General features: G+C 38.7%; 53 protein-coding genes and 1 riboswitch (1 of these 54 running past the window's edge). Of the genes, 19 read left to right on the top strand and 34 right to left on the bottom strand.

Features of this window, described 5'->3' with window-relative positions; translation table 11 throughout:
- Positions 1-41, bottom strand: partial view of a molybdopterin-dependent aldehyde oxidoreductase gene (locus B5771_RS05225; RefSeq protein WP_088186599.1) — the 5' end (the start) only. Its footprint begins 2,686 nt before the window's first position; 41 of the gene's 2,727 nt are visible here — the first part of the coding sequence; the start codon lies at positions 39-41; its stop codon lies off the left edge, out of view.
- Between the two features lie 420 nt (positions 42-461).
- Between B5771_RS05225 and B5771_RS05220 the strand changes: the two genes are divergently transcribed.
- Both B5771_RS05220 and B5771_RS05215 read left to right on the top strand, forming a co-directional pair.
- Positions 462-1,484: a molybdopterin-binding protein gene (locus tag B5771_RS05220; protein ID WP_088186598.1), complete on the top strand. Its 1,023-nt coding sequence runs from the start codon at positions 462-464 to the stop codon at positions 1,482-1,484.
- A 343-nt stretch (positions 1,485-1,827) separates the two neighbouring features.
- Complete coding sequence (locus B5771_RS05215; RefSeq protein ID WP_088186597.1) at positions 1,828-3,699, top strand: sigma-54-dependent Fis family transcriptional regulator; 1,872 nt, start codon at positions 1,828-1,830, stop codon at positions 3,697-3,699.
- A gap of 100 nt (positions 3,700-3,799) precedes the next feature.
- On the opposite strand, the gene B5771_RS25040 is transcribed toward B5771_RS05215, so the two are convergent.
- From B5771_RS25040 to B5771_RS05205, 3 genes are all read right to left on the bottom strand, one after another.
- Entirely contained in the window at positions 3,800-3,934 is a 135-nt protein-coding gene (locus B5771_RS25040; protein ID WP_282433319.1) for a hypothetical protein, read from the bottom strand.
- A 136-nt stretch (positions 3,935-4,070) separates the two neighbouring features.
- Positions 4,071-4,874 carry a glutamate racemase gene (gene murI / locus B5771_RS05210; protein ID WP_088186596.1) on the bottom strand — a complete coding sequence of 268 codons (804 nt, stop codon included), beginning with the start codon at positions 4,872-4,874 and terminating at the stop codon, positions 4,071-4,073.
- Positions 4,875-4,990: 116 nt separating this feature from the next.
- Complete coding sequence (locus B5771_RS05205; protein WP_047811644.1) at positions 4,991-6,565, bottom strand: APC family permease; 1,575 nt, start codon at positions 6,563-6,565, stop codon at positions 4,991-4,993.
- A 536-nt stretch (positions 6,566-7,101) separates the two neighbouring features.
- Positions 7,102-7,248: riboswitch (cyclic di-AMP (ydaO/yuaA leader) on the top strand.
- Positions 7,249-7,366: 118 nt separating this feature from the next.
- On the opposite strand from B5771_RS05205, the gene B5771_RS05200 reads away from it, so the two are divergent.
- Complete coding sequence (locus tag B5771_RS05200; protein WP_047811645.1) at positions 7,367-9,373, top strand: KUP/HAK/KT family potassium transporter; 2,007 nt, start codon at positions 7,367-7,369, stop codon at positions 9,371-9,373.
- 203 nt (positions 9,374-9,576) lie between these two features.
- Here B5771_RS05200 and B5771_RS05195 read toward each other — a convergent pair whose 3' ends face one another.
- From B5771_RS05195 to B5771_RS05160, 9 genes are all read right to left on the bottom strand, one after another.
- A complete protein-coding gene (locus B5771_RS05195) occupies positions 9,577-10,299 on the bottom strand; it encodes an amino acid ABC transporter ATP-binding protein (RefSeq protein ID WP_047811646.1) in 723 nt (240 codons plus the stop codon).
- Positions 10,286-10,960: an amino acid ABC transporter permease gene (locus tag B5771_RS05190; protein ID WP_047811647.1), complete on the bottom strand. Its 675-nt coding sequence runs from the start codon at positions 10,958-10,960 to the stop codon at positions 10,286-10,288. The genes B5771_RS05195 and B5771_RS05190 overlap by 14 nt, the downstream gene beginning before the upstream one ends.
- Positions 10,961-11,052: 92 nt before the next feature.
- Complete coding sequence (locus B5771_RS05185; protein WP_053006515.1) at positions 11,053-11,856, bottom strand: basic amino acid ABC transporter substrate-binding protein; 804 nt, start codon at positions 11,854-11,856, stop codon at positions 11,053-11,055.
- 340 nt (positions 11,857-12,196) lie between these two features.
- Positions 12,197-14,638, bottom strand: coding sequence for a DNA ligase D (gene ligD, locus B5771_RS05180; protein ID WP_088186595.1), 2,442 nt, complete (start codon positions 14,636-14,638; stop codon positions 12,197-12,199).
- A 488-nt stretch (positions 14,639-15,126) separates the two neighbouring features.
- Complete coding sequence (locus tag B5771_RS05175) at positions 15,127-15,810, bottom strand: DUF5714 domain-containing protein (protein ID WP_088186594.1); 684 nt, start codon at positions 15,808-15,810, stop codon at positions 15,127-15,129.
- Positions 15,792-15,917: a hypothetical protein gene (locus B5771_RS25035; protein WP_282433318.1), complete on the bottom strand. Its 126-nt coding sequence runs from the start codon at positions 15,915-15,917 to the stop codon at positions 15,792-15,794. Before B5771_RS25035 ends, B5771_RS05175 begins: the two co-directional genes overlap by 19 nt.
- 139 nt (positions 15,918-16,056) lie before the next feature.
- A complete protein-coding gene (gene mscL / locus B5771_RS05170) occupies positions 16,057-16,494 on the bottom strand; it encodes a large conductance mechanosensitive channel protein MscL (RefSeq protein WP_088186593.1) in 438 nt (145 codons plus the stop codon).
- A gap of 43 nt (positions 16,495-16,537) precedes the next feature.
- On the bottom strand, positions 16,538-16,999 hold the full coding sequence (bcp, locus tag B5771_RS05165; RefSeq protein WP_088186639.1) for a thioredoxin-dependent thiol peroxidase: 462 nt from the start codon (positions 16,997-16,999) through the stop codon (positions 16,538-16,540).
- Between the two features lie 432 nt (positions 17,000-17,431).
- Positions 17,432-18,712, bottom strand: a complete 1,281-nt coding sequence (locus B5771_RS05160; protein WP_088186592.1) for an alkyl/aryl-sulfatase — start codon at positions 18,710-18,712, stop codon at positions 17,432-17,434.
- 213 nt (positions 18,713-18,925) lie between these two features.
- On the opposite strand from B5771_RS05160, the gene B5771_RS05155 reads away from it, so the two are divergent.
- Entirely contained in the window at positions 18,926-20,800 is a 1,875-nt protein-coding gene (locus B5771_RS05155; RefSeq protein WP_088186591.1) for a Mur ligase family protein, read from the top strand.
- 103 nt (positions 20,801-20,903) lie between these two features.
- On the opposite strand, the gene B5771_RS05150 is transcribed toward B5771_RS05155, so the two are convergent.
- A complete protein-coding gene (locus B5771_RS05150; protein WP_172408164.1) occupies positions 20,904-21,992 on the bottom strand; it encodes a sulfite oxidase in 1,089 nt (362 codons plus the stop codon).
- Between the two features lie 160 nt (positions 21,993-22,152).
- Between B5771_RS05150 and B5771_RS24180 the strand changes: the two genes are divergently transcribed.
- From B5771_RS24180 to B5771_RS05135, 5 genes are all read left to right on the top strand, one after another.
- On the top strand, positions 22,153-22,293 hold the full coding sequence (locus tag B5771_RS24180) for a hypothetical protein (protein WP_161796478.1): 141 nt from the start codon (positions 22,153-22,155) through the stop codon (positions 22,291-22,293).
- 119 nt (positions 22,294-22,412) lie between these two features.
- Entirely contained in the window at positions 22,413-23,303 is an 891-nt protein-coding gene (locus tag B5771_RS05145; protein ID WP_088186590.1) for a polysaccharide deacetylase family protein, read from the top strand.
- A 249-nt stretch (positions 23,304-23,552) separates the two neighbouring features.
- Positions 23,553-23,678: a hypothetical protein gene (locus B5771_RS25030; protein WP_282433317.1), complete on the top strand. Its 126-nt coding sequence runs from the start codon at positions 23,553-23,555 to the stop codon at positions 23,676-23,678.
- Between the two features lie 316 nt (positions 23,679-23,994).
- Positions 23,995-24,684, top strand: coding sequence for a response regulator transcription factor (locus B5771_RS05140; RefSeq protein ID WP_088186589.1), 690 nt, complete (start codon positions 23,995-23,997; stop codon positions 24,682-24,684).
- A gap of 42 nt (positions 24,685-24,726) precedes the next feature.
- Positions 24,727-26,229 (top strand): ATP-binding protein, encoded by a 1,503-nt coding sequence (locus B5771_RS05135; RefSeq protein WP_088186588.1) that lies wholly within the window; start codon positions 24,727-24,729, stop codon positions 26,227-26,229.
- 41 nt (positions 26,230-26,270) lie between these two features.
- On the opposite strand, the gene B5771_RS05130 is transcribed toward B5771_RS05135, so the two are convergent.
- Both B5771_RS05130 and B5771_RS05125 read right to left on the bottom strand, forming a co-directional pair.
- On the bottom strand, positions 26,271-26,870 hold the full coding sequence (locus tag B5771_RS05130) for a hypothetical protein (protein WP_088186587.1): 600 nt from the start codon (positions 26,868-26,870) through the stop codon (positions 26,271-26,273).
- 80 nt (positions 26,871-26,950) lie between these two features.
- On the bottom strand, positions 26,951-27,250 hold the full coding sequence (locus tag B5771_RS05125) for a hypothetical protein (protein ID WP_047811659.1): 300 nt from the start codon (positions 27,248-27,250) through the stop codon (positions 26,951-26,953).
- Positions 27,251-27,611: 361 nt separating this feature from the next.
- Between B5771_RS05125 and B5771_RS05120 the strand changes: the two genes are divergently transcribed.
- The 3 genes from B5771_RS05120 to B5771_RS05115 all read left to right on the top strand — a co-directional run bounded on the left by B5771_RS05120 (position 27,612) and on the right by B5771_RS05115 (position 29,569).
- Positions 27,612-28,661 (top strand): phosphodiester glycosidase family protein, encoded by a 1,050-nt coding sequence (locus tag B5771_RS05120; protein WP_088186586.1) that lies wholly within the window; start codon positions 27,612-27,614, stop codon positions 28,659-28,661.
- A 230-nt stretch (positions 28,662-28,891) separates the two neighbouring features.
- Positions 28,892-29,062 (top strand): hypothetical protein, encoded by a 171-nt coding sequence (locus tag B5771_RS24175; protein ID WP_172408163.1) that lies wholly within the window; start codon positions 28,892-28,894, stop codon positions 29,060-29,062.
- A gap of 201 nt (positions 29,063-29,263) precedes the next feature.
- Complete coding sequence (locus tag B5771_RS05115; RefSeq protein WP_088186585.1) at positions 29,264-29,569, top strand: hypothetical protein; 306 nt, start codon at positions 29,264-29,266, stop codon at positions 29,567-29,569.
- 365 nt (positions 29,570-29,934) lie between these two features.
- Here B5771_RS05115 and B5771_RS05110 read toward each other — a convergent pair whose 3' ends face one another.
- From B5771_RS05110 to B5771_RS05095, 4 genes are all read right to left on the bottom strand, one after another.
- Entirely contained in the window at positions 29,935-30,696 is a 762-nt protein-coding gene (locus tag B5771_RS05110) for a MerR family transcriptional regulator (protein ID WP_088186584.1), read from the bottom strand.
- Positions 30,697-30,982: 286 nt separating this feature from the next.
- Positions 30,983-33,532 carry an HD domain-containing phosphohydrolase gene (locus B5771_RS23790; RefSeq protein ID WP_140417695.1) on the bottom strand — a complete coding sequence of 850 codons (2,550 nt, stop codon included), beginning with the start codon at positions 33,530-33,532 and terminating at the stop codon, positions 30,983-30,985.
- A 404-nt stretch (positions 33,533-33,936) separates the two neighbouring features.
- On the bottom strand, positions 33,937-34,455 hold the full coding sequence (locus tag B5771_RS05100) for a DUF3231 family protein (RefSeq protein WP_088186583.1): 519 nt from the start codon (positions 34,453-34,455) through the stop codon (positions 33,937-33,939).
- A 24-nt stretch (positions 34,456-34,479) separates the two neighbouring features.
- Positions 34,480-35,001: a DUF3231 family protein gene (locus B5771_RS05095; protein ID WP_088186582.1), complete on the bottom strand. Its 522-nt coding sequence runs from the start codon at positions 34,999-35,001 to the stop codon at positions 34,480-34,482.
- A 241-nt stretch (positions 35,002-35,242) separates the two neighbouring features.
- Between B5771_RS05095 and B5771_RS05090 the strand changes: the two genes are divergently transcribed.
- Positions 35,243-35,611: a hypothetical protein gene (locus B5771_RS05090; protein WP_088186581.1), complete on the top strand. Its 369-nt coding sequence runs from the start codon at positions 35,243-35,245 to the stop codon at positions 35,609-35,611.
- A 138-nt stretch (positions 35,612-35,749) separates the two neighbouring features.
- Here B5771_RS05090 and B5771_RS05085 read toward each other — a convergent pair whose 3' ends face one another.
- The 6 genes from B5771_RS05085 to B5771_RS05060 form a co-directional block, all read right to left on the bottom strand.
- Positions 35,750-36,991 (bottom strand): MFS transporter, encoded by a 1,242-nt coding sequence (locus B5771_RS05085; RefSeq protein ID WP_088186580.1) that lies wholly within the window; start codon positions 36,989-36,991, stop codon positions 35,750-35,752.
- A gap of 37 nt (positions 36,992-37,028) precedes the next feature.
- On the bottom strand, positions 37,029-38,252 hold the full coding sequence (locus tag B5771_RS05080) for an amidohydrolase family protein (protein WP_088186579.1): 1,224 nt from the start codon (positions 38,250-38,252) through the stop codon (positions 37,029-37,031).
- Positions 38,253-38,468: 216 nt separating this feature from the next.
- Complete coding sequence (locus tag B5771_RS05075) at positions 38,469-39,230, bottom strand: LytTR family DNA-binding domain-containing protein (protein ID WP_088186578.1); 762 nt, start codon at positions 39,228-39,230, stop codon at positions 38,469-38,471.
- A gap of 6 nt (positions 39,231-39,236) precedes the next feature.
- On the bottom strand, positions 39,237-40,970 hold the full coding sequence (locus B5771_RS05070) for a sensor histidine kinase (protein ID WP_088186577.1): 1,734 nt from the start codon (positions 40,968-40,970) through the stop codon (positions 39,237-39,239).
- A gap of 21 nt (positions 40,971-40,991) precedes the next feature.
- The gene (locus B5771_RS05065; protein ID WP_088186576.1) at positions 40,992-42,185 is read right to left on the bottom strand and encodes an acyltransferase; all 1,194 of its coding nucleotides are present in this window, start codon (positions 42,183-42,185) and stop codon (positions 40,992-40,994) included.
- Positions 42,186-42,256: 71 nt separating this feature from the next.
- A complete protein-coding gene (locus B5771_RS05060; RefSeq protein ID WP_088186575.1) occupies positions 42,257-42,571 on the bottom strand; it encodes a hypothetical protein in 315 nt (104 codons plus the stop codon).
- Positions 42,572-42,852: 281 nt separating this feature from the next.
- On the opposite strand from B5771_RS05060, the gene B5771_RS05055 reads away from it, so the two are divergent.
- On the top strand, positions 42,853-43,107 hold the full coding sequence (locus B5771_RS05055) for a hypothetical protein (RefSeq protein ID WP_088186574.1): 255 nt from the start codon (positions 42,853-42,855) through the stop codon (positions 43,105-43,107).
- A gap of 9 nt (positions 43,108-43,116) precedes the next feature.
- Here B5771_RS05055 and B5771_RS05050 read toward each other — a convergent pair whose 3' ends face one another.
- The 5 genes from B5771_RS05050 to B5771_RS05035 all read right to left on the bottom strand — a co-directional run bounded on the left by B5771_RS05050 (position 43,117) and on the right by B5771_RS05035 (position 51,128).
- Complete coding sequence (locus tag B5771_RS05050; protein ID WP_088186573.1) at positions 43,117-44,826, bottom strand: EAL domain-containing protein; 1,710 nt, start codon at positions 44,824-44,826, stop codon at positions 43,117-43,119.
- A 443-nt stretch (positions 44,827-45,269) separates the two neighbouring features.
- Complete coding sequence (locus B5771_RS24170) at positions 45,270-45,437, bottom strand: hypothetical protein (protein WP_172408161.1); 168 nt, start codon at positions 45,435-45,437, stop codon at positions 45,270-45,272.
- Positions 45,438-45,467: 30 nt separating this feature from the next.
- A complete protein-coding gene (locus B5771_RS05045) occupies positions 45,468-46,943 on the bottom strand; it encodes a putative sulfate exporter family transporter (protein ID WP_047812030.1) in 1,476 nt (491 codons plus the stop codon).
- A 336-nt stretch (positions 46,944-47,279) separates the two neighbouring features.
- A complete protein-coding gene (locus B5771_RS05040) occupies positions 47,280-49,043 on the bottom strand; it encodes a SulP family inorganic anion transporter (protein WP_088186572.1) in 1,764 nt (587 codons plus the stop codon).
- Positions 49,044-49,940: 897 nt separating this feature from the next.
- Complete coding sequence (locus tag B5771_RS05035; protein ID WP_088186571.1) at positions 49,941-51,128, bottom strand: MFS transporter; 1,188 nt, start codon at positions 51,126-51,128, stop codon at positions 49,941-49,943.
- A gap of 653 nt (positions 51,129-51,781) precedes the next feature.
- On the opposite strand from B5771_RS05035, the gene B5771_RS05020 reads away from it, so the two are divergent.
- Together B5771_RS05020 and B5771_RS24165 are read left to right on the top strand one after the other, a co-directional pair.
- Complete coding sequence (locus B5771_RS05020; RefSeq protein ID WP_088186569.1) at positions 51,782-52,618, top strand: hypothetical protein; 837 nt, start codon at positions 51,782-51,784, stop codon at positions 52,616-52,618.
- 65 nt (positions 52,619-52,683) lie between these two features.
- Positions 52,684-52,845, top strand: a complete 162-nt coding sequence (locus B5771_RS24165) for a hypothetical protein (protein ID WP_172408162.1) — start codon at positions 52,684-52,686, stop codon at positions 52,843-52,845.
- Positions 52,846-52,899: 54 nt separating this feature from the next.
- Here the strand turns inward: B5771_RS24165 and B5771_RS05015 are convergent, their stop codons facing one another.
- Positions 52,900-53,445, bottom strand: coding sequence for a cysteine hydrolase family protein (locus B5771_RS05015; protein ID WP_088186568.1), 546 nt, complete (start codon positions 53,443-53,445; stop codon positions 52,900-52,902).
- A gap of 108 nt (positions 53,446-53,553) precedes the next feature.
- Here B5771_RS05015 and B5771_RS05010 point away from each other — a divergent pair, with 108 nt between their 5' ends.
- Entirely contained in the window at positions 53,554-53,967 is a 414-nt protein-coding gene (locus tag B5771_RS05010; protein ID WP_088186636.1) for an Lrp/AsnC family transcriptional regulator, read from the top strand.
- 98 nt (positions 53,968-54,065) lie between these two features.
- Here B5771_RS05010 and fetB read toward each other — a convergent pair whose 3' ends face one another.
- Positions 54,066-54,848, bottom strand: coding sequence for an iron export ABC transporter permease subunit FetB (gene fetB / locus B5771_RS05005; protein WP_088186567.1), 783 nt, complete (start codon positions 54,846-54,848; stop codon positions 54,066-54,068).
- Entirely contained in the window at positions 54,832-55,485 is a 654-nt protein-coding gene (locus tag B5771_RS05000) for an ABC transporter ATP-binding protein (protein ID WP_088186566.1), read from the bottom strand. Before B5771_RS05000 ends, fetB begins: the two co-directional genes overlap by 17 nt.
- A 478-nt stretch (positions 55,486-55,963) precedes the next feature.
- Here B5771_RS05000 and B5771_RS04995 point away from each other — a divergent pair, with 478 nt between their 5' ends.
- Both B5771_RS04995 and B5771_RS04990 read left to right on the top strand, forming a co-directional pair.
- On the top strand, positions 55,964-56,599 hold the full coding sequence (locus tag B5771_RS04995; protein ID WP_088186565.1) for an MBL fold metallo-hydrolase: 636 nt from the start codon (positions 55,964-55,966) through the stop codon (positions 56,597-56,599).
- Positions 56,600-56,659: 60 nt separating this feature from the next.
- Positions 56,660-57,037: a pyridoxamine 5'-phosphate oxidase family protein gene (locus B5771_RS04990; RefSeq protein WP_088186564.1), complete on the top strand. Its 378-nt coding sequence runs from the start codon at positions 56,660-56,662 to the stop codon at positions 57,035-57,037.
- The last annotated feature ends 634 nt before the right edge of the window (positions 57,038-57,671 follow it).

The raw sequence follows: 57,671 nt of genomic DNA, 5'->3' as shown, positions 1-57,671 counted from the left end.
ACTTGAGAGCTTCCGTTAATAATTAAGTTCTTTTTAAGCAATTTTTTCTCTCCTTTATGGTTAATTAAACCTAAAAATCATATTCCATCCATTTCCACCAATATTCATCCGTATTCTACCAGTAAGTTTTTCCCTCCAAAACAACTCTTAGTCAACTGAAAATTTCCTCCCACCCCTTTTTTCTTAAAATGAGAACTTTTAATAATTTTTGTGTAACTTTAGTGTTTTTGTTCCTTTACACCAGGTTTAATTGCAAGATTTGTGCCAATAATTTTGTGAATTTATAACTACCTTATTTTAATGAAAATTCCGGCTTGATCTCATATAAAGAATACGATACCATAAAAGACAACCAGTATTCTTTCCCTCCGCCGCCTTATAACTTCTGAAAGTTTTAGTTTAACTCCATGGTGCGTGGCTTTAAGCCCTCCTTTCCCTAGCACAAATTGGAGGTTTTCACAATGGAAAAAATCAAGGTTCAAGATTCTGTTGGCGCTGTCTTAATTCATGACATGACTCAAATTATTCCTGGTGTCACAAAAGGTCCGCGATTTCGCAAGGGACATGTCGTCCGTGAAGAAGATATTCCTATTCTGCTAAGCATGGGAAAGGAACACATTTATGTTTGGGATCAAAATCCCGGTCTGATTCATGAAAATGAAGCAGCAGAGCGACTTGCTAAAGCGGCTTGCGGACCGGGACTCACCCTTGACGAACCCAAAGAAGGAAAAATCACATTCACCGCCGCCCACGACGGACTCCTTTATATCTCTGAAGACGGCATTCTAGCCTTAAATTCCTTGGAATACATTATCCTTGCTACGCTTCACAATCATCGTCCTGTCAAAAAAGGCACTAAAGTTGCCGGTACTCGTGTTGTTCCTCTGATGATTGACGAGAAGGTGATCCTAGAAGCTGAACGAATTGCCAAAACGTTTTCAACCCCGCTCCTTGAAGTTCGTCCTTTGAAATCATTCAAAGTGGGCATTGTCACTACAGGCAATGAAATCTATCATGGAAGAATCCAAGATAAGTTTGGCCCTGTCCTGCGTGCCAAAGTCGAAGCTTGGGGCTCTGAAGTACTGAAGCAAACTTTTGCCAGCGATGATATCTCTCTGATTCAAAGCTCTATCCAAGATCATTTAGATCAGGGTGCGGACATGATCCTGGTCAGCGGCGGTATGTCGGTAGATCCGGATGATGTAACACCCACGGCCATCAAAGAAATGGGCGCGGAGCTCATCTCCTATGGTGCTCCTGTTTTGCCCGGCGCCATGTTTTTAGTGGCCTATATTAATGATGTTCCAATTCTAGGATTACCTGGATGTGTTATGTATTCTAAGACGACTGCATTTGACCTGTTTGCTCCACGTCTGCTGACAGGAGAACGGCTGTCACGCCGTGATATCGTCAAGGCAGGTCATGGCGGGCTTTGTCTTGACTGTCCTGTCTGTTCTTACCCTCATTGTTCCTTCGGCAAGTGAATAAGTCGCGCACATAATCTGTCAAGAACTTCAAAGCCCAACCTTCTGAAATTCTAAGTTGGGCTTTTGAGGTTTTATAAAGGCTATGTCATTCAGTTTTCACCATATTATTATTACAAAATAATTTATTTTTTATTAAAATTAATAAAACTTAAGTTCAAATGGTCTTGATATAATAGTTTGAAAAATAAAAATGTTCCATTTCTGATCTTAGTGTTCATTATTAGTGTTCCAAAATGGAACGTTTTAATTAGTATTGCATAGTTGTTTGTTTAGAATATTTGTGTTATTCTGTCAAGACAAGATCCTCATCAACTTTAATGCTAGAGAGAGGGGAAAGAGTATGAGCAACCATTGGAATCGTTTCATCAATGGGGAGAGCGTCGAATCGGAAGTAACTCCTTCCATCTATCGTTCCTGGCAGCGAAGTATTGAATTTCAAGTTGATCATAGGCTAATTACGAATCAGGATATTCTCTCAAAGCCCCGTCTTACAGAGCGTCGTGAAGCCCAAGAATCATTAATCCGAGCCGGCGAAACAGTTTTGCCTTATATCTTCAGTTTGTTGGGAAGCAATAAATATACAGTATTGCTTTGTGACAACGAGGGATATATTATCGAAGCTACCGGCGATGATTCTTTTATGAGTAAAGCCCAAAAAGTATATCTAAGTCCCGGAGCCAGTTGGCGGGAAGAAATAAGAGGAACCAACGCCATCGGAACTGCACTCCGAGATAATGCCCCCATCTCTGTTTTTGGTTGGGAACATTTTGTACGTGACAATCATTTTTTGGCATGCTGGGCAGCCCCAATTCAAAACACAGCAGGAGCACCTCTCGGCGTTTTTGATATTAGTGGGGAAGTCGCTGAAGATCGTGAAAAAATCCTCAGAATTGCTCGGATGGGGGCAAGCATGATCGAAAAAAATCTACAGCTTCTTGAGTTACAAGATCAACTGGAATTTTATCAAGAAGGTGCAAAGTTAGCTTCATCCCTTTTAAATCAGGGATTTCTAGCTATTGATCGAAACGGGATCATTACAAACATCAACACTTTAGGGGCTGCACTTCTCGGGCGCAAACAGGAGGAAATTATCGGACAGCTTGCCGCAGATATTTTTAGTTCACCCAAAGGTTGGATGTTAAGCGGGCGTTCCTTAAACCTGAAAATAAAAAATAGCTACGGAAATGAGATATCTTCCCATCTGAAGCAGGTCATTAATGATAAGGGCTATTCGTTAGGTGCAGTAGGGACTCTTCAAGTTACAACAGAATCCTCTGCTGTGACCAATAACACCTTATGGATTGGGCACGGTGAGAATACTCAGCGAACCTTGGCAAGGGCTTCCAAAGTTGCTGCCACTCACTCATCCGTACTAATTCACGGTGAAAGCGGAACCGGAAAAGAAATTATCGCCCAGACAATCCATCAACTTAGCCCACGACGAGATGGGCCCTTTATTGCTCTAAATTGTGCTTCACTGTCTTCTTCACTTGTTGAAAGTGAGCTTTTTGGGTATGTCGAAGGCGCCTTCACCGGAGCACGTCGTGGTGGAAAGCCCGGGAAATTTGAATTAGCGGACAAGGGAACCATTTTCTTGGATGAAATCGGCGATATGCCCTTAAATGTACAGGTAGCCCTACTTCGCGCACTTCAGGAAAAAGAAGTCTGCCGCATCGGAGATACGAAAACAAAGAAAATTGACGTACGAGTTATTGCAGCATCACACAAAGATCTTTCCGCTCTTGTGGCAAGTAATCGTTTTCGACTTGACTTGTACTATCGTTTGAAAGTTGTGACTTTAGATTTACCTCCGCTGCGCGAACGGGTGGAAGATATTAGAGATTTAGTCCCCCATTTCATTCACAAAGCCAGTACGTCCTTTGGAATTCAAGTCATTGGAATTCAAGAAGAAGTATATCCTTACTTGCTGGCCCAAAAATGGCCGGGTAATGTCCGTGAACTCGAGAATTGCATTGAAAGTATGGTTGCACTCGCCGAAGGTCCCATTTTAACCGTTGCAGATCTACCTGATGAATTTAAACAAACTGGCACACAAACTGAACCTGAACCTTTACTTGAGCAACAGACTAAACATGCAATCCTCTATGCACTTACTCAAACCAAAGGAAAAATAGCTCCGGCTGCCAAACTTCTCGGTATTGGAAGGAATACCCTCTACCGAAGGATGAAAGAAATGAATATACACATATAAGAAGTTCTTCTTCAGTTGAAAATAACAACAATTGATTACAAAAACATCCCAGAGACCTGGTATCTCTAGGATGTTTTTGTAATTTTGCCCACTTATTCAATTAGTGAATCGTATCAGTGTTTTTGGAAGTGACACGAAACAATTTGTATCCAACACTTGGTACATTATAATTACGGATAAGATTCAAGTGATTGGAACCATTGTATTTTGTTACGTTCGTAGAGCGATTGTTCATTAAACGATAACCTCCTATTGCAAATTATTGTTAAAGTTATATATCAAAATATACTTATATCCTTTCTCAATAACTTTAAATATAGTATGGTAAGTTTTATGAACTTCTAGAGTAATGGAGGCCAACAAATTTTGGTTCAGCCCCTTGTATTAGTCATTAATATATTAATGTCATCTAATCTATTAAATAATTTGCTATAGTTATCTAATAACGCTTTCTCTTTAACTCTTAATCCAGAGTTATAAAAAATCATATTGCCATTTCCTTCGTTTGTGGAGTTCATTTCTTCCAAAGTTCGTTTTAAGTTTCTCACAGTTCCTATGTTTCCATCAATTATATTAGTATTTGATGGTAGTACTTTCCTGAACATATCTTTATAAAAAGAAAAATGAGTGCAGCCTAAAACTATAGTTTCATAGTTGCTTAAATCAAATTTTGATAATTGTTCTTGAAGGTAAGGTAATACTTTTTCTTCACTAAACTCAAATCCTTCGGAAAATTGGACTAACCCTGAAAGTGATAATAAATCAACAATATGTTCATTATCTAATTTTGTAATAAGATTTTGTAGTTTGTCTTCCTTTAAAGTCAAAGCGGTGGCTGTTACCAAAATCCGTTTCGTTACATCTTTATTTTTCTCAAAGGCTGGTTTTACAGCAGGCTCCATTCCTATAATTGGAATATCAAATTTAGACCTCAAATCATCGATTGCCACACTTGTAGCAGTATTACAGGCAATAACTATTGCTTTAACTCCTTGTTGGGCAATAAATTCTACAGCATTAAGAACATATTGTTTAACTTCGTCTTTCGGCTTCGGCCCATACGGAACATTTAATGTATCCGCATAGTATAAATAATCCTCATTGGGCAACATTTTAAGTGCCTCATATAATACTGTAATACCTCCCACCCCAGAATCAAAAAAACCTATTTTCATCTCTAGCCTCCAAAATAACGATTATTGGTCTCATATCCGTTCTTTTCCAGGATCTGTACTGACCTGTATTGGCATTCACCATACTTTATCAGTGTGTGCCCAAGGTATCTTTAATCTTAATACTCACCGTTAGCGATTTGACGGCTGGTATCATCTATTTCTTCGGTTCGATATCCGGAATGCAGGCCCCACATAAAGGCTAATAGACTAACAATAGCAAAAACGATTGTATCGTAAGGAGCAGGAATGATGTTCTTGCCTCCAAATGATTTACTGCCAGCGTATGAAAAGACTATAATGAAGACTAAATACACGGCGAGCCACAGACCAGAACGGATATGACGGGACCGAAAATTTCCTTTGCAGTAATAATAGAAATAAATCAAAAGACCGACGACGACAGATCCCAGGGCGTAGCCGGTATTGGGCCAACCGGTCCAGTAAACGATTAGCCCGGCAACGATAAAGGCCAGAGGGGATAGAACAGATAAGCCAAAAATGTTGATGGGTCGCGGAATTTCCGGGGCTGTGCGTCGAAGGACGCTGGTAGCTACGGGTCCCAGAAGGTAACTGATTACTCCTGTAACCGAAACAAAAGCGATAATTTTATTCCAGGAAGAAAAAGGAAGGAGAGTAAGCAGGCCGACGATGAGGTTAAAGTATAAAGCATTAACAGGGATGCGCCATTTGGGATGGATTTTGCTAAATAGTTTAGGCATGTAGCCATTTTCTGCCATAGCATAAATTCCTCGAGCGGTAGACGCGGTGTAGACCAGGCCTGTTCCCGCCGGAGAGATCATTGCATCGGCTTGCAGGACAATCGCTAACCAGCCGATGTTGACGGCTGCGGCCAGCTGAGCGAAAGGAGCATCCAAACTCAAAGAAGACCAGCCTTTGCTCAACATTGCAGGAGTGAGACTTCCTACGAAAGCTATTTCCAATAAAACATAAATACCGACACAGATAAGAACCGTCAGGATAAGGGCAAGCGGCAGATCTCGCTTTGGATTACGGGATTCCCCCGCTAATTCCACCGGCTGACGGAAGCCCTGGAGGGAGAAAATGATCCCCGAACTACCGACCGCCATCAAGGTCGAGGAAAATCCACTGGGGAAAAATCCCCCATGACTGGTAAAGTTGCTGCTATGAAAACCAAAAGCCATGATTAAGACAGCCGTTAGAACAGGAATAACAAATTTGATCCAGGTAATACTTGTATTAACACGAGCAAAGAGTTTTACACCAAAGTAATTAAGAATGAAAAAAAGCACCGTTAGAAGAATGGAGACTAAAAGACCGCTCAGAGTAAGCAATCCTGTATTAGTATTATAGAGAATATGTACAAAATTATTGGCATATTGGGTGATCGCTTCAGCTTCAGCAGGTGGAGTAGCAACCCAGCTTAACCATCCTCCCCACCCTATGATAAAGCTGACCAGGCTTCCATGAGAATATTGTGGGTATCGGACTGTGCCTCCAGCTTCCGGAAGCATCCCCCCTAACTCAGCATAAACTAGGGCCATGAGAATGACGGCTATACCACCCACAATCCAGGAGATTATGGCTGAGGGCCCGGCAACTGCCGCCGCAGCTTGAGAGGCTAGGAGCCAGCCAGAACCGATAATGCCGCCTACTCCGGCAAATGTTAAATCTAAAAGAGATAAATCACGTTTTAATTTTGATTGTTGCATTTTGCAAAACATCCTCCTCAAGCTTGATCCAATCGTAAGACTCCCCCACTTCTCTAAGTGGGAGTGGGTTCCCCGTATTTTAGCCAAACGAGTTCACTAGTCCACCAAAGCTAGAAAAATTCATTGGAATGACTAGAAACATAGTATAAGAAGTTATTAGTGATCATTTTTAATATTTTGCGTATTTCACCTTCTTATAAACATTTTTCGATTATTTTATCACAGTTTACACTTATAATAGCAAATATATTATAATTTATAAATTTTAAAGTTTAAAGCTTAAAGCTTAAAGCTTAAAGCTTAAAGCTTAACCAGTATAACCTAATCGTTGAATGTTGGCAAAACTTATAGAGACACCCCCAGCAAAAGATGATTTAGGATTAAGCAAATTGAAGAACGATGCAGAGATAATACGCATGACTAATTATAATAAAAGTACCTCTGAATAGTAAGCTTGTTAGGAGAATATTCGCTGTAAATACCTCATTATGGTGCTATATATTCTAGTATTAAAGGATTAATATTATTAACAGTTATATAAACAAACGCTGAATTCTTAGGAAGCGGGGGAACCAGATAAGGGCTATTGATTTAGCCCAATGGGGTGAATCACAGTATGTGACGGGTTATTTCTTTCGACCCGAATCCGGCAGCTAACCTCGCAGGCGTTGAAAGGAGGGGGAAAACAAACCATACCAGCTGGTTTGTTTACATACTTTTATACACTGACCCCAAATGGGGTTTTTCTTTTGGTATTAATCAGACAGAGCTAAACTATAAAGTGATATGAAAGGATAGATAATGGAAAAGGAATTGCATTTCTGTAAAGAACGACCATTAACTATTGCGGGTATGCTCGTAACCATCGGTGTTGTTTATGGTGATATTGGTACATCACCCTTATATGTAATGAAGGCGTTAATTGAAGGAAACGGACAATTAAATTCAATAACCAACGAGTTTATATACGGTTCCATTTCCCTTATTTTCTGGACTATTACCTTACTTACCACTATTAAGTACGTCCTTATCACACTTAGAGCAGACAATCATGGGGAAGGTGGCATCCTTGCACTATATTCATTAATCCGAAGAAGACGTGCTTGGTTTATTGTCCCGGCTATGATTGGGGCTGCAGCCCTTTTAGCAGACGGTATTTTAACTCCGGCAGTTACCGTCACAAGTGCAGTAGAAGGATTAAAATGGATTCCCGCCTATACTAATAATTTCGGTTCAAATCAATCCACTGTAATTATAATTACCATTTTTATTCTTTGTGTTCTATTCCTCCTGCAACGTTCCGGGACCGAGATATTAGGACGATTATTCGGACCAATTATGCTTTTATGGTTTCTTATGCTGGCCGTTCTGGGCATAATTCATATTTCTGGGAACCTGAATATACTCAAATCACTATCTCCATACTATGGAATTAAATTGTTGTTTAGTGATCAAAACAAAGCCGGGTTTGCGATCTTGGGCAGCGTATTCTTGGCCACTACAGGTGCTGAAGCATTGTATTCCGATCTAGGGCACGTTGGACGGAAAAACATTTACGGAACTTGGCCTTTCGTTAAAATCTGCCTGCTTCTGAACTATTTCGGGCAAGGGGCTTGGGTGCTGCAGATTAAAGATAACCCTGGAATGCAGCATATGTTTGATTTTAATCCTTTTTTTGGTCTAATTCCGGAAAACTTTCGTATTATTGGTGTCATTTTAGCAACTCTTGCAGCGATTATTGCTTCTCAAGCTTTAATTAGTGGATCCTATACACTCGTTTCAGAAGCAATTAAATTAGATTTATTGCCGAGATTAAAGATTCATTATCCGGCTTTGTCAAAAGGTCAAATGTACATTCCAATCGTCAATCACCTTTTGATGCTTTCTTGTATCGGAGTGGTTCTATACTTCCAAACTTCTTCACACATGGAAGCAGCCTATGGATTAGCAATTACAATTACGATGTTGATGACTACAATCTTGTTGTTCAATTGGCTTATTAAGAAAAGGGTATCCAGGCTGCTCTCACTTCTCGTGCCCATTATTTTTGGAACAATAGAAACTTGTTTTTTCCTTTCAAGTGCAGCGAAGTTTTTTCGCGGCGGTTTTATAACGGTGTTTATTGCTGCTCTAATTTTAATACAAATGATTTTATGGTATAAAGCGACTATTTTCGAAAAAATGGTGATAAAAGAAGTTTCACTGAAAGATTATATTGATAAACTTGGAATGCTTAGAAATGATGAACATTTTCCGATATATGCTACGAACCTGGTTTATTTAACAAATAAGTCCAAACCAGGAAAAGTAGACAAGGAAATTATTTACTCGATTTTGGATAAAAGGCCAAAAAGAGCAGAAGTTTATTGGTTTATCAATGTTCAGGTCACCGATGAACCGAGGTCTATGACCTATACTGTTGAAAACTTTGGCACCGATTATGTTTTTAAGATTCAACTTCGTTTAGGATTTAGGGTTGAACAAAAAGTGAGCAGGTATTTAAGACAAATTGTAACCGATCTTATGAAGTCACACGAAATAAAAGAACAATTGCAATTATATGCTACAAATGATATCAATCGTAACATTGGGGATTTCTGTTTTGTTTTAGTACGCGAAGAACTGGCTAATGATAACAGCCTACCTTTATATAAACAACTTATTATGCAATTTAAACTTCGCTTAAAGAAAATTACAGTTTCTCCCGTAAGTTGGTTTGGACTGGAACATACTGATGTGAAGGTTGAGCATGTTCCTTTACGTTTAGGAACCCCCAAGCAAATTAAGCTTAAAAGAGAATCTAGATAAACAAAATTTGAGTTTTATGACTAATTTCTTATATTAATCCTCAGTCTGTTCTAAATTTAATAGGATACCCAAAAGCACAGGCAAAACTTGCCTGTGCTTTTGGGTAGGTTAACTTTTTGATCAGAAAGCTTTAATCAATCTAACTACTCCCACTTGTAAAAGTGGGAGTAGTTCTGAGTACACACAAATTTCAATTGATAAATTTAAAGTATTTTACTTAAAAACAATTTTGTTCTTTCTTCCTTAGGGTTGTTGAAAATTTCATTAGGGGTATTTTCTTCAACTATCACTCCATCATCCATAAATAAAACCCGATCACCGACTTCACGGGCAAAGCCCATTTCATGTGTTACCACTGCCATCGTCATTCCCTCACGAGCTAGATCCTTCATGACAGCGAGTACTTCTCCGACCATCTCCGGGTCTAACGCTGAGGTAGGTTCATCAAATAACATGACTATTGGATTCATTGCCAGAGCCCTGGCAATAGCCACTCTCTGTTGTTGCCCTCCTGAAAGTTGATCTGGATAAGCTCCGGCTTTCTCCTTTAAGCCCACTTTTTCCAATAAAGTAAATGCTCTTTTCTCAGCTTCTTGTTGAGAAACTTTCAAAACTTTGCGCGGTCCGATCGTTATATTTTCCAGTACTGATAAGTGATGGAATAAGTTAAATCTCTGGAATACCATGCCAACTTCTTTACGAACATGACTTAAATTTGTTTTGCTGTGGGTTATTTCTCTATTATTTACAAATATTTGTCCATCTGAGACTTTTTCCAAACCATTCAAGCAACGTAAAAAAGTACTTTTACCTGATCCTGAAGGACCAATGATCACAACTACTTCTTGTGGTTTAATCTCTAAAGAAATATCATGTAGAACCCTATGTTGACCAAAATGTTTGGTAATATTATTAACGTTTATCAATTTGCCACCTTCTTTCTAAATATCCCGAGAGAGCTGTTAGCAGAAGGATAATGATTAAATAGACGGCGGCAATAGCTGTCCAAATTTGTAAAGAGGCAAAGTTTGTGGAAATTATAATCTGTCCGCTTCGGGTAAGTTCAGTCACAGATATAGCCGATAACAAAGACGTATCTTTAATCGTCTGGATAAATTGGTTGACTAGAGGCGGCACCATGCGTTTGAATGCTTGAGGCAAAATTATAAATCTCATCGTCTGAGGTCCGGTCATACCAATACTTAAAGCGGCCTCTGATTGGCCGCGATCCACAGCTAAAATTCCTGCACGAATAATTTCTGTAATATAAGCGCCTTCATTTAATGCCAAGGCTATAATTCCAGCAATTGGTGTAAAATACGGATCAAACCATTTATGCATCGGTAAAATCATAGGGATAGCGAAATAAATATAAAATATTTCTACTAGAAGAGGCAAACCTCGGAAGATATGCACATAAATTTCACCTATCCGACGTAATATCGCAAAACGGGATAATTTTAACAGGGCAAAAGCAAGGCCCAAAACAGTAGCCAAAATAATTGACGCTATAGAATACCAAACGGTTAATTGAGCCCCTTTTATCAACTGGGGCATAGCTGCTGATACTATCTGAAAAAAGTTCACTTATGCCTCATTTCCTCCCTGACGATTTTAAATGAGCGCAGCATTAGCTGCGCTCAACGCATTTGATTTTCAACTAACCATTTTGAAGTCGTTTATTTTTTTATTAAGCCATTGTTATCTGATTTGAAATAATCTCGGTAAATTTTTTCGTATTGTCCGTTCGCTATTAATTTATCCAATCCATCATTAATTTTTTGTAAGAGTTGAGAGTTTTGTTTAGTAACCGCTATACCATAATCTTCTCCTGTCAGAAGGCTGCCTACTACTTTAACATTGCTGTGCCCAGTATTAATGTAATTTAAGTTAACAGGATTATCGAAGACAACCGCTTGGGCTCCGCCATTTTGCAATTCATTATAAGCATCATCAATATTGTTAAATCGCTTAATTTTAATCCCCTGATCTTTAGAAAGCATGATATCAGCTGTTGTTCCTAATTTAACAGCCACCGTCTTGCCCTTGAGGTCAGCAAGGCCTTTGATCGTACTATCATTTTTAACTAAGATTGACAGACCCGAATGATAATAGGGTTTAGAAAAGTTGACTTGCTGCTCACGAGCCGACGTAATAGTCATGCCGGCTACAGCAACGTCAATCGTTCCGGTTTGAATAGCAGGGATCAGACCTTGGAAATCCATAGTTTGAATAGGATCAGCAATTTTTAAATTCTCTTGAGCAGCGATGGCTTTGATCAAGTCGATATCAAAGCCAGTTACCTTACCATCCTTCATCATCTCAAATGGGGGAAATGTAACATCGGCACCTAACTTAATGACTTCCTGTTGACTTGCACTTTTGCCGGCTGAACTAGACGTACTAGTCGTGCCTGTTGTACCACAACCAACAAGTAATGCCCCTGCCATGATAGCTGCCATTAATACCTTTACTTTGCGCAAAAAAAACTCCTCCTTTATGTTTCTCCATTATTTAAATATGTTTTCGTATCTGCCACTCTTTTTAGACTATCTTTAAACATTTCTCATCGTTTTGATAGCTTAAAGAATTGCAACCTGATTTATATATTATTTCGTTCTACTTTTATAATTCCCTTCTGTATTTTATTAATTATACATTATACATGCAGCAAAACTTGTATAATGTATACACGTTTTGCTTGCTTGTTGTTATATCATTAACTAGAAATTTTCGTTTTTAGTTATTTTCATATCTTTTTACTCAATTTCTTCTATTTTCTTTTGCATTATATAGTCTATTTCGATTAGCATTAGAAGCTGTTTACTTAAGCCGCTGATTATTTTGAAAAAAATCTTGCCAAGGATCACTGCTGTTGATCCTCCGAAGTGCCTCCACCATATTGACATCGTTAGGTGCTACCGTATCCAGTTCATCCCAACCAATGGGCATGGACACCCCTGCCCCGGTCCTCGCTCTCAGCGAATAAGGAGCAATGCTGGTAGCACCTCGGCCATTGCGAATCCAGTCGATAAAGATTTTGTTAGTACGCTTAGCCTTTCTCACATTGCTTGTATAGCGGTCAGGCCATTTCTGCTCCATCACTTGGGCCACACGTTTAGCAAAATCGTGAAACGTATCCCAGGCAACAGCAGGTTTTAAAGGTACGACCACATGATACCCTTTACCGCCGCTGGTCTTAAGATAAGAGTTCAGGGAAAGCTCGGCAAGAATAGTTTTTACGTCCCGCACACCTTGGCGCACCCTGCTTAGATCCATCCCTTCATCGGGATCTAAATCGAAGACCATTATATCGGGCTTTTCCAGCTCGTCGACGCGGCTTCCCCAGGTATGAAATTCCAGCGTACCCATTTGGGTTTCGGCGATCAGCCCCGATGTATCATCTATATAGAAGTAATCTTCTGTTTCGCCGTCACTGGTGGATACAGGGATGGTGACAATCCCTTTACTGCCCGGACCGGGATGCTTTTTATAAAAGCAAGCCTGGGAGATGCCCTTGGGACAACGAACAATGCTGAGGATCCTGCGGCTCACATAGGGCAGCATTCGTTCCGCAACTTGGGCGTAATACCGGATTATGTCCATCTTGGTAATTTCTGAATCAGCGAAGATCACCTTGCCCGGATTACTAATCTTGATTCCTTCAATAATGATACCGTCGGCGTTTGTTTCCATGACTCTCTCCATTTTGTTGTCAGATGAGGGGTGGTGTATTTCATCACTTGCTTTTTCTCTTTTAATATCCCTAGGATTCTTATCGTTCCGCAGACCTTTGAAACTGGCCTGTCTTAAGAGATGGTCTGAGGTCCATTCGGCAAATTTAATTTCCGCGATCAGCTCAGGTTCAAGCCAGGTGATTTTTTCCTGGGATCTAGGCTTGGGCGCGATTTGGAATGAAGGCTCCTTTCTCTTTAGACCCGCAAATTGTTCTTCCAGATATTCCTTGTCTGCTTCGCTCAGGCCGGTGCCGGCACGTCCGGCATAGACTAATTCCCCGTCTTCATAGATGCCCAGGAGCAGGGAGCTTACCCCGCTTGTTTTTCTCTCGGAAAGTGTATATCCACCAATTACAAATTCCTGCCTTTGCTCGCATTTAAGTTTGATCCAGTCGCCGTTTCTTGCTCCGCTATAATTGGAGTCAGCTTTTTTTCCAACTATCCCTTCCATGCCTGCATCACAGGCAGCGCGAAAACTTCCCTTGCCGTTTCCTCGTACATGCCGGCTGTAGTAGAGGTTTTTGGGGGAATCCTTCAGCAACGCTTCCAGCTTTTCCTTTCTGTCAATCAGGCGCTGTCGCCGCAGGTCCAAACCATCCAGCGCCAGAAGATCAAAGACAATATAGGTCAGATTTTTATCTTGGGGATTCTTTAGATAGTTCTGGAGAGCCTGAAAATCCGTCTTGCCCGCCACATTTGTGACGGCCATTTCGCCGTCCAGAATCATCGCTCTGCCGCCGGCCCATTCCACGAGGGAACAGGCGACTTCCCTGAAACGTTTCGTAAAATCATTGCCGTTCCTGGTGATAAGCCGAACGCTGTTCCCTTCAATATATGCCAGTATTCTGTAGCCATCGTATTTTAATTCATAAAGCCAATCCTCACCCTTTGGAGCTGAGTTGACTAATTGGGCAAGCTGCACCCCGGTATTACTGAAGGGATTCCTCGTACTCTTATCGCCTTCTCCTTCTTTAATCTCCGTCATGGTGCGTCCGGTTCTGATGCTGGTCATAAATTGGCAGATCTTGTCGGAGGCTTTGGTATACTCATCTTTTTCCTTAAGTAACAGCCAGTTTTCCTGTTTCTCGCCTGTTTTCCCTTTTAGACGCACCAGAGCCCACTTTCCTTTAAGCCTGCAGCCTTGCAGAACAAACTTCAGCGTTCCTGCACGAAGTCCGTCTGTAACATTCCCATAGGGCTCCCAGAGCCCTTCATCCCAGATCATAACTACTCCCCCGCCATATTCTCCTTTGGGAATCGTCCCCTCAAAGTTCCTGTATTCCAACGGATGCTCCTCCACCCGTATGGCGAGTCTCTTGTCACGGGTATCGAAGGAAGGGCCCTTGGGCACTGCCCAACTTAAGAGGGCTCCGTCCCATTCCAGACGGAAATCATAGTGATCTCTGCGGGCTATATGGTGTTGGACAACAAACCTCAGGCCCTCTTGGGACAATTCTGTTTTCCCTTCAGGTTCTTGGGTTCTTGTAAAGTTCCTTTTTTGGTTATAGTTGTTGAGATTTGCCGTCATACGGTTATCCAGTAATTCCTTCTCTTTGTTATTTCTTCTTTTTTGTTATTGTTTCCAATTGAATTATAAGTATCCTGAAATTCATTTTGTTATTTACAGAAACGTAGCCAAAAGCCCACGGTTTTAATCGTGGGATGAAGGCGGCTTCGTAATTTCATGTAAATGTCTTAGCACTATGATAAACTAGTATTAGTTTGATCTTTGAAAACTGGATAGAGTAAGAGGTTCTGATAGCTAATGCGTCTATCAGGTAAAACTCTATGTGTCGTCAAGAAAAAGACGTTAAAACGATCGTTTTCAAAGAAACTGTGGTAGCTGGTAACAGGCTATCAGCCTAGAGTACCATTGTGTACTGCTCTAGGATGGGCTAATGGCATAGCCCTGAACTTGGGGTCATACTCCGATAGCAGAAATGTACTTCGGTTTAATCACCCAAGAATCCCATCGGCTTTAGCCGTGGGAGTGTCAATCTGATACCTAACCTCTTCTCACAACTTAAAATAGGAACATTTGGATGCTCTACATCCGTGAGGATGACGTGAACTTTGGGTACAAATAATAGCTTTACTAGGTACCGGCAAAAGAACATTAAAATACTCTTTGACTATGTTAATCGCTTCACTCAATCCGGTTCTAACGAAGTTCTTGCAGCAGCAAGGACCGGTTTCCTCAGCAATCCTAGCAACGATTCTTGCGGCAGCTCTCATGGTCATTGCCGTTTCTTGGTCTTTAGGGCAAGCTGCACCTAATAAGACACTAAAACAGGCACCAATAGCCGGAACAATGCCACAAACTCCCGTCAGCCCGCAATAACCTCCAATGGCTTGTTTCTTCGTTCGATTCAAGGCTTCCACAATTTGTTCATTTGTAATCCTGATCGTCCCTTCCCTCTTAAGCGCGGCCATTAAGGCTCCGGCTGCTATCCAAGCATTTTCACAACCAAGCATAGGTATGTTATCCTGAGCCATCAGAAATTCAGCGATTTCCAAAGGATTTGCCGAGTCAGTATTCATAAGGCAGTCTTTGACAGCAATATAAAGGTCTTTTCCGTGACATTCATCGCAGACATAGTGATCGTTGGGACAGGAAATGTTGGCTATTTCAGTTTTACCACATTGAATGCAGCTCAGTTCCCGACCTGAATCGAAGTATTCTAAGGGGCCACCGCAAATTTGGCAGTTCTCGGTTTTAGTTTTGTTGTGCTGACCAGCACTGGAAGAACTTCCTCAGCAATCGCTGGAATCTGCGAATACTGGATTAACCGAATTAACAAGATCAATCATAATGATCCTCCCCTATTTTTGATCAAGCTTTATTTCCGATTCGTTCTCATATCTAGTATCTAATACATTCCGCCTTGTGTTAACCTAAACCAACTACAACACGATATTGAGGCTTAACAGCCCGCGGAATTCTTATTATTCATTCAGAATTGCAGTACAATGGGGACATCTTGTAGCCTTGAGGTTGATTTCGGTAATACAAAAAGGACACGTTTTAGTTTTTTGTTCAACTTCAACCTCTTTCTTCTTAGTAAAGCGATTAACTTGCTTAATAACAATGAAAATAGAAAAGGCGATAATTAAGAAATTAATAACATTATTAATAAACGTACCGTAATTTATGGTTGCCACTCCAGCATTCTTGGCCTCATCAATTGTCTTAAAATGTCCACTCCCAAGCACTATAAACAAATTAGAAAAGTTAACTTTACCCAGAAAAATACCAAGCAGAGGCATGATGATATCACTGACCAAAGAAGTAACGATCTTCCCGAATGCGCCCCCGATAATCACACCAATCGCCAAATCAATGACATTTCCTTTAAGAGAAAACTCTTTAAATTCCTTCCACATTTTCCGTTATCCTCCCTCTAGTCCAATCTTACTCAAAGTATAATTACAGCTTCCTCAGATCTTCTAAAACCTGCTCTACATGACCCTTAACTTTAACTTTAGGGTAGATTTTACGGATGACTCCATCTTGATCAATTAGAAAAGTCGTGCGTTCGATTCCCATACTCTTTTTACCATACATAGTCTTTTCCTTCCAAACATCATAAGCCTGAATGATCTCTAAATTCGGATCACTAACCAGAATAAAAGGAAGTTGATACTTTTCAATAAATTTGTGATGACTGCCCATGGGGTCTTTACTCACACCAATTACCACAGTGTCATTATTGCTTAAATCTATGTAATGGTCACGAAAATCACAAGCTTCGGAAGTACATCCGGATGTCATATCTTTGGGATAAAAATAAAGGACTATCTTCTTACCGCGAAGTTCTGATAGTTTTACGGGCTGGCCCTGACTCCCTTCAGCAAGAAAATCAGGCGCAATATCTCCTATTTGGAGCATTTTCATCAATCCTTTCTGAATACGGAAGTAATCTCTTGTATAAAATGTAAATCATCTAACGATAAAACTCAAATCACTAGCCAGTTACCTAAATATGAATATACCCAAAAATTCTCCAATAATTATGTATTTCCTGCGAATCTTAGGTCTGAAAATCGCAAAACTCTAAAATTCAGCAAGAAAATACCGCTGTACTCTAACAGATTATAAATATCATATTGCTTACATGAGGTGTTTTGTAGACTTCCAGTCATATAACACTCAACTTCAATATCTGCACATGTTGTAAATTATTGAAGTTGAGTAATCAGATATACATTCATAATACAAATTAACAGTAAACCACAGCCAAGTCTTAATTTTTGGCAGTGGTTTACTTATCTCATCATTTTTGTAGTCTGGCCTGCCACAATTACCGTGCGTTGATCGCGGTTACAAATCAGCGAGCAAATCCTTGGCGCAGGCCAGATAGTAGTGACGCCCGTTCGCACTTTGTTCTTGGCGGGCAAGACTGATAAGGCCCTGAGCTTTTAACTTTAGCGCCAATTTATTGGTGCTATCTGCGGCAATAATAATATCAGCTAGTTCAAGGGCCCATTGAGCGTCTTCGTTGTCCAGGGATCGACTGATGACAGATAGGACAGACTCTATACCACCCATGAGAGCAAGGGACTTTTCGGCACGAGTTCGAATTGGCAGAGGGTTGAGCTTGGTGGGATTACCATCAAACCAACCTACATAACCGGCATAGATTCCTCGCACAGACCATGCAACTGTGCCGTAAAATTCGCCAAGATAAGGAAGGTTGGCCCACTTTTCAGGCAGTTTGACGGCCTCTGCCACCTCATCCATAGTCATACCTTGATTCATACATCTAAGGGTTTCTGTGAGAACATAATCAATAGCATCACGAAAGTTAGTTAAAGTATCTGTAACATCATTAGCACCGATGATTGGGCGTGTATGGCCAGGCAAAAGATAATTAGCCTGATAAGCAATCAGCCTATCCAAAGTGTCTACCCAAGCACTGATATCGCGATACTGACTACCTCGAATGGGATACAGATTGGGCCAGCAACCATAGTAATTATCACCACAGCAAAGTGCTTTTTGCGCCGGCAGCCAGATAAGTATCTGATCATCAGTTTCCCCCGGGGCTGCCGTAAGTTCAAGAGCGATTCCATCAATATCACGTATGATCTTTTCCTCACTATAAACAGTCGTTGGCGGCAAGAAAGCCCTTCGGCCCTTGCCTTGAACTATACCTTCACGAACGCCGATGCCTTCAGAAATGGCTTCTTCATCGCTGAGTTCATAGCCAAATTGTCTGATGCCGCGCTGATTGAGCACGTCCTGCAGGGCATCTATTCGCCCAAGAACCGGCTTAGAAGGTGCAAAGGCAATAATCTCCGGGTTAGAGTCGCTAAAAACACCGGCACCTCCAAGATGATCCGGGTGGCCATGAGTGTAGATAATCGTTTTAACCGGCTTCTCAGTATGCTCGGCAATTATGGCTTTAAGGGCTTCTGCGTGATAGTCGCAGTCAAGAGTATCAATTAGAATGACGGTGTTTTTCCCTATAATAAAACTCGCATTGCTGATGCCATAGCCCATAACATGATAGACAACACCGGGTATTATTTCTGTGACTTGGCATGGGTAGGCTGTTGCTGAAAATTCTTTTAATAATTGTTCACCATCTGGTCGTAACATTACTTGCACCTCTTATTTTGTCGATACTGGACTGATTTAGTTTAACATGTGAACAGCTGTAATGCGACCTGAATTTGGTTTTCACATAAAATAATAAGCAGAACATACCAGTGTACATCTTATGTTCTTGGAGATATTAATTTCCAGACACAAATATTCTTTATATTTTCCAGAATTCTTTACATAATAATTTCAAAACGGAGGGAAAACAATTTGAAAATCATTGGTTCTCAAGTTTTTCAAGGCAAAAATATTTACTCTCATAAAAAATGTATCCGATTGAACTTGGATTTGGAAGGATACAGTGAAATCCCTACGAAAGATATTAAAGATTTTAACAAGACTTTAAAACATATGCTTCCAGAGCTTTCGAAACACCGATGTGGAATTGATAAAGATCAAGGTTTTTATAAGCGGCTTGAAGAAGGAACGTACTTAGCCCACGTATCGGAACATATAATCATAGCCCTCCACAATATGCTTGGTTTAGATGTTAAGTATGGGAAAGCCCGCGAGTTATCAGGAGATAACTATTATGTTATTTATCAATATGAATATGCCAAAACAGGTTTAGAAGCTGGAAGATTGGCCATTGACCTTATAAATTCCTTGATTGCCGGAGAATCTCTAAACATCGATTTGCGGTTTAATCTCTTAAAACAACTCTTAAAAACGGAACAGTTAGAGGAAAGTACATTAGCCATTTGCGAGGAAGCAAAAAAACGTGGTATTCCCATCTTAAGATTAGGCGATGATCGTATGGTACAATTAGGTTATGGAAAGTACGCAAAACGAATTCGAGAAACGTTAAATCAGGATATAAAGGAAATTACTGCAACACATCGTGGAACCAAAGGGAATCTGCCTGCACAAATGGTCGACCAACTATTCAATGACGGACCGACCTCTATTCCCTTAGTCGCTATAACCGGCACCAATGGTAAAACAACCACCACAAGACTTATAGCACATATCCTCTCAATTGCCGGCTATACAGTCGGGATGACAACTACAGATGGAATATATATTAATAAAAGATGCATTTTTAAAGGTGATACAACAGGCCCCCAAAGTGCACTTGCTATATTGAAGAATAAAGATATTGACGCAGCAGTTTTAGAAACGGCTCGCGGAGGAATTATTCGGGAGGGTTTGGCATATGACCTCGCCGACGTTGGAGTTATTACAAATATAACCGAGGATCATCTTGGAATTGACGAAGTTCACACATTGGACGATTTGGCAAAGGTTAAAGCTTTGGTGGGTGAAGCCGTGAAGAAAGACGGCTTTACCGTGATTAATGGGGATGACAAAATGAGTTTAGCTATTATAACGAGATTCAAGAGTCAACTAATCATTTTTTCTCTTCATAAGGATAACAAAGCTCTTCAGACAAATTTGAAAAATGGTGGTTATGGTATCTATAGAGATCAAGATAAACTTGTAGTCCAAAAGGGATCTTCTTCCGAGGTTCTCATGGACATCAAGGATATTGGCATAAGTATGAAAGGTATTTTGATCTATAACGTTCAGAATGCCATGGCCTCCTGTGCAGCCGCAATAGGGCTTGGCATTGATTTAGCTGCAATTAAACTGGGGTTATCCTCATTTAACCATGAGCAAAATCCCGGCCGATTTAATATGTATTTTGCAAATAACAAACGAGTGATTTTAGATTATGGTCATAATAAAGACGGTTATTCTTCCGTATTAGAAGGCCTAAAACGAATGGAGTATAAACGTCTCTTTGGCGTAATCGGAGTACCAGGAGATAGAATCGATAAAGATATAATTGACGTGGGTAAATGTGCCGGTGAGAACTTCGATTATATTATTATCAAAGAAGATATCGATAAACGAGGAAGAATAAAGGGCAAAGTTGCTGATCTTCTGGAAAGAGGAGTTCTAGCAACCAAGTTCCCTAAACAGAATGTCCTGAAAATTTTAGAGGAAACTGAAGCCTTTAAAGCGGCTTTAGAACGAGCCGAGCCAGAAGATATAATTATTGTTTTCTTCGAAAAATCGGAGCCGCTAATAGACATTATAGAAAGTATGTCGGATAAAATTGAAGCCTTATCTGCTAAATAATAATAAAATGCTGAATCCTATTCATTGGATTCAGCATTTTATTATTACTCTCCCTTCAACGCAGTTCATTCAAAGGTATATTGGACAAATTTATGATGGCTATTTAATGAAGAATTTGAGGAATAGTTATGGCAACTGTGTGGATAGAATTATTTCCATACCCTTTAGCATTCCAAGGTGCTGCTTTTGGTTGTACATTTCCGTTGCTATCATGTGCTCGAGCAAGCACAAAATAATGACCTGGATTTGTAATACTCCAAGCATATTCCCAAAAAGTCCATGTATATTGTTGATGTTCAGGACTGGTTAATTTGGCGGTATTCCAGGTCATCCCGTTGTCTACGCTTATTTCAACGTTACTAATCGTGCCCTTACCAGTCCACGCTAATCCTCTAACGGAATGTTGCCCTGGATGGATAATTTCTCCCTTCGAAGGCCAGGTGATAATAGAATTGACTTTCATTTCCGTTACCGGTACAGCGTTCGAATAATCTCCTTCATTTGTTAGATAGACATAATCAATTGCCTGGAAAGGACCTTTAAAAGGATTCGATACAAGACCTATTTGTGTAACCCATTTAACATGCGCCATTCCATACCAACCAGGCACAATTAAACGAAGGGGAAAACCATGTTTGTACGGTATTGGTTCATCATTCATTTTTAAGGCTAAAAGGCATTCTCCTAATAAAGTCTTGTCCAGAGGCAGGCTGCGTTCAAAATTTACGGGAGTATCCATATCCGGTCGAATTCCTGAATCTGCTCCTGTAAAAACAATCTCGACAGCGGTATCCTTAGGTTTTATCTGGTCAAGGAGAAATGTTAGCGGAACTCCCGTCCATTTTGCGTTCCCAACGGCACCGAGTTTCCACTGTTCTCCAGGTACAGGAGGTTCAAACATAGCTCTTTTATTGCCTGAGCATTCAATGGTTACAAATTTATCGACCTGGGGCATTTGCTTAAGTTGTTCATAATTAAAATAAAGCGATCTAGATACTTCTCCGCCAATAGATAATCTCCAGGAGTGCATATCAATGGTTGGATAAGTTAAGTGGCTTCGCGTATAAAACAATTCATTAGGGGTAACCCAAGTTAAAACATTGTTAATCGGCGACTCCAAATTTTCCGGCATTACCTGACGGGGTATCAGACCGGGTTTGTCATTAATGCTTCTTGGCAAATCCTGATTCACGTTAAATACCTCTTTCTAATTTGATAATTGACATTATAATTATCAAGTCTGTCATAAATAATTCATTGGTTTGAATTTACCATAAATTCTATTGAATTATTTCTTTAATTTTGGCCAAATTATTGATAAAGATATTAAGATTTATCAAGGAGAGTTAGCAATGAAAAACAAAGATTATTCTGTAGCGGATCTATCACAAGAAGACCTTAAAAAAGTCCAAAAAGCAGAACAAGAGATAAACCAAGGAACAGATAGTTCCAAAATATTAATTGCTTATGATAAGAAGAGTACTAGTATATAGTTTTTGATTCCTAGAATAGAGACCACAGGGCTGCAAATTAGCAGCCCCTTTTATTCTGAATCAATCTCTCAGCGTTAAATGAAGTTAATAAACACTATTAAGCTGAAAGGTACTAATAAATGAAACTCGACCGCAAGCGAATTTTTGCTGGAGTAATCATCCTAATCCTAGTATTGGTTCTGAGTAGTTTAACTGTAAAATCGCTTCTACCACGTGATTTTAAATCCGGCGATTACACTTACGTAACTAAATCTAAATCTAATAATTCAACTAAATCGAAACCGCCATTACCGCCTCCTACTCCTGATTTTCCTGTTCTAGACCAAAATCAAAACAAATCAAAACTGGTTGCCTTTCCCAAAGAAGGTATACCTGTGCTTATGTATCACTCCATTAAAACGCTTCCAGGGAACTCACTTGGCGTTCCGGTAAAACAATTTGCTGAGGAAATGTCATGGCTTCACCGACATGGCTACAATTCAATAACCCCAACGGATTTATACGTAGCCTTAATTAATCAAAAACCTGTTCCCGAAAAATCGATTTTACTAACTTTTGATGATGGATATAGCGATAATTTTAACTCGGCTTGGCCAATACTTCGTCAAAATGGTTTCAAGGCTACTTTCTTTATAATTACAGATTCTGTGGGTGCAGGAATGATGAATTGGGACCAACTTAATGATCTCATAAAACAGGGAAATACAGTAGAAAGTCACACTGTACATCATCTTGACCTATCCACGCTTAGTGAAAACCAACAAAATCTTGAACTGAAGGTTTCAAAGCAGGAACTTGAAAGTCATCTTGGGATCAATGTCCAGTCTCTATGTTTTCCTTCAGGAAAATTTAATAGGACCACCCTAGCTTTAATGCCAAAGGTTGGATATAAACTAGGGTTTACAACGAAACCCGGTAGGGTACATTTAGGTGATAACATATTGACATTGAAGCGCGAGCGAATTTATGGAGGTATGTCTCTGGCATCATTTCAAAGCCTTTTCCCGTAAGCTAAGTTATCACTGATTCTCACTTGAATAAATAAGATCTAGATCTCGAAGGTGGACTGCATAATGATGACATTACATATCTTGTCATCTTTGGGATTATAATCATTACTATGAAATTATAAATTGGAAACCTTATAAACTGAAGGGATTACTTGACTAAATGGATTATCCCCTCGCCCTCTTGTCTATGTAATAAATGGATTTCTGGAAAGAAAAAGTTTCTGAAAATATTAGGGGGTGTGATTTTTTTTGAAAAAAAAAGATCTTTACAGAATCGAAGACGATGTCAAAGTAGTTACTGAATTATGTCAGCTTAAAGATTTAGATTATGAGATCAAAATCGTTAACCAATTAGATCAGTTTAAAGACGAGTAAATTACGTTCCTTTCTAGTTATTGAGAAGAATCTTATCAATCTCTCATCGTCTAACGGTGAGGGATTTTCATTTATCGAACCAGCAGAATGTATTTTGTTACTATTCAGATTAAGGTTACAACATCAGTATGTGGCAGGCTGTTTTTTGCCAATGATTATCTCCTAACTATTTTTGTTTTTTTATGTACTATGGGCGTATAATCATGTTAATTTAGTGACTTTCTTCTCAGCTGATTTTAAGCAATTGTGCTTATAATTTTCTCTGGACGGTTGGGATGGTAGATACCGACTATAAATCCTAAAAGGATGTGGATAAATGGATTCCTTTTCATTTCGCATTTTAGTCGTCGATGATGAGCCTTCGATTCGACAAATGTTAGACTTAGGTTTACGAAAAGCGGGTTATGTTGTGAAAACTGCAGCTAATGGGCAAATCGCATTAGAACTTATTCCCGAATTTGACCCACATCTAATTATTTTAGATTTAATGATGCCTATCATGGATGGGAATGATTTATGTCAGGCCGTTCCGGAAATTAGTCAGGCTCCTATGATTATGCTGACTGCTAAAAACTCAGCAAAGGATATTGTTGTCGGCTTAAGGCAAGGAGCCAATGATTACCTGACCAAACCTTTTCATTTTGAGGAACTATTAGCAAGAATTGAAGTTCAGTTACGAAACCGCTACCCGGAGTTGACTGGAAAACATACTATAGGTGCTTTTTGCTTGGATGAAGCACACCATTCTATTACGTTTGACAATTGTCAGCTCTCCCTTTCCCCTACTGAATATAAACTATTATCCTATTTACTTTGGAACCCTGGTCAAATACTTAGCAAGAACTCCATCCTAACTCACGTTTGGGGATACGACTTTGACGGTGAAGACAATATTGTCGAAGTATATATCCGTTACCTTCGTGATAAACTTGGCGACAAGGAACACAAATTAATTCAAACTGTGCGTAGTGCAGGCTATCGCCTGGTTCCTCCGCTGAAAAATTAAAATTCTTAAATATAATCTTCTCAAAGGAGGGAAGGTGTTAGAATGCAGGATGAAAGTAATAAAACAGATTGGAAAAATTCTCTGACTACTAAACTATTAGTAAGGTTTTGGTTGAGCCTTTTACTGGTATCACTAATTATGGGAGTGATTCAATATCAGGCTTTAAATTCGTTTTTGATGAGAGGAGAAACCCAGGATCTACAGACTCAGATAGGTTCATTTAATGTAAATCAACTAAAATTATGGCTGGATCATGAACAGCAGTTTCCCAAGGCTTGGCAGAGTCTTAGTCCTGGTGTTGTCATTGGTCTCTATTCACCGGAGAAAAAACTTGAAGGAATATTCAGCCGTGAGGTGGTCAAGACTAAAAATCCTTACGTTTTAGAAAAGTCTTTTTTTCGAAAACAAATTAGCAAAGATAAGCTTCGAACGAATGTAATTTTAACGTCCCCAAAGGGCATCCGCTACAGAGTTATTACTGGGCCAATCTACCTAAATCAAGAAACTGGTGCCAGTGTAACAGGACAGATGTCAAAACAAGTTTCAAACAATATATTAATCGGTTATGCAACTCTATCTGCCCCTCTAACACAGATCAACAATATACTCTACCACCAATTTCAGGTTTTCCTTATCAGCACACTGTTTATTCTCGTATTTGGAGGACTTTTGACGTTGTATATTCTAAAAAAACCTCTGTTACCTTTATCACGCATGTCTGAAATCTCAGGAAAAATAGCTGCTGGCAATTACGCCTTAAGAATACCCGAGGAACCGGCAGCATCAGAAATTGTGCATTTGAGATCTGTTTTAAATCAAATGCTTGATACTCTTAATCAATCTTTAACGACTGAAACAGAAGCCAAAGAACAAATGGCGAGGTTTATTGGTGACGCTTCCCATGAATTGAGAACACCTTTGACGTCTATCCGAGGATTTCTGGAAATCTTGTTGCGCGACCCAGAAACAGACTCAGAAACATTAGCTGCAGCCCATAAATCAATGCTTACTGAAACTGAGAGATTAATTCACCTTACCGAGGATTTATTGACTCTCAATCGTTTAGCAAACCAAATCGATAATGATCCACTAGTTAAACCGGAAACAATTGTTCAAGATGTTCTTCCAGAAGTTTTGCCCCTATTGAATTCACTATTAGGAGATCGCACCTTAGATATCCATGGTGACGAAATATCCCTTCCTGTTGAACCAGGAGAACTTAAGCAAATTCTCTATAACCTAGTTCATAATGCTATTCAGCATACTTCTGTCAATGGAAAGATTTCGATAAAAACTGAAACAAATGATAAGGCAAGATATCTTTATGTTTCAGATAACGGTGAGGGAATCGCCCCTCAGGATCTTCCCTATATATTTGAGCGTTTATATCGAGGCAGCAGATCAAGGGAGAGAAAAGGCGGTAGTGGTGCAGGCTTAGGATTGGCTATCGTCCATGAATTCATAAATTTACGAAGGGGAAAAATCGATGTCGAAAGTAAGTTGGGAAAAGGTACGACGTTCATAATTTCTTTCCCCAAAGAGTGAATAAAGGAGAACCGTACTCAAGTGTACGGTTCTTAAAAACATCAGGTTGATGATGACGTATTCAAATCTCCATTAATTTTCTGAAGATCTGCTAAAATCTTTTGATAAACGTTGATTCTGTTTTGAATGTCTGATTGAACCTTGCTTAAGTCTGATGTAACTGCCGAGGAGTTATTAGCTTTATTATCAGTTTTAAGTTGTGCCCAATCCCCTTTAGCAGTTTGAGCAGCTCCCTGGGCAGTGGCTATATCATCCTGCATGGGAATCATGTCATTAAGGGCAGCTAATAAAGCATTGTAGTTCTTACTTTGACGATCTGTTTTGATTTGCGCATGCATCGTTTGTCTCAAAGTTTTAATTTGATCCAGCAGTTGTTTATCTTGAGCCTGAAGTTGGCGAATCGGAGCCAAATTTTGCTGAAATTGCTCTGCATTTTGTAAATGCAAAATTTCATTTTGAAGCTTCTGTTTTCTGGCAGCCGCTTGGTCAGCGGAAGTCATTGTAGTTCCTGTTGAGGTGTTTTGACTTTGAGAAGTTGTAGGCAGAGACGATTGGGTAGTATCAGCAAGGACGGGAAGAGAAAAACTAAAGATTGAAGATGCTATCAAAGAACAAGCTAACAATTTACTTGATTTTCGCATAGGTAAATCAATTCTCCTTTATTGAATGTATTTTAATTATTGAATATTGATTTCTAGTTCGTACCTTTTACTACTATTCATTACAAATTTCCTAGACTTCTATTGAGGGCGTTAAGAGATTTATCCAGATTTTTGAGATTTTCATTAATTTGAGCATTAACCTCTTGCTTTCCCTTTGCCGCTTTGATGTCGATGGACTTAACCTGCTGCTGACTCGTCATAAGGTTAGGGGCAGCTGCTTCTTGTTTATTCGCTGTTGAAGTCGCATTTGGAGTACCCGCAGCGGAACTTGAAGACTGAGTACCACATCCGGTGAGTACTAATAATGTCGACAGAATCGCCAAGGAAACAGAAATTGCTTTTCGGCGGAATCGTTTCATCTATGCGCCTCCTTTCTTGTCAAACATATAAGTTTACATTGCTTATTCTAAGGAATAAAACTGAGAATTTGCTGAGAAATTCTAAAGCTGCTTAAAAGTTCGCTGGGTCTCCCCTCATACAAATTCAAATCTAGATTTATCAAACTTCATTTAAATGACTTAGAAAAAGACATAGCATTGAGTAGGATATATCTCGGAGTTTGCGTGACTTAAACAAAAGCGATAATATTTATCTAGCAAACGTTTACTCTATATCGAGCATTAATTCAATATCGAGATAAAGTAAGTTTGTTACAATTTTCAGCACAAACCGCAGGTTAAGCGATTTTCTACATATTCAAGACTTTCTAATGGAGGCAATATGGATAGCTCTGGAATTCCCAAATCCTCACACCAAAGGATACAATCACGACCCAAAAAGAAACCTTTTGCGGTCTACCATTACAAACGAAAAAAAAGATTACTCCCCCACCCCATTGCGTTGCCTTTCCGTTTACTCACCTTATTTCTGTTCCTCTTTATGGGGTTTCTTTATTGCCCGCTTCAACCTTTTGAGACAATTCGTAATTTCTGGGTAGAAAGTGCTATGACATCAATGAGCCATCAGTATTTGGCAAAATGGTTTTTTAGCGATGCCAAGATTCAAAAAATACTGGACAGTGATCAAGCTCAAGATTTGGGAAACTCCGATCCAACCCTGATCAATGCACGCAGTACCAACAAGAATAATAGCACTGAGCTCATTAACATTAGTCAGAATGGCTTTAGTGGATACTTACTAAAGATCAATAATCCTGGTCGCGTCAGGGTGGCAGTAACACATTATCTCGGCAAAATCGGAGAGAGAGCAGAGGATATTGCCTACGAAACTGGTGCTGCAGCGGTAATTAATGGCGGAGCTTTTAGTGATCCCCAGGGCAACGGAAGCGGTGGGCACCCACAGGGTATCCTCATCTCGCGCGGTAGACTTCTATACAAAGACCCTGGCGTTTCAACCTACGATATCATAGGCTTGAATCAAAGAAATGTCCTTGTACTAGGTCATTATACCTTAGCTAACGTCAAACGGATGGGGATACGTGATGCAGTGACATTCGGCCCTTTTCTTGTCGTCAATGGTAAACCTGCCATAACCCATGGAGATGGGGCATGGGGAATTGCTCCTAGAACGGCCATTGGGCAAACAAAAGATGGCACAATCTTAATGCTGGTCATCGATGGACGCCAGGTTGGGTCACTAGGGGCCACTCTTAAAGACGTTCAGAATATCATGCTCAAATATGGTGCCTATAACGTAGCCAATCTCGACGGAGGGGCCTCAACCGTCCTCTATTATCATGGCCACATTGTAAATCACCCATCTAGTCCATACGGCGAACGACATGCGCCATCATTTTTTATCGTAAAATAGGTTAGGTTAAATATTTAGCAAAACATATTTTCCATATTGTACCAATTCCTTAAACAATGCATATTATGTAATAACTTTAAACTAAGGAGGAAATGAAAATGGCATTTGGTGCTGTTGATGGAGTTTGTACCCCTAATTTTATGCCTGGTATCGCAATCGTTGTCGTAATTATTCTTTTGCTTATCGCAATGGGTATCGTATTCTAAATTTTAATTGAAAGGAGAAATTATATGTACGGTTATGGTCATTTCCCTAACATTTCACCAGTTGGCGCTCCTCCACACATCGGACCTATCACAACCTGTTGTCGACCAATCTGTCCCCCTGTTACAGGATGCGTCGGTGTAGGAATTATTGCTATTGCCATTTTAATTCTTATCGCTTTAGGCGTTATTTTCTAAATACAATGGCTACCATCCTTCGAGATGGTAGCTGTTATCTACTTAAACAGAAAAAAAGATTAAAATTGCTGCCATTTTTTCTAAATGGCAGCAATTTTCTGGTTCGTAAGCATCGGTCAACTTTCGGAGACAACATAAATTGAATAATATGGAATCGTAGGAAATAGCCATCCACTAACATTATTAATTGAGGTGAGAAAATTGGTTCATCCCCGAACAAATGTTGTCCCTATATACGGTCATTACCCGCATCAAGTACGCTGGTATCCGGTAAATTATACAGGCGGCTACGAACCCGCTTGGTGGGAACGTTACGAAGAACAGTTTGAACCACGATGGATTAAAGAAATGGAAAAACGTATGGGGTTTATGCCAGGCAGAGAACCTATTTGGTGGGAACTTTTCGAAGAACAATTTGAACCAGCTTGGCTTCAGCGTTTGGAACGTCGAATGGGTATCCCACAGCCATTTGATCCTCGTTATGATAATCCTTATAAAGGATACTAATTTAGATAGTTTTTTTGTAATCAGGGGCCAGAGTACGGGGGACCCACTCCCACTTATGAAGTGGGAGTCTTACGATTGGATAAAAAGGTCCTTTTTTCATACTACCATGTGTGATAAATAATCTGGTGATTAAAAGTAAAACCAGAGCATTATTTTGCGTTGCTCTGGTTTACTATATTTTCGTTTGCCGATTTTAAACCTTTCCTAACGATTCATATCTTATTAACTTAAGCCAATTTGTGACCTCTTCCGATTTGAAAGTGCCATTTACAGCTAAACCGGGCAAAGTTATGGATTGGGCAGAGCCCATCCTTCAGCGCAGTGGCATTTGTTATGAGCTTGGCGTTTAATCCAATTAATATTTATTACATATTTTTAGTATAGATTCGGACCGCCTCTTTAAGAAATGCTGCCGCCCCAGGTTTTTTATTGTCGTAATAAGCTTTGAATCTCTCATCGGCCACATACATTTGAGTTACACCTAGATGCGCCTCTTTACTATAACTGCTCCAAAAATAACTTAGCCACTGACGGTGCAAATCCGCTGCTTTTTGGGCTAATTCGCCCGCAGGATCATCAGTTTCAAATGCAGCATAAAGAATCTCAAGAACTTCTTTTTCCAGCCGAGTGACCTCTTCATATTGTTCCGGTGTCATATTGAGCATCTTTTGCTTGGAATTATTAACTGCGTCATTACCGTATTTTGCACGGATTTCCTTGCCATACTTCTCTTCATTATCATCTACTAACTTCTGTTTGAAGCCTTCAAACTTTTCTTTATCAGACATTGTCCTACTCCCCTCTTTTACGGCAATAGATTTATCAACATTTATAATTAATAAATCTAATTGTTTTCGCTTCTCAAGTAGTTTTCCACGGTGTTCTCTCAGTGCTCTCATTTCGTCAAAATCGGGGGAAGAGACTATTTCCTTAATTGTTTCCAAACTAAGATCCAGTTCTCGATAAAAGAGAATTTGCTGTAAACGATCTACCTCTGCTTCACCATATATACGATATCCCGATGAGTTAATTCTGGTCGGCTTTAAAATTCCAATCTCATCGTAATACCTTATGGTTCTTGGACTAATACCCGATATCTGCCCTAATTTTTGTACTGTATATTCCATGTTCTCACCTCCCGATGAGATAACTGTAAACCTTTACGTTACGGCAATGTCAACACGTTTTTGCAACTATTCTGTTGAATATCAAATCGTTAGCTGACTGTTGGGGAACTTGAATGGATTCACTTCTCCACTAATAGTTGCACCTTAAAAATAACAGAAATCGGTGTACTAGATCGACATTCTCCCATACAATATCTATATACTATATAAAGAAATATCCTCCAGACTTTTAGCTAGAGGAGTTCTTGTCAGTAAAGTTAGTAGTTTAATAAACCTTACATTTATACTATTGTTTTTTGTCACACGATTTATTCAATATCTTTTCAATAAATAATCTTGTTAACTCGGGGTCAAACTGCAACCCAGCGTTGCTTCTGAGTTCTTCTATTACCATTGTTTCAGGAAGAGCATTCCGGTAACTTCGTTCACTGGTCATCGCATCATAAGCATCTGCAAGTGAAATGATTCTGGCAAATTTCGGAATAGCCTCACCCTTTAAGCCTTTTGGATAACCTGTGCCATCCCATCGTTCATGATGGGCGAGTATACAATCTGCAATATCCAACATGTAATTCGACGAATTTAGTATCCTATAGCCAATTTCGGGATGTCGTTCTATTTCACGTCGTTCCTGTTTTGTAAGCTTTCCCGGTTTATTAAGTATATCTTCTTCAATGGCGATTTTTCCAATATCATGAAGTAAGCCCACCACTTTAAGTTTACTAATTTCAATTTCTGGTAACCCCATGGCAACCCCGATGCTTTGGCATAGTTCGCGTACTCTTTTGGAATGTTGTTCTTCTCTTGGACTTTTTTCATGCAAGGTATTTATAATTGTTGTTATTGTATCTCGAATATTATTTTGATTATCCAAGATTTTATTTTTATACATATAATCTTCAGCGACTTTCAGCGTTTTAAAAATATCTTCACTTGGTTCTTTCTTTGTTGCCCACCCAAAAGAAATGCTGATACAAATAGTATTCACTTGTTCGTCTGAACATTGATTCTTAATTCTTTGAACAATCGCTCCCGCTTCATCCGAGTTAGTTCGTGGTAGAAGAAAGATAAACTCATCTCCTCCCCAACGGGCTACTAGATCATCCGTTCTACAAGCTTTCCGAATGACACCGGCGACTTTCAGTAAAAGTTCATCCCCTTTTTCATGTCCGAAAGTATCATTCACAAGCTTCAGGCCATTGACATCCCCCATAATTATCGAGAGAGGAAGATTCCTTTCAGAATCTAATCGTTTTATTTCTTCCTCGTAAAATCGCCGATTATAAAGACCTGTCAATTTGTCATGATAGCTTAAATATCTAATTTCATCTTCCTTTTTGATCCTATTGTAAATTTCCTCTTCAAGCATAATATTAAACTGTTTTAGATCTGCTGTTGTCTCCTCTAGTTGTTGATTTAGTTCCATTACTCTTTTATGCAAGTTTCTATTTTCAGTAATGAGTTCTTTGATTTCACGCGAATTAAAGTCTCTATAATAATTATAGTCCTTGCTTTTAAAGACTAGCATGGCAGCAGTTTGGTTCAGGTGTCCAATAAATAACTCTCCATAAGAAGAAAATCCGACGTTTGGTATATCATTAAAAATTTTTCTATACTCTGTAAGCAAACCTTTCTTTTCTAATTCAAGTGTTCGCTTAATGCATTGGAAATTTATGATTCCTTCAATCTTATCTGCTTTAATTTTATTTAGGGAAGTCTTTGTATCCTCAATAATATTAGTTGATTCGAGTAATCGAACTTCCATTCCTTCGAGAATGCTGCAATCAAATTTAATATTTGTCCCTCTCGTTTCGCGAGGACTTCTTACTAAGATTTCTTTTTCTCCAATAACCAACCCAACAGGATGGGTCAAAAAATACTTAGTTGCTTCTTCAATAGATTTTACACCTATTGCATCCGCATACGCTAAAATCGCAGGTTTGTGATTGAATTCGATGACTTCTCTAGTTTCTTCATTAACTTTATCTGCGATAAGAACATGATCTAAGGCCTTGAAGCTTTGAGTTTTAATAATATTGAATTCAGCATATGGACTCATTCTAAGAAGAAGAAGAACCGCTGAATCGGTATAAGCCTTGCCGTTTGCGCAGACATGTGTTTTGACATACTTGAGATCATCCCCAGCAGAACCACCAATAAAATAAACATTTGTTCTATCGCCAATTTTATCCATAATCTTTTCTTGTTTCATACTTAGCCCATCAATTAAGACAATTCCAACATACTCTCTAGGGTTCATTGCAGATGAACTAAAATTAAAGTATTTTTCAAAGGATTTAAATGCACCTTCTACGCATAATTTGTTTTGAATATGTTCAATTACTTCCACTTTTGCATCCGAAATAATCTTTGAATTAAAAGCCATCGCAACGACAGAGTTTTTTAAAAATTTCCCATTTACTATTTCACCTGCAGTGGAGCATCCAATCACTAGACAATCGTCAAAGGCTTCTTGCATACAAGCGCTTAATTTATTGTAATCATAGCTGGAAGAGCCAAAGAATATCAAAAGTTTTACTTTAAAATTTAATAACTGTCGTTTAATTTCGGATACAGCTTCGCTTATAGTCGTTTGAGTAGAATAGACCGGCTTGATATTAATTAACTCTTCTTCCATAGTATTAATATTTAATTCCTTAGCAATTTTAAGCAATCTTTCGATGATTATTGGATCATCTATCGATGAATTGTCATATTGATTAGGGTTAATTCCTTTTAAGATAAATTTGGCTTTTGTCATTTCTGCAATTGCGGGATTACCTCTTGATCTTTGAAAAATAATCTCATCAATTATCTGTTTGATTTTACCGCTCAAAATTTCACCATCTTTTTATAAAACATTAATTGTCTTCTAGTGCGCATAATATAATTGGTGAAATATACCAATCATACCATTTTTGTTTGTTTAATATAAAAACTTTAGGAATATTTTAATTTATCATTTTACAATGACTTGAATATCGCAAATTTTATCTAATTGTTTCGATATAATTTTTATAATTCCTCTAATTTTTTAGTTAGCCCTTACAATAATTATTAAGCTCATTAATTCCAATAGAAACATTATGGTCTCCAAGAAAATACAGTGGCCTCGTTTCAAGGTGTAAGTTTCCTCGAAAGCAAGGCCATTTTTTCTCGTTCCTGTGAGCCTAATGTAATATAATAATTGATATGTAAATATTTCCAACTTTAGTGAAACACTTATCTTTCTCGTTTTAGCTATGGCCTGTAGACCGGTGGTTTAATTAAATAATCCTTGATTTTGCCGTATTCGAGATATTTATCATAGATTTTCATTTCTTCTTCCATAAAGGAAATAAACAAATCTCTAATTTTGGGCGATGTGCTATGAATGAAGGCCATGGTATGAACCGGTAAAAAGGCTTGGATACCCCTTAAAATCCGTCTGTAAATATGCCTGTCCGATATCAGCTCAGCATTTACCGTCTCTTGGGTTTGTTTGGGCGGCCGAAGGGGTAAAGTAATGCCATAATTCAAAAGCTCCTTTTCTAACAACTCGGTATGCTTAGCAAGAGTTTTGTTGCCTAAATTAAGGACTAATTTCAAATCATCATCTTTGACAAAGTTATGTAAAAGATTAGTAATATAGATAACGTTATATCTCTGCATCAAATGATTCCAGAGATGATAAACCTCGCTGACATTTATGGTAGTTTGTTTATCCCTAAGAAACTCGTTCATTTCGGAAATATCCTTAATATACTTTAATATCTTCATAATCTAAACCTCGATTTTTTACTTTTATGGACGGTAGACAGGCGGTTGATTTAAATAGCCTTTTAATTTACCGTATTCGACCAACATTTCTTGTAATTCTATAGTCAAGAGCAAGTGATTTTTTAGTCCTTTCCTGACGTCAGGAGTGGTACTTTGCATAAAGCCGATACCAAGAATAGGAAAAAATGCGGCAATAACTTCATAAAACATTAGAAAAATGTCTCTATCGTTGACAGCCTCGATATGAACTGTCGAACTTACGTCTGCCGGCGGTCTTATAGGAAAAGGCAAATCGTAATCCCGCATTAAAGCTTCCATATCGTTAATCCCCAAAAAAAGGCCATCTTTGACCTTGTTTTTTATTATCTTCAAATCATTGTCTTCAATCATATGTTCAAAAATCTGGATGCTTTCTAAGGCATCTAACTTGGTGACTAAAACATCCCATATATAAAAAACTTCAACTACATTGATTATTCTTTGCTTTTCCCGGGAGGATTTACCGATTTCAGCTATCTTTTGGACTTTATCCATAATATCTACCATTTTCAACCCTGCCTTTTTATCTCTCTCACTAGTTTATAATTTCTCATATATGGTTTTTTATACAACACCTTAGAATATTTGGGACCAAGCTTTTGATCGAGATATTTTATGGATCTAATATGAATTCTTGTTCTCTTTATCTTTCAAAAAATAGAATCTCTACCTCTGCTCTTATTTTGAAATAAAGAATAAAATATTACATTTTGGAAACTGTAAAATTAAAGTTAAAGGAGGAACCGTTATGACCGAAAAGAACATTTTGGCCTTTTTTAAAACTTCAGATGAGGCTAAAATAGCTGCTGAACAGATTAAAGGTTTAGGAGTAACCGATATCCAGATAGACCGTTTTAGTAAATATCCGCACGGCAGTGCCGATTTTGTTAACGATCCTACAACCGGTGACATGCCTAGCCAAGCGGCATTAATTTTAGGAGCAAGCTCAGATCAAGATACCGGAGTATTAGCTTCCGCGGATGTCAGCGCTAGTGGTATGAGTGACGGAGGTCAAAATTCCGTATCCGGCCGTGACGTACTTATTGCGGCTATTGTTGATGAATCGCAATTTGACAGAGCCATCCAATTTGTTAAGGATAACGATGGACTAGTTTAAGATCAATATAGGGGTTTAGAAGTCCGTTGCGACCTTTCTAAAATTGAGCAAATAATTAAGCCTAGCAGTAATATAACTGCCAGGCTTGTTATTTAAATCTATCAGACCCAAGAAGAAGTAAGAGGAAATTCAAAAGAATCAGTTCCGCTTCATCGCCATACTCTTTAGATCGCTGTAAAGCAAGGAGATAAGAGACAAAAAAGTTAAAGCGATACAAAGAAGCCATGCTGATTGATATGAACCCGTTTTATCATAGATCGCCGCCAATGCCGGAACAGAAATAGCAGCCCCCAAATAGACGGACAGATTTACGTAGCCATAAATTTCGCCATAATATTTTGTACCAAACATTGAAGAAGTAATAACCGGTGGGCAGACGGTACCTGTACAAATGCCAAGGCCATATAAGATTGCTGTGATATACATTAGGGGTTTGGAGTTTGGATATAGCATACAAACGAAGGAAAGGGCGAAGACGATACAAATATAAAGGGTTCCAATCTTCGTGCCAAACTTATCATAAATCCAACCCAATGAAATTTTTCCAAGAGTAACTATGATTAAGAATATGGAAAGAATGCTTGCAGCAAAGGCAGCTCCATGATGATCGGCAACAAAAGCTGCAAACTGGCTAAGAGATCCAAAACTTACAAAAGAAAGGGCGAATATGCCAAATAAGTAAATCCAAAAGAAATTATTTTTTCTAGCTTCCTTCAGAGTTAAGTTATATTCAACCTTAGGCTTGGCTGCTTTTTCAACAACGGCAACTGCTTCATCGGCGCCATAAGCTTTCAGGCCCATTTCTTCCGGAGATTTTTTCATAACAAGAACCATAGGCAGAGCGATAATGAGCATAGCAGCGCCAAATATTAGATAGGATATTCTCCAGCCATAGTTCTGAATAACACGTGTCATGATCGGGCTGATAATGGCCCCGCCCACACCGCTGCCTGCTAAGGCTATACTTAGGGCTAAACCTCTCTTTTTTACGAACCAATTGGTTAAGACAATACTAATAGGCAGAGCAATTGCTCCAATAGAAAAAACGCCCATAAATACAGCGCTGATATAGAAATGGATAATGTTCTGCCCCAAAGAAAAACTGGCGTAAGAGGTTGCTAAGCCAACGATACTTATAGCCTGAATTAATTGAGTATTTTTCTGGGCGAGCCATTTTCCAAGGTATGGCGATAAAAATACGGTCACACCATAAATAATGGTGCTTATGATTCCAAATTCACTTCGACTAAACCCCATGCTTTTAGTCACAGGTTTAACATACAGTCCCCAGTTTGTAGTAATAAGCGGATACGGAATCGACATGATTAAAACCCCGGCGGCTACAATCCACCAGCCATAGAATATCTTTCTTTTGCCCATTTGATCATCCTCCAAACAAATTTTGCCGGTTTGATGCTTAACCTTTATAGATCTTTCCGTCTTTCATCACCCAAGCCACATTCTTTAGAACAGAAATGTCCTCGAAGGGGTTCTTATTTACAGCTACGATATCAGCGAGCTTCCCTGGTTCAATCGTTCCAATTCGCTCATCCCATCCCAGCAATTCGGCTGCATACCTCGTAGCGCTGAGAAGCGTATCCGTTGGGGAAATGCCTGCTTGAAGCATCAATTCAAATTCGCCTGCCTGTGTACCGTGCGGAGTAAGCGGAGTTCCGCAGTCTGTTCCAAAAACAATACGTACTCCTGCATCGTAGGCTTTTTTAATGTTGGAAAGATGTGATCCTACCAAAGCTGTAGCCTTGCGAACAGCAAAATCAGGAATACCGGCAGCTGCACCTTTTTCCGCAATAACTTTTAAAACGATAAACGTAGGAACAATGGCAATACCCTTTTCAGCCATCAGATTTATAGTTTCCTCATCGACCAACGTACAATGCTCAATGACGGAAACCCCTGCATCGGCGGCTGCCTTAATACCTGCCGTACCATGAGCGTGGGCAGAAATAATCTTGCCATGCATGCGTGCGACATCAACAGCGGCTTTGATTTCCTCAACACTCATATTTTGTTCTCCAGGTTCGTTGCCCGGGCTGAGAACACCCCCTGTTACTACAACCTTAATCTGATCGGCACCGTATTTGAGCATTAAACGGGCAGCTGCACGTACTTCATCAGGACTGTTAGCAACATTACCGGACTTATAAGTGCTGTAACCCAATGTTTCTCCCGGATAACGATACTCAAGATGACCGCCGGTTTGGGTAATATACATACCGCTGGTAAAAACACGCGGACCAGGGAACAGTCCAGCTGCAATGGTATTACGTATTATTTCAGAGCCGCTTATAGTGGGGTATCCTTCATCGCGAACTGTTGTAAATCCGGCCAGCAAATTCAGTTCAGCATTTCTCATTGATTTTATGGCTACTAGTTCCGGTGGTTCACTTACCTCAACAAGGGTTGTATTGCCGCCAAATCCGAGGTGGACATGCGTGTCAATCAAACCCGGAAGAACAAACTTATCCGAAAGATCAATAATTTCATCATTCGCACCCGCTGCAAAGTCCTCAGCTCGCTTAACATCGCTGATCTTGTTATCTTGAATAATAATAATTGCATTTTCTTGAATATTCCCGTCAATTGCTGAAAACAGCCTTCCGCATTTTATGATCTTAGACATTGCTTTTCCCTCTCTCCTTACGTGTTATTTTCGATTATGATACTAAGCCCCCTTTCGATGAATTATGCGGTCTTCACTTATCGCTCGAAGACCCAGTGATCAAAGTATAGGGCTAAATACTTACTCTTTACTAGCAATTTGCAATTATGTGTTAAATTCCGAATTTATCAGTTACATTGTGTTAAGAAGGATAGTGCAAAAAAAATCTTGGGCTCTTTATAGGCCCAAGATCGTTTTAAGTTCTTTAGCTTTATTACGGCTCACAGGAATTTCCTCGGGATAATCGGCAAGCTTTAGTAAGTATGTATGATTAAACATAGGAAGGATTTTCTCGATTTTGTTAAAGTTAACTAGATAACTTTTATGACAACGAAAGAAATTAGAGGATTCTAATCGTTCTTCCCAATAGTTTATGGATTGTTTCGTAAGATAAGTCTTCTGTTGGGTGTGAATCAAGGCTCCACGGCCTTGAGGTGTAAACATGAACACATCGGAAGGGGCTAACAAAAAAATTCTTCCAGCCTCTTCCGCAGCAATTATTTTATTAAATCCAGCGCCATAGATTTGCCTGATTTTTGGCAGTTTAGTATCCAGCGCCGTCCTTTCTTTACCGCTTTTAAAATTGGTCAGCACCTTTTGAATGGTTCGATCTATTCTTTTATGAGAAACTGGTTTGAGAATATAATCAATGGCATTGTAATCAAAAGCGTTCAGTGCATATTGGTCATAGGCCGTTACAAAGACGAAATAGGTCCCGGGTGAACTTTGCATTATTTCCTCTGCTACATCAAATCCACTGATTTCAGGCATTCTTATATCTAGGAATATCAAATCAGGAAGATAATCTTCGATTTTCTCAAGAGCAGTTACCGGGTCAGTGAATGATGCCATAATATTAATTTCAGGATATTGTTGCAAAAGGTACTCAAGTTGAGCTACTGCTAATTGCTCATCATCAATGAGAATGGTATTAATCAAAATTGGTCACCTCGCCGAGTTAGGTATTTTAACAGTAACATTTATTCCATTATTTATGCTGCTTTGAACCTCTAGGCCATAGCCATAATGTTTTTGCAGCCTCTTCTGTATATTCCGGAGACCAACTCCTACTTCTTGAGCGTCCTCATCATTTAATAGGCGTTTGAGTTTATCCGGCGCCATACCAACCCCATTATCCGTGACACTAATTACCGTTTCTTGATCGACATTTTTAATGGAAATGCGAACGATTCCGCCTTTCCTTTGCGGATAAACACCATGTTTAACGGCATTTTCTACTAAAGGCTGAAGAATAAGCGGTGGAATTAGAGGATTAGTATTGGGCTCGACATGATATTCAACTTCCAACCGTTCGCCAAAACGCACCTGCTCTATAGCCAGATACGATTTAACCAAATCCAGTTCTTGATCCAAGGGAATGAGCTCCATGCTGTTAAACCGAAACTTTCCTTGTAAGTAATCGCTTAATTCTTCTAATAGTTCTGCTGCCTTGAGGGAATCTGTCCGACAAAGTGCCGTAATTGAATTGAGGGTATTATACAAAAAGTGAGGTTGGATTTGGGCTTGAAGTACCGAGATTTCAGCTTGCAATATTTTGCGTTCCGTTTCCTTTGTGGCAATTAATTCTTTATTACGATGTTCCAACGCTTCTCTGGCCGCATTACTCTGCTTAAGGTTCAACAATAAGAACACAATGTAAGCAAACATTAAAGTAAGTATGATGATACTCGAAATGATAACAAGCATCAAAACATGCAACTCATTAGCGGATGCGAACAATTCATTTTCATCAGCAACCGTGACTAAGGTCCATCCGGCAATTGGAATGGAATTATAAAAAGCGACTTTTTTCTCCCCATTGTCTGTGAAGTGAAATATCCCAGACTTAGTACTTGCAACAAGCTTACCAAGCTGCTGCATATTTTTGTCCGAAACAGTTGACACTTTTTCCCGCATAGCCCATGAACTATTTGGATGGGTAATAAATGTCCCATCTTGAGCTAATAAAAAACCATATCCCTTTTTCCCGTAACCAGCCTGCTGAGCAAATTGTTGTATTGTTTCAATGGTTAAACTTGCCGCTGCTCCAGCTGATACGTTTCCCTTGTTATCTTTGCGCCAGGCTACCATAAGTACCATATTTCGTCCATAAGCCTGAGAATAAACAGGTTTAAATATCGTGTCATAAACACCTGCCGCTTGTGAATACCTCATTCCGGCTTCAACCGCTGCACCTTCCGCCCAAGGGTCTGTTTTATTCGTTCCATCTTTTACGTTATAGTATCTAGCCTTGAGTTTTTTGAAATACTTGGGATTTCCCCACTCATCAGGCCGTAGATAATTAACAATATGTAAGGCGGCATATTCATTGGGATATGCCGCAGAAACATAGTTCCAGCGAGATTGATTAAGTTCATCAAGCAAGCGAATGGATTCGTCGTTTCGAGTTAGGTCTAGCTGTGGATTTAGTGTTAACGCCTGCCCAAGTATCGGACTTTCTGCGGTTTCCCGCACTTCTCCCAAACGTCCTTCCAGCCATGTATTAATATAACCGGCCGATTGTGCAGTGTGATCAGACATCGTGTGCATTAGTTCACTTTCACTGACTTGATTATATTGATGATAGGTAATTAGCGATAATACTACTAAGCCAAGCATAATTATTATCATACTTGTGGTTGCGAACTTCGACTTATACGGAAAATTTATTATAAACATGATGATTCTCCCTTAGGACGATTACTTCTTAGCCACGCCGCGTCGATATGGAAGAAAACCTTTGCCTATAAACTTGAAAGGCAAATCCCTTTTATTAAAGAATTCTTTATAATAGTTACAGCTTGTACCAAGAAAATATTTCGAAAATGGGAACAGACTTAATACTTGTATCACCTTTATAGTTAAAGCAATCGTTAATATATAGATTAGAAGGCTTTGTAACAAGAAGCTTTTAATTGGGTATACCTTATCTACCTCCATTGCTACAGCCTGAAGTACGATAACATGAGCTAAATAAGCCGAGTAAGAATACGGAGAAGTATCCTTAAATAGGCGATATAGCTTTGGCTTTTGGTTGACAATGTAAGATGCTAAACTGTAAAACATAAAAAATGCCAAAATCATATAAGAAACTTTAAGAAAACAGTATAGATACCCGATTGTTATATAGTTATGTCCGGGAAAATGGGGGTTTATTTGAATGTAATAAATATACAGCAACAATGGTGTATAAGTGAGAACTATAAATTTTCGATAACGTTGGAGCAATGCTATTAAATGAGGATACCAAAATATTACATAGGCTCCAACTACGAAATAAATTGACCATAATAAAGGCGTTCGATCAATAAACATTTGTTCATTATATGTCGGTGTTTTAAATAAACTTTTTCCAATTATGAAAGTAATCCCATTATTTTTTAGAAGTATTATATAAAACACAAAACAAATCAATAAGAAACCCACTTTATAAAATTTGGGCAATTTTCGTATACGCTTGGACAACCACAGTATTAATGGAAAGAATAAATAAATTCTTAAAATCATCGACATATACCATAGATGATACCTACCGGTTCCAGCAGCCAATTGCCCGACGAAATTGTCAAAGGAAGCCTGACCATACTGTTTAGCATCCATAATATTAATTATTGACCAGATCACATAGGGCAAAAAAATATATAGTATGCGCTTTTTATAAAATGTGAATATATTTACCCCTTCAGAATGATTATAGAATAGACTAATCGCAGTAATCATAACAAAAATTGGTACAGCTGGTTGAGCAATAACATAAAATAAATTTAGAATTAGTGATTCATAAAAACCTGCCCCTTCCCGCCAGGCATATGCTCCAAAAACGTGCTGAGCCACAACGAATACAAAGCCTATCATTCTTAGAACGTCTAATTCTTTAATATGTTCTTTCTGCATATCTAACCACTTTTCATTGAACCTAAGCCTAAAGAGAGGCTGTTCTATTTTCTCTACATCTTGTTAACTATTTATTTATCCCTACTGGACAAACCCTCCTGCATTCCCAGCAGGCATACACCCAATACCCTTTGGACAGAGTTTTTCCCCAGGATACCCAAACCTGCCGCCTGAGCAGCATGTTTATGGGACAAATCCCCCATCCCACGATGATTTTCTTCATCCCAATAATTATAAGGACCGTCAGCCGGTATAGGTATCGCCTTACCGCCCACTTTCTCCACAAAAACTGCTACGTCACTCGCGATGTAATCTAACCTTCGGAGTATAGCTTGATCAGCTCCTAAGTTTAAGGCGCTGGCTTTAATTTCTTCCTTCAAACCCATGTGCTGTTCTCCTTCCTTACTTAAGAAATTATAAGTAACGTTTATCAATAAAGTGGCACTTAAACCATCACTCTTTAAGCTAACATTTTCCATAGTTATTTATTTGCAGCTGCTGATTTGGTAATGCTGTTTAAAGGACAATTATAGATACTTACGTCGTATTAGGCATAGATCTACAAAAACTCCTATATATCGATTATTATATAGAGGATTCTATCGAATTGTGTCGAAATTTTCTCTGTTATTATTTATTTAAAAAGATATTAAAGCGAGGTGGATTTATGACTAGAAAGCAATTTGCTCTTAAAAATGGTTTCAGTACTTATCATGAAATGCAAACATCAAGCCGAGTGGTGTTTCAGGAGACGAGCTCTTGGTTGGTAACTCTTACAGAATATGGATTTCTAGCTTGGATTGATACATCTTTTGAAAAGCCTCTTGGCTATTTTGATTCTTTTGAACTTGCAAAACAAGAAATCTTTGACGCAGTGAACCAGACACTTAACGCAACTGAAATCAGAGCAGAGCTTGATTAATCTTAAACTTTAAGCTCCAATGTCCTCATTTCTCAGGTCAGTTTCAACGCTGATACCACTTTTTAGGAGTTGTGCCATTATCTCAGTTGAAACTGGCTTGCTAAAAAAGTAACCCTGAATTTGATCACACTCAAGTGTATCCAGCCCTTTTAATTCTTCCAAAGTCTCCACGCCTTCTCCTATGGTTTGGAAATTCATAACCTTAGAGATTTTGATAATTGCTTCAGCTAACGTCATTAATTTTGAATTTGTATTAAGGTTTTGGACAAACACACGATCGATTTTGATGGTATCGATTGGTAAATCGACAAGATAGCTCAGGGAAGAATATCCTGTACCAAAATCGTCAATAGCTAAGCCAATCCCCATCGCCCTAAGGCGTTGTAACGTAGTTAATGATTTATCAAGTCCATACAAGCCGACATTTTCTGTGATCTCTAATTCAAGATTCTCCGGGGGGAAGCCAGTCTGCTTCAAGACACGATTCACCATCTCTTCAAATTGATCGTGAATTAATTGAATCGGTGAAATATTAACCGATAATCTCAGCTGTGGTAACCCCTTGTTAAACCAGGTCTTTGCATCTCGACATGCTGTTTCCAGCACCCATTCGCCTATGGGTATAATAATACCCGCTTCTTCGGCAATAGGAATAAACTCTGTTGGTGTAATCAAACCAAGTTTATTATTTTTCCAACGAATTAAGGCCTCGACACCCACAATCTGCTGCGTCTTGGCAATAACCTGAGGCTGATAACTTAAAGTAAATTCATCTCGTCCGAGAGCAAACTCTAACTGATTTTTTATTTCCAACTTACGAAAAATCCTTGTATCGATCTCTTTGGAGTAAAATCGATAATGACTTCCTTCTCTTTGTTTAGCTAAGTACATAGCAGCGTCCGCATGTTCCAGTAAAACTTCCATACTCAGCCCATTATGGGGGTAAAGGACAATACCAATGCTAAGATTGACTTGGATTTCTCTTCCTTGAATATTTAGAGGCTTCTCAAAGCATTCAATAATAGTTTGAGCAATCTCTTCGACCTCGTCAACAGACGTTACCTTATCGATCAAAATAGTAAATTCATCGCCACCCATTCTAGCTACTAGACTTTCTTCGCTAACACACTTTGCTAACTGTTTGGCGACTTCTATGATCAATAAGTCACCAGCAGCATGTCCGAAGGTATCATTGACCATCTTAAAGCGATCAAGGTCTATAAACATAATTGCAATCATCCTTGGATAGGGATTATCATTAATTAACTCGGATAATTTATCAATGAACTTACGTCGGTTAGGAAGACTGCTCAATTCATCATGATAGGCCATCGATTTCATGGTTCTTAAGGCAACTTCCAATTCGTTTTGTTTTAGTTTAAGACGATCCGCCAATATCCCCATTCCAATTGCCGTAGCGAATAAACCCAGAGATAACGTTACTAAAACAATACCGTCACTTCCCTCTTTGAGTCCCATAAAATTAAAATTTCTCTCTGACAATTTATACGTAAGTTGGATACTTACACTAAAAAGAGCGGTAATGAACCCACCTTTTAAACCATAGTAGTAGGCTAAGATTATTGCAGGTATTATATAGAGCATCCACATCAAATCACCGGGAACGAGTTGCATATGATCTGTTACCAAAGGTATAATTAAACAAATTAAAATAACAATCCAATGTGACCAGTGAACTCGAGATTGCTTTAACAACATATTTTCACTACTTCCTGCTAATTAGTATTAACAAACGTCTAATATCTTTTGCTTTTTAACCTGGCGTTTCTATGTATTTGTTAACTTAGTAATATGTAGTAAACCACCGACTAACATAATTACATTTTCTTACATTATTCCTAAAACAAAGAACTGATTAGTTCGATATTGTTGTTTATTCGACATAACTAAGATCAATCCTTTACAAGAAATAAATAATTTATTTCAAGTTATCAGTTGTCTAAACAATCAAAAAATAACTTTTATTATGAGACGTTATCTATAAAATACAAATACATATTTTACTTAAAAACAAGGCGATGACAAAAAGGACCGAACTCGAAATTCGGTCCTTTTCATATTTTTAGCGTACAACGGAATTTAGTTAGCGGATGTAATTTAGGCTCCTACTGATCAGATAAATCTATAGATTAATGCGACTCTTAAAGTACTTTAAAGCCTAAAACGAAAACAATCAACAGAAGAATTCCCAGGCTTAATGAATAACCGATAAGCTTTTTTTCAATTGGTAGCAAGTCGAACCATTCCTCTGCCTGCATTTCTGTCTTCGCATTTGGCTGTTGTCCAGCATTTGAGCTAGCTTCTGCCATAATTGCACCTCCTTATCAGGATAATGAATTCTAGCCAGTTACAATCGGCGGCATAATTCCGTGGTAGAAAATCCAGGATATTAAGAGTCCAACCCAAAGGATAAACCCAAATAGACAAACAGCATATACCGTCACGATTCTGCCCATGCCTTCAGCCCATAGTTTACGTACATTAGTGATTAAACCGATTGAGAAAAACGTAAGAGTAAAATAGATTCCTCTCAGGCCATTAGCCTGGTCAGCCGCAGCTGTAGCAGCTTTGGTTAAGTGTGGAGCTGCTAAACCTATTAAAAGAAGGATTAGAAAAGTAGCAGCATAACCAATCACAAACTTCGGGAAACGTTCCCATATTTCTCCTTTTGTTACCTTGGCACCTTTTTCTTGACTCCTTTTGTTAATCCCAAAAACTGACCAGACCACGGCAAGGATAAAGGCCCAAATCCCTATGAAGATGTCAATAAAAACCTTGGTAACTGTCGTAACCGTCAGGATCCAGCCGGGTTCCCACTTTACTCCGTTTACAGCCAGTGCTTTAGCTCTGATTAACCCTTCTGTGATTGCACCGCTGGCGACTGCACCGCCATCGCTTTTGACAGCCAGACCCATCCAAGATCCAGCAACCATCGGTTGATTATACAAAATGCTTTGGGCAAGCCATGGTAAAAACAAAAGTTCGACAGCTACGAAAACAATGATTACCGAAGAGAGAATAATTGGGATCTGAGGCCGGGATCTAATTGCCCCGCCAGTAGCAATAGCCGCTGCAACACCGCAGATAGAAATACCGGACGCAAGGGGGGCAGCCCATTCCGGTGTCATTTTAAACCATTTCCGAGAAATGAAGTAAACGACAGGCCAGTAGATGAGGTATGCTTCAACAATAGCGCAGAGTCCCCGAATAATCACTGTGGAGGCTAGATTGACAGAACCAAGAGCTTTAATTCCCAAGGTTGCTCCTAAAATTACAATTCCAGTTTTAATATATAACTCAGGTCGTGCCGCTTCTTCTAGAAATTTTGCCAATCCTGTCCAAAAGTTACCAATCAGAAGACCTACTATAAGTGCGATAATAAAACCCCCTTCAGGGGTAAGTCCCACTGACCAATTCATATTTAGCTTTGCATACTGGTCTTTAGTTGCCGCAAGATAACCGTAACTTCCAAGAACAAAAGAACCATAGGCCAATGCGAAAATAATCGTAAATCCCACGACAAATCGTTTTAAGTTCCAACCCATACACGCGGCTCCGATAGACGTTGTAACCAGAAAGAAAAGAAATGTCAGCAACAAAGAAGCCCATCCAGGCAAAAACGCATATGTTTTGGATAGGGGTGCCATTGAATTAGTTATGCTAAGCCAGACATTTGTTTTAACAGCCCAACCTAACAAATCGCCTCCAAAGAGTTGACCTAAACCGAGGAAAAACACCAATCCTCCCAGCCACACAGCCCACCAGTCCTCGGTCTTCAACAACGAAGACCTAGTCAAAGTGTTTTCTTGGTTCATTTTTTCCCTCCTAACTTAAACTTAAGTATTTGGCCGAAATATGATGGTTTTCTTCTTTACCTCCTTTCATTTACGCGATTATAAAATTCCTTTATAATCGTTTATTAAAACAAAAATCATTTCTATGATATTCTATTGATCAAAATAGCTTGTAGAACACGTTTTTCTATATTGACAGTTTTTACTTTTGCTAGAATTAACGACCTCGTTCAGCTAAAGCCGAACTTCGGGACTTCAGTTGGGGGGCTTAAAACTGGATAGAAAAAGACCTATAGATTCTGACTATAGGTCTTTGAGTACGTCTTTTTATAACTTTTTATAAATTGTTAAACCATATTAAAATTGAAAGGAACTAGCCAATAATTCACAGGATTTCGATGATTTATTTTCCGAATCACATTTCAATACGTCCCTAGCCCTTTCCAGATCCTTAGACGAAAATGCAAACGTTTCATTTTCAGACATGAATTTATTGTTGGAATCAATATCAAAATCAAAATTTGAGCTGACTAAAATGGAATCAAGATTAGAATTTAACCCACAAACAATGACGCTTCCCCCAGCATCTTTAACCGACCGCGTGAAAACTTTGAGAGCATTAAGTGCGGTTACGTCAATGTTGCAGACATGCTTCATCCTTAAAATAAACACCTTTGATTTGCTAATCAAACTAACAAGCCTTTGTTCGAGATTATCCGCTAATCCAAAATAAAGGTTACCCTCTAATTCAATAATTAGAATTTCAACGTTATCCTTTACAACCTCAACTTCTTTTTCAACGATTTTGGGATCTTCTGCTTCCAAAGGAATAAAAATTCTTATGGGTGCTTTATTGGTGTCTTTTAGATGCAGCATAATTGTAAGTGCAATTCCGGTATAGATCGCATAGGAAAGGTTAGGTAATAGGATAGTTGCAAAACAGGTTACCCACATAGCTAAAGAATCTGACTTTAGTTTACCAAGACTTACAACTTTCTTGATCTCATCTTTATTCACAAGATTATAAGCTGTTACCATCATAACACCAGCTAGACAAGCTGTAGGAATATATTTGGCAAAAGGAGCAAAAAACAGAAGAACAATAGCCATTATTCCACCTTGGAGAACACCGGCAAGTCTTGAAACGGCTCCACTATGATAATTGAGCGCAGTTCTTGTGAACGAACCGGATCCTGGGAATCCTTGAAAAAATGAGGAAGCCATGTTCGCAATCCCTTGGCCTATAAATTCTTGGTTTGGATCGACCTTTTGGCGTGATAAAGTTGCAATTGATTTAGCACTGGAAATTGCTTCAACACAGCCAATAATGGCAATAGATAAAGCTCCGCTAATATTATTCTGAATAAAGCTGAGATCAAAGTTAACCATTTTAAACGGAGGTAAAGAAGTAGGTATATTTCCAGTAAGTTGAACTCCAAGTTTATCTAACGAAAAGATGACAATGAAGATAATTGGAACAATAATTCCAATGAGGGCACCTGGTAGATTCTTATTAATTTTTTTGCAAACTACTATCACGATTATCGTTATTAAACCCATTCCAAGAGCATATATATTGGTTTGTTGTAAATGGGTTAATACATAATATAATTTTTCTGTCGTCGCCATTTGGGCTGAATTTTTAACAGGAATACTTAGAAGAGTGCTTAGTTGTCCGAGAGCTATTAAACAACCTGCCCCAGTTGTAAAACCAATAATTACAGAGTGAGAAACATAACTAATTAATCTGCCAAGTTTCAAAACCCCAAAAAGGATCTTTAAAGTACCCACTAAAAATGTCAAAAGGAAAACCATTTGATAGGCATTGTCGAGTCCCATATAGTTCTTCATGACACTAGCGACCAGTAAGGCAGATGAATTAGTCGGCCCAGTAATTAGATGTTTAGAACTCCCAAATGTTGCACCGAAAATCGCGGATACAATCGCTGTATAAAGGCCATAAACCGGGTTTAGCCCTGCAATCAAAGCGTAGGCCATGCATTGAGGAATTGCTACAACTACCCCAGTCAAAGCCGCCATAAAATCCTTGCGAAGATTTTCAATTTTATAATTCTTTATAGTCTCAATAGAGGGGAAATGATTAATTTTTGTTAGGTACATATAAATACCACCTTCAAATCAACGAAATTTGACAAACACAATATTTGTGCTCATCTAAACTCCAATTAATGCGGATGACGATCTTTCTATATACCCCTCCCTTCCAAATTTTTTTAGTCAAATTTCTTAGCATCCCTTTAAGGGTATTTTCTAAATACTGTAATTTTCTCGAAATCAATCCTCCTTTTATGTACTTGTTCTCACAATTAAAGATTAGCATTGAGTTTCGTTAATGTCTATAAGAAGACAATATTGTCGTAATCGTATTTATTTATGTTAAGCGCTATTTCTGAGACTATTATAAATATTCTTAACTAAATGCTTGAACTGTTTTTTGTTCTTTGAATAAAATTAGGATCTAATGCTAAAGTTTTACACTCTATAAGTTATTAATATATTAGATTAAATCATATTATATTGAATAAACTTGAGTTATATTTAAATATTACAATACTATTTAGTTTAATATTAATGTAATTTAATTGAAAAAATTCCAATTTAAATAAATTATTTAAATTAATATTTGTAAACGACTTATAGTTGAAGTTATGTACTACATTTAATTTTAACAACAGAAAGTATAAACTTAAAAAGCATTTTTCCAAACAATATAGCTGAATTTTTCGTGAAAATTTATTAGTTTATAATGAACAATTCCCTCTAAGCTAAGTGTTTGTAAAAAGCTATTTTAATTACAACGATTTTGAATGTAAGATTAAAAAAGCGCCCCACAGCTTAAGAGTCTAAAACTTACTGCTGGGGACGCACTTATAAATCATTAGGTATCCAGTTACAAACTCAATTTACGTTGAAAAAGCCAAACGGCTCTCTCAGCGACTTATTGAAATTGCAACTCGCTGGAATTAAGAAAAGAACAAGATCAAGTTACTAGTTAATTTACCCGGTAACAGTTCTAGGTTGAACGTCTAAGTTTCGATTGAAATAGATCATAACGGCATTAACCAGTAGAATCACCATCGTAACATAAAATACATTTTTAATCCCATAAGTGGCTGCTACTGTACTTCCTACAAGTGGACCTATTAGATTACCTAGGAATGTGGAAGCCGAATTGAACCCGAATGCAGTAGCCTGCAGCTCTTTAGGAGCCTTCTTTTTAACCAGTACATTTAACGATGGTATCATACCTCCGATAAATAGTCCTAATAGGAATCGACCTATAAGCAAAACACCGATATTAGCAGCTAAGGCTTGGGGAAAATACATACATGCTGCTGAACATAAGGCAATGATTAGAACCTTGCGTTGACCAATATTGTCACCCAATCTCCCTAAAGTAGGTGCGCCAATTAGATTTGCAATACCGCTCATTGCTACAACTAAACCAGCTATTAAGGCTAAATGAGCACCTGAATATAATGTTTCGGCATAAATCGAAACGATTGGCTCAATACTCATCATACCAACTTGTGTGAATGTCGAGGCTATAAAGACTGGTAAAAGTGATTTCAATTGAATCAAATCACCTTTTTGATTACTTTTAGTATTGACTCTTGGCTGATGGTTTTCGTGTACAAATATCAAAACAATAATTCCGGCAGCTATAAGAAACCCACCCGTTAAATAGAACACAGCACGGAAACCAATAGTTTCTGCTAGCACACCACCGATTAATGGACCGATAAGATTTCCTGCAATTGCTCCAGTTTGAAGCATGCCAAGTGCCTGGCCAGAATTCTCATTAGGTGTTATTGAGGCTTGCAATGATACGGACATAGAGATGAATCCAGAAAAGATTCCGTTGAATAACCGAAGGAAAAGCAATTGCCATACATTTACAACCGCGCCCATTAATGCTGTTACGACTCCCATACCTAGACCGGCACGTAATAGCATAATTTTTCGTCCGTGCTTGTCGGCGAATCTTCCCCAGATAGGTTGACAAATTACGGAGGTTACAAATTGGGCTGAGAAAACCCAACCTGACCATCGTTCAATATCCTGTAGTTGATGTACTCCGAGCTTTTCAATATATAAAGGAAGGAATGGAATCACCAAGCTCATACCTGCGGTTACCAAAAAATTGGTAACCCATAAAATCATAAGTGTGCGTTTCCAGTTCAATAAAAACTACATCTCCTCTAGTCAACAATTATCGGTCAATTAGCATTCTGCACGCAGTCGTTAATTCCTGCAAATATTAACCGCTATGCGGTTAAAATAAAACTAATCAGAGGACAAACTGCTAAATATGTAATTAAGATTAGCAAAAGCCCAAAGTTATCCTCGAAAATGAGAATTTCTTTGGACCAGTTAGTATTGCCAAAATCAATATTTCCTGATATTAACACAGCTGCTTATATTATGGAATATAATGTATTAGTTTGGGGGGAGGGCCTTGTGGTAAGGAATAATTGCGAATTTTGGTTAATTCAAAGCTATTGGATAATTTGGCTGGTAGGTTCCTTTATTGTCTCAATGATACTGGGTGCTGTTATTTTCCGAAACTATGAATCACTCCGATAGTATCTGATTTTATGAGGACATTTTGAATGCTTATGAGCTCAAACATGATAGAGAATACTTGGAACAATAGTTCTTCCACTCAAAAAAACACGAAATTCTGGGGCATATGGTTACCTGTCCCTACCTTTATTGCAATCCTTAATTCGCTTTTTTGGACCTGGCTCATTCTAAATACTGGTGGCTATTCCGAAGGAGCTATTGAAAAAGCGGGGGAAAGAATAATTGAGCAATTTTAGTTGGGGTGAAGATTTATGCCACCAGAAAACGATCTAATTCTAGAACAATATTTAGGAAGATTTAGCCCATACTTTAGAGGAATCTTGTGTAAGAACCCAATGATTTTTCAAAAGTATTACTCATTATTGCTGAACCAGGGACGGAAATGGTTTGCTGGCAAATTAAACCCATTCAGACTTTGTACCGATACCGTAATGTTTTGGTTTTTTGTCCGTCCTTACTGCGCCATCGGATTAGCTATACGCGACCTTCGAATGGTGCAAGTTTTTTGGCGTCAACAAATGGAACCTAACGAAACAATTTATTTGCTCTTTAAAATTATCGAAATAAGACCGCCGTATTCCCTTACCCTATTGGCTACCTATGCCTCTCTTGCTTTTGTTATTATCGATGCTGCTTATAGAGTCTTTGAGGTAATTAGCGGGCAAAACGGGCAACGGCAAAAGAAAACGGATGTGACCGCCAGCAATCTTTCGTATGAACCGATTGATTTAGAAAATGTCATTACAAAAGAAATAGTCACTGAATCTCGTTGTTCTCAGCGTGGTCAACTTAACCCCTTTAGCCTTACTCCGAGAATGTCCATTTACTTTCCTGTTTACGATCATCATACATCTATAGGTTTTCTCACCATTGACTTTCGCCATGTGGAATTGAGTATAAAACAGTCCCTGGAGCCCAATGATAATATTGTCAGTCTTATTCGATTCCTTGACCTATATACACCTTTTCCATTACAGATTGCTGTTATGATTCTGTCATTCGGACTATTTTTGAATGGTGCCATTTATAAATTTGAGCAAGCTAACAGTGAACACATTATTAGAGATAGCCTTAACCAGTTAAAGTAACAACTAAAAATCATTTCAATAACCCTGAGATTATTTGAGTAGCCTTTGTAAAGGAGAGGTTTTTTATGTCACTATGGGATTTGTGGGCACATGGTACGACTATGGGAGCACAACCCTTCGCTTATTTTTCTCCTTTACTTTCAATTACTGTTTTTATCATAATTGTCTATATAATTACTGCACTAAAGCAGGTTGTCGATAATCCAGATCAACACGTTTTATGGTAACCATCTCTGCACCGTTTATTTTCGCAATCGTTAACCAAGAGGTATGCTTGAAGATTAGTGGTCTTTTATCCATTCATCAGTGGATATCACCCTAGAGAACCGCATCGCTTGCGTTACAAGAATCGATCTGTGAAGTTCCTCAGCTGTAACTTTTCCGGCATAATTCATGATATCTAAAGTACCTGTTGCATCAGATAGAAATTCCACTGATAATCCGAGATGTACTGCCTGTCTTGCGGTCGTATCACAGCACATCTGCGTCATGTACCCGGCTATAACAATTGTGTCAATCGACATTTGTTTTAACACATTTTCTAGATCAGTATCCGTAAAACTTCCAGGTAAGTTCTTATCGATAATACAAACATGTTCTTTTTTCAAGAGGTCCTCGTGAATTTCCCAGTTATGGCTCCCCTTTCGAAAAGTAGCTGCATCATTTTGTATCGCAGTATGTCGGATTAATATAACCGGGATTTGATATAGATTTGCTGCATCCACAGCCTTAATTATATTTTCAAAGCTTCCTTCGGGATAAGTAATCGGCATCCTGCCCGTAAAATATTCATACTGAACATCAATTACCAATAATGCTCTCTTCATTGCCAACCCCTCCATTTCTTTTGTTATAATAAGTATACAAAAGTTTTTAGTTGAGCCGAGAAAATTATGGGCTCAATTCAGTTTCAATAGTAAAGGATTTTGATGAAAATGCTTGATAAAACTGATTTGGCAATTATAGAGCTGCTTAAGGCAAATTGTAAAGTTCATTTGCGAGATATTGGCGAAGCGATTCATCTAACCGGACAAGCGGTTGCTAACCGCATTTCAAGAATGGAGAGTTTAGGTGTTATTAAAGGTTATACCGCTTTAATTGATGAAGAGTTACTTGGGAAAACTCTAACCGCATATGTCACCGTCTTCATGAAAACAACCGATCATAAGACATTTCAGATATTCATAAAAGACAATTCTTCGGTTGTGGAAGCATACCGGATTAGCGGTGACGGGTGTTACATGTTGAAAATTCAAGTTAATTCCCAAATAGAATTAAACCTTTTTTTGGACTCTATCTTACAGTATGGAAATTTCCGGATAAATATTGGCATCGGAAAAATCAAATAATTCAATCTAAATCTAGACGCGTTGAAACAAATTGTTGTGAACGCTCTTTTGTTATCCACCTACTAGATTAAAATTGACTGGACACAGGATAGGATAACCTAAACTTCATATAATTGATCTTCCATATTGAAGAACGTACGGTAACCTAACTGCAACATTATGATGACAGTTAGTGCCACAGCGCCAAGGATTCCGAACATTATAGCTATCTGGTAAGCTATTGCAGTTGTCGGAGATGTACCGGAAAGGATTTGACCTGTCATCATCCCCGGTAAGAAGACTATTCCCATTCCTACCATAGATTGAATTGTCGGCAAAATAGCAGCATCAAAAGTACTATTAATTATGCTTCTTGTCGCAACCTGAGGTGTTGCTCCAAGTATTAATGCTTCTTCCACTAATGCTTTTTGTGTTGTCATTCCTTCAATCAAGCTTTTGATCCCAAGAGATATTCCCGTCATCGAGTTACCAATGAGCATTCCGGCTATTGGTACAAAATATTGCGGATTATACCAAGGAGTAATCCGAACTACCACCAATAAGAAATACAAAAGGCAAGATAAAGTGCCTACACTCATTGAAATTACAACAACTTTCTTTAGCGAAGCAGATAATTTACCTTTAAATTTTTTGAATATAGTATAGACCGAAAATGCCTCCATCAAAAAAATAATACCTCCGGTAATGAACGGATTAGGATAGCGAAATACATACACCAGAATATAACCAGTCAAAATCAACTGCAAAGTCATTCTCAAAGAAGAAAAAACGATTTCTTTTTCTCTATTTATCCCTCGTATTCTTACAATCACAAGAACAATAATTACAAATAGATACGCAAGTACAACCCGGAAAGCAGATAAATCAATTATTCCGTTCATCATTGCACCTCCAGGTTAAGCATCTGCCTTTCGATATCTCGATGATAGTGTCGGAATACTTCTCAGCAATCGCTTTTGAATGTGTTACCAATACAATTGTCTTCTTTTCTCTCTTTACATGCTCTGTCAGCATTTGAATAATCATTTCCTCAGTTTCATCATCCAGTGCTGATGATGGCTCGTCAAGAAGATACACTTTCGAATTAAGAAGAAGTATTCGGCCTAAGGCAAGCCTTTGTTTTTCTCCTCCCGAAAGGGTATTAGCAGAATCATCCAAAGACTTGTTTAATGCAACTTGTTCTAAGATGTGATTCAAATCTTTATCTCTTGCCAATTCCCTTTCCTGAAATCTTAATCCTACATTTAAGTTGTCTCTAATGCTCCCATCAAATATAGCAGGACTTTGAGAAAGCATACTGACAGTTCTACGATGGGCAACAGAATTTATCTGCCTTAAATCGGTACCGTTAAAAATAATCCTGCCCTGGGTGGGAGAAATTAACTTATTTAGCATCCTTAAAATTGTTGTTTTCCCGCTGCCACTTGTACCGACAAGAGTTGTAATTTCCTTCTGCTTTATTTCAAGCTTCGGAAGATCTAGTACATCCTTGTATTTTACATCATAAAATTCAAACATTGTCATCAACCTTTACAATACCAATCTCACCGACCAACTCAGCCAGATAGTTCTTAGGCTCAATCAACTCGTGTTTAGCTGCTTCTGTTACAAGATTTTCAAAAGGGGAAACATCAACTTTCCCCTCGTACTTAATTCTTTTAACCTAAGTGTCAATATTATATAAATCTTTTGACAAAAAATGCACCTCATTTTGCACTATTCGTTATTATAACATAAGATTTGACGAGATATTTTATATATCTCTTAGCTTACAAATTACAAATGACAGATAGCGCATAAGTACAAATTGAAACTATAAGTTCTCTAATGCAGTGAATAATATCATTTACTCAGATTAAGCCCAAAGTATCTCGATAGCATATTCATTGAGATTGACCGAATAAATCGGATCGGTTTTTGACTTTCCTAATTAATTTGATGTTTTAGGGAATTACTATCTTCAGACCAACCCATAACAGAGAAAGGAGCCATAAGTGTGTCTGTCATTTATCAAGATTTACACCAATTTAGCACGTACATTCCGCCAATTAACCTTACATTCCATCAATATCTTCTATTAACCAACGATCCAATTTTGTTTCATACGGGCAATGTTCAACAAGCAACTGAAATGGTGCCTAAGTTGAAAAGCATTCTGGGGGATAATAACCTAAACTATATCTTTGTTTCTCATTTTGAAGCAGATGAATGCGGCGGATTATCATACCTACTCGAACATTTTCCTCAAGCTATACCAATATGCCCCGAAGTGACAGCCCGTCAGCTAACCGGATTTGGACTTGTTCAAGAGTTTATTAGTAAAAAACCCGGTGAGAAACTGACAACGGAAAGTTACGATCTAGAGTTCTTTAGTTACCCTTCTGAAATGCATCTTTGGGAGGGCCTGCTGGTCTTGGAAAAAAGACGCGGTATCTTTTTTAGTAGTGACCTGATGATTCGCTTCGGAGAAGCAAACAATACTATTCTAGAATCCAATTGGGAGACTGAAATAGACGATATCAGTAAGGAACAAGTACCTGACCAAGAACGCCGCATAAAATTACAACAAACATTAAAACAATTAAACCCCAATTTTGTGGCAACCGGCCACGGCCCCTGTCTAAAAGTTTAACAGAAAATTGTAAATATCATATTTCTCAGCTTAGTACTTAATTTTAAGGAGGTACTCTAAATGTCTATCGAAAAGCTTAAAGAAGTTCTAACTCACCCTTCCGATGGAGCAGTCGCAATTGTAACTCAAGGGATAAATGAGCCTCACGTGGTCAATACATGGAACAGCTACATTAACATCACAAACGATGGAAAATTACTTATCCCGGTTGGCGGAATGAACGAAACCGAGAATAATATAGCAAGAAATAATAAAGTTAAACTCACTGTTACTAATCGTGAAGTACAAGGCAAAATGTATAAAGGAACAGGTTTTTTGATTAAGGGGACCGCCGGTTTTCTTAAAGAAGGTTCGGAATTTGAGTTGATGAAAACTAAATTTCCTTGGGCCAGAGCAGTACTGGAAATAACGATCGAGTTAGCAGACCAAACTCTATAGACTCAGAAATCCATATAAGTATAAGTCCGGTTTATCCATCCCATTTTCATGCGCAGATACAAAATACGTCCTAAACTATTTACGTTGTTTTCATTGTTCATGGCATAGAGAAAAAAGATCAGGTCTACTGATCTTTTTTGATAGCTTATCGCCACGCTGCGTCCCGATAAGCATTCTCCTGCAGCGTGGATCGAACGGGTGCAACCCTGGTAGAGTACTTTCATTTCTTTCATGAAACACAGATAGACTGCCAAATTGGCAGTCTATTGCTTGTTTTACCTGGCGATGACCTACTTTCCCAGGGGCTATGCCCCAAGTATTATCGGCCCTGGAACGAAAGGCGGATGAGCCTTTCACCACACTGCGTCCCCATACGCATACTCCTGCAGTGTGGATCCTTAACTTCCGTGTTCGAGATACGAAAAGCGGATGAGCTTTTCGCCACGCTGCGTCCCGATAAGCATTCTCCTGCAGCGTGGATCGAACGGGTGGAACCCCGGTAGCTATCTTTCATTTCTTTCATGAAACACAAACAGACTGCCATATGGCAGTCTGTTGCTTGTTTTACCTGGCGATGACCTACTTTCCCAGGGGCCTGCGCCCCAAGTATTATTGGCCCTGGAGGTCTTAACTT

Source organism: Desulfosporosinus sp. FKA, from assembly GCF_002196785.1.
Lineage (GTDB): Bacteria > Bacillota > Desulfitobacteriia > Desulfitobacteriales > Desulfitobacteriaceae > Desulfosporosinus > Desulfosporosinus acididurans.
This window is presented reverse-complemented; position numbering and strand designations above follow the sequence as displayed.

Coding starts and splice junctions, on each gene's coding strand:
- B5771_RS05220 (WP_088186598.1), top strand. CDS start 462: ATGGAAAAAATCAAGGTTCAAGATTCTGTTGGCGCTGTCTTAATTCAT.
- B5771_RS05215 (WP_088186597.1), top strand. CDS start 1,828: ATGAGCAACCATTGGAATCGTTTCATCAATGGGGAGAGCGTCGAATCG.
- B5771_RS25040 (WP_282433319.1), bottom strand. CDS start 3,934: ATGAACAATCGCTCTACGAACGTAACAAAATACAATGGTTCCAATCAC.
- murI (WP_088186596.1), bottom strand. CDS start 4,874: ATGAAAATAGGTTTTTTTGATTCTGGGGTGGGAGGTATTACAGTATTA.
- B5771_RS05205 (WP_047811644.1), bottom strand. CDS start 6,565: ATGCAACAATCAAAATTAAAACGTGATTTATCTCTTTTAGATTTAACA.
- B5771_RS05200 (WP_047811645.1), top strand. CDS start 7,367: ATGGAAAAGGAATTGCATTTCTGTAAAGAACGACCATTAACTATTGCG.
- ligD (WP_088186595.1), bottom strand. CDS start 14,638: ATGACGGCAAATCTCAACAACTATAACCAAAAAAGGAACTTTACAAGA.
- mscL (WP_088186593.1), bottom strand. CDS start 16,494: ATGTGGAAGGAATTTAAAGAGTTTTCTCTTAAAGGAAATGTCATTGAT.
- bcp (WP_088186639.1), bottom strand. CDS start 16,999: ATGCTCCAAATAGGAGATATTGCGCCTGATTTTCTTGCTGAAGGGAGT.
- B5771_RS05160 (WP_088186592.1), bottom strand. CDS start 18,712: ATGTTACGACCAGATGGTGAACAATTATTAAAAGAATTTTCAGCAACA.
- B5771_RS24180 (WP_161796478.1), top strand. CDS start 22,153: ATGAAAAACAAAGATTATTCTGTAGCGGATCTATCACAAGAAGACCTT.
- B5771_RS05145 (WP_088186590.1), top strand. CDS start 22,413: ATGAAACTCGACCGCAAGCGAATTTTTGCTGGAGTAATCATCCTAATC.
- B5771_RS05140 (WP_088186589.1), top strand. CDS start 23,995: ATGGATTCCTTTTCATTTCGCATTTTAGTCGTCGATGATGAGCCTTCG.
- B5771_RS05135 (WP_088186588.1), top strand. CDS start 24,727: ATGCAGGATGAAAGTAATAAAACAGATTGGAAAAATTCTCTGACTACT.
- B5771_RS05130 (WP_088186587.1), bottom strand. CDS start 26,870: ATGCGAAAATCAAGTAAATTGTTAGCTTGTTCTTTGATAGCATCTTCA.
- B5771_RS05125 (WP_047811659.1), bottom strand. CDS start 27,250: ATGAAACGATTCCGCCGAAAAGCAATTTCTGTTTCCTTGGCGATTCTG.
- B5771_RS05120 (WP_088186586.1), top strand. CDS start 27,612: ATGGATAGCTCTGGAATTCCCAAATCCTCACACCAAAGGATACAATCA.
- B5771_RS24175 (WP_172408163.1), top strand. CDS start 28,892: ATGTACGGTTATGGTCATTTCCCTAACATTTCACCAGTTGGCGCTCCT.
- B5771_RS05110 (WP_088186584.1), bottom strand. CDS start 30,696: ATGGAATATACAGTACAAAAATTAGGGCAGATATCGGGTATTAGTCCA.
- B5771_RS05100 (WP_088186583.1), bottom strand. CDS start 34,455: ATGAAGATATTAAAGTATATTAAGGATATTTCCGAAATGAACGAGTTT.
- B5771_RS05095 (WP_088186582.1), bottom strand. CDS start 35,001: ATGGTAGATATTATGGATAAAGTCCAAAAGATAGCTGAAATCGGTAAA.
- B5771_RS05090 (WP_088186581.1), top strand. CDS start 35,243: ATGACCGAAAAGAACATTTTGGCCTTTTTTAAAACTTCAGATGAGGCT.
- B5771_RS05085 (WP_088186580.1), bottom strand. CDS start 36,991: ATGGGCAAAAGAAAGATATTCTATGGCTGGTGGATTGTAGCCGCCGGG.
- B5771_RS05080 (WP_088186579.1), bottom strand. CDS start 38,252: ATGTCTAAGATCATAAAATGCGGAAGGCTGTTTTCAGCAATTGACGGG.
- B5771_RS05070 (WP_088186577.1), bottom strand. CDS start 40,970: ATGTTTATAATAAATTTTCCGTATAAGTCGAAGTTCGCAACCACAAGT.
- B5771_RS05065 (WP_088186576.1), bottom strand. CDS start 42,185: ATGCAGAAAGAACATATTAAAGAATTAGACGTTCTAAGAATGATAGGC.
- B5771_RS05060 (WP_088186575.1), bottom strand. CDS start 42,571: ATGGGTTTGAAGGAAGAAATTAAAGCCAGCGCCTTAAACTTAGGAGCT.
- B5771_RS05055 (WP_088186574.1), top strand. CDS start 42,853: ATGACTAGAAAGCAATTTGCTCTTAAAAATGGTTTCAGTACTTATCAT.
- B5771_RS05050 (WP_088186573.1), bottom strand. CDS start 44,826: ATGTTGTTAAAGCAATCTCGAGTTCACTGGTCACATTGGATTGTTATT.
- B5771_RS24170 (WP_172408161.1), bottom strand. CDS start 45,437: ATGGCAGAAGCTAGCTCAAATGCTGGACAACAGCCAAATGCGAAGACA.
- B5771_RS05045 (WP_047812030.1), bottom strand. CDS start 46,943: ATGAACCAAGAAAACACTTTGACTAGGTCTTCGTTGTTGAAGACCGAG.
- B5771_RS05040 (WP_088186572.1), bottom strand. CDS start 49,043: ATGTACCTAACAAAAATTAATCATTTCCCCTCTATTGAGACTATAAAG.
- B5771_RS05020 (WP_088186569.1), top strand. CDS start 51,782: ATGCCACCAGAAAACGATCTAATTCTAGAACAATATTTAGGAAGATTT.
- B5771_RS24165 (WP_172408162.1), top strand. CDS start 52,684: ATGTCACTATGGGATTTGTGGGCACATGGTACGACTATGGGAGCACAA.
- B5771_RS05015 (WP_088186568.1), bottom strand. CDS start 53,445: ATGAAGAGAGCATTATTGGTAATTGATGTTCAGTATGAATATTTTACG.
- B5771_RS05010 (WP_088186636.1), top strand. CDS start 53,554: ATGCTTGATAAAACTGATTTGGCAATTATAGAGCTGCTTAAGGCAAAT.
- fetB (WP_088186567.1), bottom strand. CDS start 54,848: ATGAACGGAATAATTGATTTATCTGCTTTCCGGGTTGTACTTGCGTAT.
- B5771_RS05000 (WP_088186566.1), bottom strand. CDS start 55,485: ATGTTTGAATTTTATGATGTAAAATACAAGGATGTACTAGATCTTCCG.
- B5771_RS04990 (WP_088186564.1), top strand. CDS start 56,660: ATGTCTATCGAAAAGCTTAAAGAAGTTCTAACTCACCCTTCCGATGGA.